Origin of the sequence: Streptomyces sp. NPDC086989, from assembly GCF_044745505.1 — a bacterium.
GTDB lineage: Bacteria > Actinomycetota > Actinomycetes > Streptomycetales > Streptomycetaceae > Streptomyces.
In genome coordinates, this window is sequence record NZ_JBIVAL010000001.1 from 274,227 (window position 1) to 329,463 (window position 55,237).

53 protein-coding genes, 1 tRNA gene and 1 pseudogene (1 of these 55 running past the window's edge) are annotated in these 55,237 nt (G+C 73.2%); 30 read left to right on the forward strand and 25 right to left on the reverse strand.

Annotated features, from left to right (window positions below; translation table 11 throughout):
- Positions 1-27: 27 nt before the first annotated feature.
- On the reverse strand, positions 28-912 hold the full coding sequence (locus ACIPK4_RS01350; protein WP_054225945.1) for a helix-turn-helix transcriptional regulator: 885 nt from the start codon (positions 910-912) through the stop codon (positions 28-30).
- A gap of 283 nt (positions 913-1,195) precedes the next feature.
- Positions 1,196-1,939: a GPP34 family phosphoprotein gene (locus ACIPK4_RS01355; protein ID WP_402308342.1), complete on the reverse strand. Its 744-nt coding sequence runs from the start codon at positions 1,937-1,939 to the stop codon at positions 1,196-1,198.
- 185 nt (positions 1,940-2,124) lie between these two features.
- Between ACIPK4_RS01355 and ACIPK4_RS01360 the strand changes: the two genes are divergently transcribed.
- From ACIPK4_RS01360 to ACIPK4_RS01370, 3 genes are all read left to right on the forward strand, one after another.
- Complete coding sequence (locus ACIPK4_RS01360; protein ID WP_402308344.1) at positions 2,125-4,950, forward strand: hypothetical protein; 2,826 nt, start codon at positions 2,125-2,127, stop codon at positions 4,948-4,950.
- A gap of 104 nt (positions 4,951-5,054) precedes the next feature.
- Positions 5,055-7,019 carry an MFS transporter gene (locus ACIPK4_RS01365; RefSeq protein WP_402308347.1) on the forward strand — a complete coding sequence of 655 codons (1,965 nt, stop codon included), beginning with the start codon at positions 5,055-5,057 and terminating at the stop codon, positions 7,017-7,019.
- 98 nt (positions 7,020-7,117) lie between these two features.
- Positions 7,118-7,321: a hypothetical protein gene (locus ACIPK4_RS01370; protein WP_376205438.1), complete on the forward strand. Its 204-nt coding sequence runs from the start codon at positions 7,118-7,120 to the stop codon at positions 7,319-7,321.
- 253 nt (positions 7,322-7,574) lie between these two features.
- Here the strand turns inward: ACIPK4_RS01370 and ACIPK4_RS01375 are convergent.
- Positions 7,575-7,647 (reverse strand) — tRNA-Arg (locus tag ACIPK4_RS01375).
- Between the two features lie 115 nt (positions 7,648-7,762).
- On the opposite strand from ACIPK4_RS01375, the gene ACIPK4_RS01380 reads away from it, so the two are divergent.
- The gene (locus ACIPK4_RS01380) at positions 7,763-8,653 is read left to right on the forward strand and encodes an FAD binding domain-containing protein (protein ID WP_402308349.1); all 891 of its coding nucleotides are present in this window, start codon (positions 7,763-7,765) and stop codon (positions 8,651-8,653) included.
- 8 nt (positions 8,654-8,661) lie between these two features.
- On the opposite strand, the gene ACIPK4_RS01385 is transcribed toward ACIPK4_RS01380, so the two are convergent.
- Together ACIPK4_RS01385 and ACIPK4_RS01390 are read right to left on the reverse strand one after the other, a co-directional pair.
- Entirely contained in the window at positions 8,662-9,141 is a 480-nt protein-coding gene (locus ACIPK4_RS01385; RefSeq protein ID WP_402308352.1) for a RidA family protein, read from the reverse strand.
- Positions 9,142-9,230: 89 nt separating this feature from the next.
- Complete coding sequence (locus ACIPK4_RS01390; RefSeq protein WP_402308354.1) at positions 9,231-10,508, reverse strand: M6 family metalloprotease domain-containing protein; 1,278 nt, start codon at positions 10,506-10,508, stop codon at positions 9,231-9,233.
- A gap of 244 nt (positions 10,509-10,752) precedes the next feature.
- Here ACIPK4_RS01390 and ACIPK4_RS01395 point away from each other — a divergent pair, with 244 nt between their 5' ends.
- The 4 genes from ACIPK4_RS01395 (at position 10,753) to ACIPK4_RS01410 (ending at position 15,358) form a co-directional block, all read left to right on the forward strand.
- A complete protein-coding gene (locus ACIPK4_RS01395; protein ID WP_402308357.1) occupies positions 10,753-11,508 on the forward strand; it encodes a TetR/AcrR family transcriptional regulator in 756 nt (251 codons plus the stop codon).
- Positions 11,509-11,592: 84 nt separating this feature from the next.
- Complete coding sequence (locus ACIPK4_RS01400; RefSeq protein WP_402308359.1) at positions 11,593-13,134, forward strand: MFS transporter; 1,542 nt, start codon at positions 11,593-11,595, stop codon at positions 13,132-13,134.
- A gap of 177 nt (positions 13,135-13,311) precedes the next feature.
- Complete coding sequence (locus tag ACIPK4_RS01405) at positions 13,312-14,136, forward strand: dioxygenase (protein WP_402309054.1); 825 nt, start codon at positions 13,312-13,314, stop codon at positions 14,134-14,136.
- A 244-nt stretch (positions 14,137-14,380) separates the two neighbouring features.
- Positions 14,381-15,358, forward strand: coding sequence for a sigma-70 family RNA polymerase sigma factor (locus ACIPK4_RS01410; RefSeq protein WP_402308361.1), 978 nt, complete (start codon positions 14,381-14,383; stop codon positions 15,356-15,358).
- A gap of 67 nt (positions 15,359-15,425) precedes the next feature.
- Here the strand turns inward: ACIPK4_RS01410 and ACIPK4_RS01415 are convergent, their stop codons facing one another.
- Positions 15,426-16,376 (reverse strand): YafY family protein, encoded by a 951-nt coding sequence (locus tag ACIPK4_RS01415; protein WP_054222420.1) that lies wholly within the window; start codon positions 16,374-16,376, stop codon positions 15,426-15,428.
- A 63-nt stretch (positions 16,377-16,439) separates the two neighbouring features.
- On the opposite strand from ACIPK4_RS01415, the gene ACIPK4_RS01420 reads away from it, so the two are divergent.
- Positions 16,440-17,930, forward strand: coding sequence for an MFS transporter (locus ACIPK4_RS01420; RefSeq protein ID WP_402308363.1), 1,491 nt, complete (start codon positions 16,440-16,442; stop codon positions 17,928-17,930).
- A 72-nt stretch (positions 17,931-18,002) separates the two neighbouring features.
- Here the strand turns inward: ACIPK4_RS01420 and ACIPK4_RS01425 are convergent, their stop codons facing one another.
- Positions 18,003-18,785, reverse strand: coding sequence for a DUF6227 family protein (locus ACIPK4_RS01425; protein WP_402308366.1), 783 nt, complete (start codon positions 18,783-18,785; stop codon positions 18,003-18,005).
- Between the two features lie 192 nt (positions 18,786-18,977).
- Between ACIPK4_RS01425 and ACIPK4_RS01430 the strand changes: the two genes are divergently transcribed.
- Complete coding sequence (locus ACIPK4_RS01430) at positions 18,978-19,619, forward strand: vitamin K epoxide reductase family protein (protein WP_402308368.1); 642 nt, start codon at positions 18,978-18,980, stop codon at positions 19,617-19,619.
- Between the two features lie 107 nt (positions 19,620-19,726).
- Here ACIPK4_RS01430 and ACIPK4_RS01435 read toward each other — a convergent pair whose 3' ends face one another.
- Positions 19,727-20,137, reverse strand: a complete 411-nt coding sequence (locus ACIPK4_RS01435; RefSeq protein ID WP_054222416.1) for a rodlin — start codon at positions 20,135-20,137, stop codon at positions 19,727-19,729.
- A gap of 281 nt (positions 20,138-20,418) precedes the next feature.
- Between ACIPK4_RS01435 and ACIPK4_RS01440 the strand changes: the two genes are divergently transcribed.
- A complete protein-coding gene (locus ACIPK4_RS01440; RefSeq protein ID WP_402308371.1) occupies positions 20,419-21,054 on the forward strand; it encodes a hypothetical protein in 636 nt (211 codons plus the stop codon).
- Positions 21,055-21,220: 166 nt separating this feature from the next.
- On the forward strand, positions 21,221-21,460 hold the full coding sequence (locus tag ACIPK4_RS01445; protein WP_054222414.1) for a chaplin: 240 nt from the start codon (positions 21,221-21,223) through the stop codon (positions 21,458-21,460).
- Between the two features lie 100 nt (positions 21,461-21,560).
- On the opposite strand, the gene ACIPK4_RS01450 is transcribed toward ACIPK4_RS01445, so the two are convergent.
- From ACIPK4_RS01450 to ACIPK4_RS01470, 5 genes are all read right to left on the reverse strand, one after another.
- Positions 21,561-21,908: a hypothetical protein gene (locus ACIPK4_RS01450; protein ID WP_054222413.1), complete on the reverse strand. Its 348-nt coding sequence runs from the start codon at positions 21,906-21,908 to the stop codon at positions 21,561-21,563.
- A 172-nt stretch (positions 21,909-22,080) separates the two neighbouring features.
- Positions 22,081-23,415, reverse strand: coding sequence for a chaplin (locus ACIPK4_RS01455; RefSeq protein ID WP_402308375.1), 1,335 nt, complete (start codon positions 23,413-23,415; stop codon positions 22,081-22,083).
- A gap of 119 nt (positions 23,416-23,534) precedes the next feature.
- Positions 23,535-23,768: a chaplin gene (locus ACIPK4_RS01460; protein ID WP_402308378.1), complete on the reverse strand. Its 234-nt coding sequence runs from the start codon at positions 23,766-23,768 to the stop codon at positions 23,535-23,537.
- A gap of 220 nt (positions 23,769-23,988) precedes the next feature.
- A complete protein-coding gene (locus ACIPK4_RS01465; RefSeq protein WP_054222410.1) occupies positions 23,989-24,399 on the reverse strand; it encodes a rodlin in 411 nt (136 codons plus the stop codon).
- A 142-nt stretch (positions 24,400-24,541) separates the two neighbouring features.
- Positions 24,542-24,769, reverse strand: coding sequence for a chaplin (locus ACIPK4_RS01470; protein ID WP_402309056.1), 228 nt, complete (start codon positions 24,767-24,769; stop codon positions 24,542-24,544).
- Positions 24,770-24,958: 189 nt separating this feature from the next.
- Here ACIPK4_RS01470 and ACIPK4_RS01475 point away from each other — a divergent pair, with 189 nt between their 5' ends.
- The 9 genes and pseudogenes from ACIPK4_RS01475 (at position 24,959) to ACIPK4_RS01515 (ending at position 36,462) form a co-directional block, all read left to right on the forward strand.
- Positions 24,959-26,074, forward strand: coding sequence for a DUF3344 domain-containing protein (locus ACIPK4_RS01475; RefSeq protein ID WP_402308381.1), 1,116 nt, complete (start codon positions 24,959-24,961; stop codon positions 26,072-26,074).
- Positions 26,075-26,093: 19 nt separating this feature from the next.
- Entirely contained in the window at positions 26,094-27,311 is a 1,218-nt protein-coding gene (locus ACIPK4_RS01480) for a glycosyltransferase (RefSeq protein ID WP_402308384.1), read from the forward strand.
- A complete protein-coding gene (locus tag ACIPK4_RS01485) occupies positions 27,308-28,825 on the forward strand; it encodes an exopolysaccharide biosynthesis polyprenyl glycosylphosphotransferase (protein ID WP_402308388.1) in 1,518 nt (505 codons plus the stop codon). Before ACIPK4_RS01480 ends, ACIPK4_RS01485 begins: the two co-directional genes overlap by 4 nt.
- Positions 28,825-30,288, forward strand: a complete 1,464-nt coding sequence (locus ACIPK4_RS01490; RefSeq protein ID WP_402308391.1) for an O-antigen ligase family protein — start codon at positions 28,825-28,827, stop codon at positions 30,286-30,288. The genes ACIPK4_RS01485 and ACIPK4_RS01490 overlap by 1 nt, the downstream gene beginning before the upstream one ends.
- On the forward strand, positions 30,285-32,192 hold the full coding sequence (locus tag ACIPK4_RS01495; RefSeq protein WP_402308394.1) for a lipid II flippase MurJ: 1,908 nt from the start codon (positions 30,285-30,287) through the stop codon (positions 32,190-32,192). Before ACIPK4_RS01490 ends, ACIPK4_RS01495 begins: the two co-directional genes overlap by 4 nt.
- Entirely contained in the window at positions 32,182-32,958 is a 777-nt protein-coding gene (locus ACIPK4_RS01500; protein WP_402308397.1) for a polysaccharide deacetylase family protein, read from the forward strand. The genes ACIPK4_RS01495 and ACIPK4_RS01500 overlap by 11 nt, the downstream gene beginning before the upstream one ends.
- Positions 32,955-34,073, forward strand: a pseudogene (locus tag ACIPK4_RS01505) (glycosyltransferase); the annotation flags it as partial. The gene ACIPK4_RS01500 and the pseudogene ACIPK4_RS01505, both read left to right, overlap by 4 nt.
- 563 nt (positions 34,074-34,636) lie before the next feature.
- The gene (locus tag ACIPK4_RS01510) at positions 34,637-35,323 is read left to right on the forward strand and encodes a lipopolysaccharide biosynthesis protein (RefSeq protein WP_402308400.1); all 687 of its coding nucleotides are present in this window, start codon (positions 34,637-34,639) and stop codon (positions 35,321-35,323) included.
- Complete coding sequence (locus ACIPK4_RS01515; RefSeq protein WP_402308403.1) at positions 35,320-36,462, forward strand: GNAT family N-acetyltransferase; 1,143 nt, start codon at positions 35,320-35,322, stop codon at positions 36,460-36,462. Before ACIPK4_RS01510 ends, ACIPK4_RS01515 begins: the two co-directional genes overlap by 4 nt.
- Positions 36,463-36,467: 5 nt before the next feature.
- Here ACIPK4_RS01515 and ACIPK4_RS01520 read toward each other — a convergent pair whose 3' ends face one another.
- Positions 36,468-38,105: a glycoside hydrolase family 26 protein gene (locus ACIPK4_RS01520; protein WP_402308406.1), complete on the reverse strand. Its 1,638-nt coding sequence runs from the start codon at positions 38,103-38,105 to the stop codon at positions 36,468-36,470.
- Between the two features lie 294 nt (positions 38,106-38,399).
- Here ACIPK4_RS01520 and ACIPK4_RS01525 point away from each other — a divergent pair, with 294 nt between their 5' ends.
- The 5 genes from ACIPK4_RS01525 (at position 38,400) to ACIPK4_RS01545 (ending at position 43,867) form a co-directional block, all read left to right on the forward strand.
- Positions 38,400-39,773, forward strand: a complete 1,374-nt coding sequence (locus ACIPK4_RS01525) for an ATP-grasp domain-containing protein (RefSeq protein ID WP_402308409.1) — start codon at positions 38,400-38,402, stop codon at positions 39,771-39,773.
- A 94-nt stretch (positions 39,774-39,867) separates the two neighbouring features.
- A complete protein-coding gene (locus ACIPK4_RS01530; RefSeq protein WP_402308411.1) occupies positions 39,868-41,142 on the forward strand; it encodes an NAD(P)-binding domain-containing protein in 1,275 nt (424 codons plus the stop codon).
- Between the two features lie 18 nt (positions 41,143-41,160).
- Complete coding sequence (locus tag ACIPK4_RS01535; protein ID WP_402308414.1) at positions 41,161-41,439, forward strand: hypothetical protein; 279 nt, start codon at positions 41,161-41,163, stop codon at positions 41,437-41,439.
- Positions 41,440-41,451: 12 nt separating this feature from the next.
- Complete coding sequence (locus tag ACIPK4_RS01540; RefSeq protein WP_402308417.1) at positions 41,452-43,551, forward strand: SpoIIE family protein phosphatase; 2,100 nt, start codon at positions 41,452-41,454, stop codon at positions 43,549-43,551.
- Positions 43,552-43,687: 136 nt separating this feature from the next.
- Positions 43,688-43,867, forward strand: a complete 180-nt coding sequence (locus ACIPK4_RS01545) for a hypothetical protein (protein WP_402308419.1) — start codon at positions 43,688-43,690, stop codon at positions 43,865-43,867.
- A 27-nt stretch (positions 43,868-43,894) separates the two neighbouring features.
- Here the strand turns inward: ACIPK4_RS01545 and ACIPK4_RS01550 are convergent, their stop codons facing one another.
- A complete protein-coding gene (locus ACIPK4_RS01550; RefSeq protein ID WP_402308421.1) occupies positions 43,895-44,338 on the reverse strand; it encodes a DUF6299 family protein in 444 nt (147 codons plus the stop codon).
- A 164-nt stretch (positions 44,339-44,502) separates the two neighbouring features.
- Between ACIPK4_RS01550 and ACIPK4_RS01555 the strand changes: the two genes are divergently transcribed.
- Together ACIPK4_RS01555 and ACIPK4_RS01560 are read left to right on the forward strand one after the other, a co-directional pair.
- Positions 44,503-45,102, forward strand: a complete 600-nt coding sequence (locus ACIPK4_RS01555) for a hypothetical protein (RefSeq protein ID WP_402308424.1) — start codon at positions 44,503-44,505, stop codon at positions 45,100-45,102.
- A 57-nt stretch (positions 45,103-45,159) separates the two neighbouring features.
- Positions 45,160-45,654: a DUF5949 family protein gene (locus ACIPK4_RS01560; protein ID WP_054226634.1), complete on the forward strand. Its 495-nt coding sequence runs from the start codon at positions 45,160-45,162 to the stop codon at positions 45,652-45,654.
- Between the two features lie 85 nt (positions 45,655-45,739).
- Here ACIPK4_RS01560 and ACIPK4_RS01565 read toward each other — a convergent pair whose 3' ends face one another.
- Both ACIPK4_RS01565 and ACIPK4_RS01570 read right to left on the reverse strand, forming a co-directional pair.
- Positions 45,740-47,008 (reverse strand): cytochrome P450, encoded by a 1,269-nt coding sequence (locus ACIPK4_RS01565; RefSeq protein ID WP_402308427.1) that lies wholly within the window; start codon positions 47,006-47,008, stop codon positions 45,740-45,742.
- A gap of 64 nt (positions 47,009-47,072) precedes the next feature.
- Positions 47,073-48,227 carry a low temperature requirement protein A gene (locus ACIPK4_RS01570; protein WP_402308430.1) on the reverse strand — a complete coding sequence of 385 codons (1,155 nt, stop codon included), beginning with the start codon at positions 48,225-48,227 and terminating at the stop codon, positions 47,073-47,075.
- A gap of 200 nt (positions 48,228-48,427) precedes the next feature.
- On the opposite strand from ACIPK4_RS01570, the gene ACIPK4_RS01575 reads away from it, so the two are divergent.
- On the forward strand, positions 48,428-48,649 hold the full coding sequence (locus ACIPK4_RS01575) for a hypothetical protein (RefSeq protein WP_402308433.1): 222 nt from the start codon (positions 48,428-48,430) through the stop codon (positions 48,647-48,649).
- A 4-nt stretch (positions 48,650-48,653) separates the two neighbouring features.
- Here ACIPK4_RS01575 and mscL read toward each other — a convergent pair whose 3' ends face one another.
- From mscL to ACIPK4_RS01590, 3 genes are all read right to left on the reverse strand, one after another.
- Positions 48,654-49,211 carry an MscL family protein gene (gene mscL, locus ACIPK4_RS01580; RefSeq protein ID WP_402308436.1) on the reverse strand — a complete coding sequence of 186 codons (558 nt, stop codon included), beginning with the start codon at positions 49,209-49,211 and terminating at the stop codon, positions 48,654-48,656.
- Between the two features lie 123 nt (positions 49,212-49,334).
- A complete protein-coding gene (locus ACIPK4_RS01585) occupies positions 49,335-49,790 on the reverse strand; it encodes a hypothetical protein (RefSeq protein WP_402308439.1) in 456 nt (151 codons plus the stop codon).
- A 247-nt stretch (positions 49,791-50,037) separates the two neighbouring features.
- On the reverse strand, positions 50,038-50,364 hold the full coding sequence (locus ACIPK4_RS01590) for an ArsR/SmtB family transcription factor (RefSeq protein ID WP_402308441.1): 327 nt from the start codon (positions 50,362-50,364) through the stop codon (positions 50,038-50,040).
- Positions 50,365-50,540: 176 nt separating this feature from the next.
- On the opposite strand from ACIPK4_RS01590, the gene ACIPK4_RS01595 reads away from it, so the two are divergent.
- Positions 50,541-51,521: a zinc-binding alcohol dehydrogenase family protein gene (locus ACIPK4_RS01595; protein ID WP_402308444.1), complete on the forward strand. Its 981-nt coding sequence runs from the start codon at positions 50,541-50,543 to the stop codon at positions 51,519-51,521.
- Between the two features lie 94 nt (positions 51,522-51,615).
- On the opposite strand, the gene pyrF is transcribed toward ACIPK4_RS01595, so the two are convergent.
- The 5 genes from pyrF to ACIPK4_RS01620 all read right to left on the reverse strand — a co-directional run.
- Positions 51,616-52,308, reverse strand: a complete 693-nt coding sequence (gene pyrF, locus ACIPK4_RS01600; RefSeq protein WP_402308446.1) for an orotidine-5'-phosphate decarboxylase — start codon at positions 52,306-52,308, stop codon at positions 51,616-51,618.
- A 64-nt stretch (positions 52,309-52,372) separates the two neighbouring features.
- On the reverse strand, positions 52,373-52,930 hold the full coding sequence (locus ACIPK4_RS01605; protein WP_402308449.1) for a carboxymuconolactone decarboxylase family protein: 558 nt from the start codon (positions 52,928-52,930) through the stop codon (positions 52,373-52,375).
- 112 nt (positions 52,931-53,042) lie between these two features.
- Positions 53,043-53,876: an S-methyl-5'-thioadenosine phosphorylase gene (locus ACIPK4_RS01610; RefSeq protein WP_402308451.1), complete on the reverse strand. Its 834-nt coding sequence runs from the start codon at positions 53,874-53,876 to the stop codon at positions 53,043-53,045.
- 91 nt (positions 53,877-53,967) lie between these two features.
- Complete coding sequence (locus ACIPK4_RS01615) at positions 53,968-54,258, reverse strand: FmdB family zinc ribbon protein (RefSeq protein ID WP_054226644.1); 291 nt, start codon at positions 54,256-54,258, stop codon at positions 53,968-53,970.
- 67 nt (positions 54,259-54,325) lie between these two features.
- On the reverse strand, positions 54,326-55,237 hold the 3' portion of the coding sequence (locus ACIPK4_RS01620) for an MFS transporter (RefSeq protein ID WP_402308455.1). The gene runs 423 nt beyond the window's last position; 912 of the gene's 1,335 nt are visible here — the last part of the coding sequence; its start codon lies beyond the right edge, outside the window; its stop codon occupies positions 54,326-54,328.

Below are 55,237 nucleotides of genomic sequence, written 5' to 3' on the forward strand. Positions count from 1 at the left end.
GGCGACACGTGTCCACTGCCTCCGGTTTTACCTCCCCTTGCCCGCATACTCGTCGATGATCTCGGCGATGAACTGGCGCGTCTGCTCCACGTTCAGGGCCTGCGCGCGCAGGTGCTCGTACATCACGCTGTACTGCTGGACGTCGTTGGCCTTCTCCAGGTACAGGTCGCTGGTCACGCCCTCGATGTAGACGACCGTCGAATCGGACGCGTCCGGGAATTCCAGGATGGCGTACTGGCCGTTGACGCCCGGGTGGGCGCCCATCGAGAACGGCATCACCTGCACCGTGATGTACGGCTGTTCCGACTGCTCTATCAGGTACTCCAGCTGTTTGATCATCAACTGGGGGTCGCCCACGTGCCGGCGCAGCGCGGCCTCGTCGATGACCGCCCACAGCCGCAGCGGCCCGACCTCCGGATTGTTGTTGTCCGTCTCGGAGAGCCGTTTCTGCCGGTGCATCCGCACCTGGACGCGCTTCTCCACGTCGAGCGGGGCGGTCTCCGGCAGCGCGCCGCGGATGAGGGCCTGGGCGTACTCCGGGGTCTGAAGCAGGCCGGGCACCATCTGGGGTTCGTAGGTGCGCAGGCTGGCGGCATCGGTTTCGAGGCCGATGTAGACGCTGTACGGGATGTCGCCGAAGGCGTGCCACCAGCCCTGCTGGCGGGAGTCCTTGGCCATCTGCATGAGCGAGTCGACGAGCCGGCGGTCCTCCACCTCGTACACGTCGCACAGGTCGCGGACGTCGCGCTGGCTGATGGAACGGCGGCCGTTCTCCAGCCTGCTGATCTTCGACTGGGAGACGAGCAGGCGCTCGGCGACCTGCTCGGCCGTCATGCCCTTGTCCTCGCGGAGCTTGCGCAACTCCATGCCCAGTCGGCGGCGTCGGACGGTGGGATTGACATTGGACGCCACTTGAACGGCACCTCCGCCTTCTTCTGGTTCTGTCTCTCTGCGTGTCTGATGGTGAGCAGACTGCCACCGAAGGGCGGGGCGGCGCCGGAGAACGGCCCGGAAACGCAGACGCGCGGGACGGCGGGGCCGGCGGACCGGCCTCGCCATCCCGCGCGCTGGCGGCTCCCGAACCGGTTCGCCGGGGACGCCGGTTGCGGCGATGACGGTTCGGTGGAGCGGTGGAGCGGTGAATCCGTGGAGCCATGGACCGGGTGGATCAGGTGGGTCGGGTGGATCTGGTGGATCAGTGCGCGGCGGCGCGGGCCATTGCGCCCGTACGGCGCGCCTGGAGCGGAACGCCACTCGCCGCCGCGGCCCGCGCGGTCGGCGGGTTCGCCGGTGCACGGTCACGGCGCGGCTGCGCGGCCACACCGTTCTGGACGTCCATGACGGCGTGCGCCACGAGACCGCCCATCGGGTCGTGCCGGATCAGGTCCCGCAGCCGGGACCTGGACGACCGCCCCTCGTTGCCGGGGTACAGGTGCTTGCCGAGTCCGACCGCGTGGGCCAGTGCGGCGAGCGCCGCGGTCCGCGGGTCCGGCGGTACACCGGTGCGGATCGCACTGTCGAGCCGGGAACGGATCTCCCGGCTGATCGCCGTGTCGGTCGCCTGGTAGCGAGTCGTCGGCAGCACTCCGCACATCTGGCCCGCGACGGCATGCACCATGCCGCAGCGCTCCAGATGCGCGAGGTAAATCTGGCGGAGCCCCAGCCGGGGTCCACCGATCCAGTGGACGGCCCGTACCGGGCTGCCGCGCCTGCGCAGCAGTTCCAGTGCGGAGTCCAGAGTCGGATCTCCTGTCGGCCGTGGCATCACCACGGCGATACGATCCCCGTCAGGGGCTATCCGTCCTGCCAGAGCCAGCTCTACTAGCTGTGCCCCGGCCAGGCCGAGGTCGAGCGACTGCGGCTGCGCCGTGGTACCCGTGGTCGGGTCCAAAGCGAGCAGCAGAAGCTCCTCCGGAATTGTTCTGCGGCTCCTGCCCATCCATGCCTCCCCGCGTGGATGAGTGACAGGGTGACGCCTCTCACATTCATCTGTCGAGAGCGCCTGGTCGCTTTGTGGGGGAACCAGCGCTATGTCGTTCTCGTCTAGCACGAGGGCGATACCCACGACACGGGACACTGTTAGACATTCGGACAGCCGGACGCGGCGCGATCGAGGAGGAACTGGTGGCGGGCGAGTCCCCCGACAAGTCGGTTGATGAAGGAGCGCCGGGGGCGGCGAAGTCCTCCGCGGAGCGTGACCCGAGGCTGTCGGTGTTCCGGCCGCGGGACCCCGAGTCCGGGACGGATCCGCTGCGCGAGGCGGTGGCGGCGTGGGTCGCCACGTCCGAACCGGAGTCCTCCGGACGGGTGGACTCCGACTCCGACTCGTCCGAAGCCCCCCGCTCCCCGAAGCCGGATTCCGCTTCCGCCCCGGCACCCGCCGAGACCGCCACGCCCGCGCCCGCCGACAAGCCGACCGGGCCGGCCGAGCCGACGGCTGCCGGGACTCCGGCGGACGAGGGCGAGCGCACGGCCGTCTTCCGCGCCGTGAAGCCGGCTTCCGCTTCCGCGAAGGCCGGCGCGGATGCCGCCGCCACCACCGTCAAGCCGGAGGCGGACGATGCGTCGGCCAAGGGTGGTTCGGACAAGTCGGCTGTGGCCGGTGCGGGTGCCGGTGCGGCGTCCGCCGGGAAGCCGGGTGGGGACGACAGTGAGCGTACGGCCGTCTTCCGGGCCGTGAAGCCGGGTTCGGGTTCCGGTTCGGCCAAGGCCGGCGCGGATGCCGCCGCCACCACCGTCAAGCCGGAGGCGGACGACGCGTCGGCCAAGGGTGGTTCGGACAAGTCGGCTGCGGCCGGTGCGGGTGCCGGTGCGGCGTCCGCCGGGAAGCCGGGCGGGGACGACAGTGAGCGTACGGCCGTCTTCCGGGCCGTGAAGCCGGGTTCGGGTTCCGGTTCGGCCAAGGCCGGCGCGGATGCCGCCCCCACCACCGTCAAGCCGGGCGCGGACGATGCGTCGGCCAAGGGTGGTCCGGACAAGTCGGCTGCGGCCGGTGCGGGTGCCGGTGCGGCGTCCGCCGGGAAGCCGGGCGGGGACGACAGTGAGCGCACGGCCGTCTTCCGGGCCGTGAAGCCGGGTTCGGGTTCCGCTTCGGCCAAGGCCGGGACGGACGCGGCTGGGGCCGGCAAGCCGGAGGCGGACGATGCGCCGGCCAAGGGCGGCACCGACAAGCCGGCTGCGGCCGGGGCGTCCTCCGGGAAGCCGGGTGCTGGCCGAGCCGCGGGCGCCACCGGCGAGGGTGGTGCGGATGCCGGTGCGGCGTCCGCCGGGAAGCAGGGGGCGGACGACAGTGAGCGCACTGCCGTCTTCCGGGCTCCGAAGGTGGATTCCGCTTCCGGTGGTGCCAAGCCCTCCGACGAGTCCGCGGACAGCGAGCGCACCGCCGTCTTCCGGGCCGTGAAGCCGGAGGCAAAGGCTCCGGATAAGCCCGTCGCCTCCCGGCCCGTGCCGCCGAAGGCGGTCGGCGGGGAGCGGGCCAGCACGTTCGTACCGCTGCGCAAGGACGAGGACGAGCGCCCGGCCACGAAGCCGACGGCCGCGCAGCCGACGACCGCCAAGCCGACGGCCAACCCCGCGGCACCGGCCCCGGCCAAGCCCGAGGCCCCGGCCTCAACCCCGGCCCCCGTACCCGAGCGGACCGAGCGGACGACGCAGCAGCCGCTGCCACCCAAGCCGCCGCTCGACCTGCTCGCGGACCTCACCAACAACCCGCCCCCGCCGCCGAGCCCCCTGCGCACGTTCATCCGCCGGTTCAAGATCTACGCCCCGTTGGTCGTGCTCCTCGCGGTCATCCTGGCCGTGGTCCAGCTCGTGCGCCCGCTGCCCGAGCCGAAGCTCACGATGACCGCGAAGTCCTCGTACACCTTCGACGGCGGCAACCCGGTCCTGCCCTGGCCGAAGGAGGGCCAGGGCTACATGGCCGCCGCGGGCCTCGGCACCGTCGGCAGCTTCGGCGATCAGAAGCCGGTCGCCATCGGCAGCGTCGCGAAGACCATGACGGCGTACGTGATCCTGAAGGACCACCCCCTCAAGAAGGGGGAGAAGGGTCCGATGATCGACGTCGACAAGACGGCGGTCGACGACGGCGCCAAGAGCTCCGAGGGCGAGTCCACGGTCGGCACGCTCAAGGCGGGCGACAAGATCTCGGAGTACGACGCCCTCGCCGCGATCATGATCCCTTCGGCCAACAACGTCGCGCGGCTGCTCGCGCGCTGGGACTCCGGCGGCGACCAGGACGCGTTCGTCAAGAAGATGAACGACGCCGCCCGGGAACTCGGCATGGCCAACACCACGTACACGGACCCCTCGGGTCTGGACGCGACGACGGTCAGCACCGCCGAGGACCAGGTCAAGCTCGGCCTCAAGGTCGTGGAGATGCCGGAGCTGGTCGCGATCACCAGGCTGCCGGAGTGGACCGACCCGTACGGCAAGAAGTGGCGCAACTACAACACCCTCATCCCGGGCAACGGTGCGCTCGGCATCAAGACCGGCTCCACCACCAAGGCCGGAGGCAACCTGCTCTTCGCCGCCGAGAAGAAGGTCGGCAAGACGAACCAGCTGATCGTCGGCGCGGTGCTCGGCCAGTACGGCGTCCCGATCCTCGACACGGCGATCGCGGCGAGCAAGCAGGTCATGCTGGCCACGCAGAAGATGCTGGTGAACGCGCCCGTCGTGAAGAAGGGCGATGTCGTCGGGTACGTGGACGACGGCCTCGGCGGGCACACCCCGGTCATCGCGACCGCTGACGTGGAGGCGGTCGGCTGGCCCTCGCTCACGGTCGACATCAAGCTGGCCGACGGGGACGCCAAGCTCCCGCAGACCGCCAAGGCGGGCACCGAGATCGGCATGCTGACCGTCGGCGAGGGGGCCAGCCAGGTGAAGGTGCCGGTGGCGCTGCAGAGTGACCTCGTCGCGCCGGGTATCGGAAGCAAGCTGACCCGTATCGGCTGACGAGTGCGTGCGGCGGCGCCCCGGGCAACCCCGGGGCGCCGCCGCGCGTCCTGGGACCCGGGGAACGGGCCGCAGAGAATCCGGGGAGTCCGGGGAGTAGAGCAGTGACCACCGCTGAGCAGCACAGCCAGGGCCGGGGCACACCGGCAGCCGCCGGCCGCTCCGGTGTGCCCGCGTCCGCGTCCGCGTCGGGGCCGGCGTCAGGGCCGGCGTCCGCATCCGGGCCAGCCTCCGCCTCCGACGTGCCCGAGGCCGAGCCCGGCGGCATAGGGGCCCCGGGCACGGGGCGGGCCCTCGGCCTGGCCCGCCGGCACCCGGTGGTCGTCGCCACCGCGCTGGCCGCGGTCCTGCACGTGGTGTGGTTCTTCTGCTTCGCCAACAGCGGCGGCGACCTGGCCGCCCAGGACGCCTGGGCCGAGTTCGTCGGCCGCCATCCGGACTCGGCGTACAACCTCGCCTGGTACGGCGGCATGCACCCCGTCTCGTACAGCGTCGTGTCCCCGTACGTGATGTACATGATCGGCGTGCGGACCACGATGATGGTCGCCGGAACGGTCTCGGCCGGGCTGCTCGCGCTGATCCTGACCCGCTGCCGCGGCGCCGTCCGCGAGCCGCTGTGGCCGGCCCTGGCCGGGGTGTACGGGCTGCTCTGCAACGCCCTGTCCGGCCGGGTCACCTTCGGTCTCGGCGCGATGTTCGCGCTCGGTGCGGTCGCCGCCGTGTTCTGCTGGCCCCGCAAGTGGGCGGAGCGGCGCTGGGCCAAGGCGGCTGTGGCGGCCCCGCTCGCCGGGCTCGCGACCGCGTCCAGCCCGGTGGCCGGGCTCTTCCTCGGGGTGATCGCGGCCGCGCTGTTCCTGTCCGGGCGCCGGCCGGGGGCGTACGCGCTGGGCCTGGCCCCGGTGGCGGTCGTCGGGCTGTCGGCGTGGCTGTTCCCGTTCTCCGGGACGCAGCCGATGAAGCTGGGCTCGGCCGCGCCGCCGTTCCTGTTCGGGCTGGCGATCCTGTTCCTCGTACCGAAGCGGTGGAAGACCGTCCGGATCGCTTCCGCCGTCTACACCTTCGGGGTGCTGCTGACCTGGGCGATCGACTCGCAGGTCGGCTCGAACGTGACCCGGATGGTCATGCTGTTCGGCGGGGCGGCGCTGCTCGCGGCCCTCCCGTACCCGGTCCCGCGCAGCCGGCACTGGTACGCGGTGCTCTTCGCGTTCGTCGGGATCAACGTCTGGATCACCACGAACAGCATTACGGACATCGTCCGTACCACCCCGGTGGCCGCCTGGAACCGGGAGCTGGCCCCGCTGGTCGACCAGCTGAAGAAGGCGGGTGCCGAGCGCGGGCGGGTGGAGGTGGTTCCGGCCAGCAGCCACCGAGAGTCCTCGGCCTTCCCCGCGTACGTGAACCTCGCGCGCGGCTGGAACCGGCAGGCGGACCTGGAGCGGAACCCGCTCTTCTACGACGACACCCTCAGCGCCGACAGCTACCGGGAGTGGCTGGGCCGCTGGGCCGTGCACTACGTGGTGCTGCCGGCCGACAAACCCGATTCCGGCGGGGAGGACGAGGCCGAGCTGGTGCGCGGGGGGCTCCCGTACCTCCGGCAGGTGTGGGGCGACGAGAACTGGAAGCTCTTCGAGGTCGCCGAGCCGACCGACCTGGTGTCCGGGCGGGCCACGGTGGTCCGGGCCGGCGCGGACCAGCTGGTCATCGACGTGCAGGCGGCGGGGCGGGTGCTGGTGCGGATCCCGCACTCCCCGTGGCTGGGCCTGGTGGACGGGTCGGGCAAGGCGGTGCCGCCGCCGCAGGAGACGTTCGCGTCGAAGGCGCGCGGCGGGGGCGGGAGCGGCGGCTCGGGCTCGGGCACCCTGCCGAAGGAGTACGCGAACACGGCGGGGTGCCTGTTCAAGGCGGCTCCCGACCCGGCGGGCGACGTGTGGACGGAGCTGCTGGCGCCGGGGCCGGGGGTGTACCGGGTGGCGGCGAAGTACCAGCTGCCGCGCGGTACGCCGTGCCCGGAGGAGCTCACGCGCCGGCTGGTGGAGCAGCCGGAGCGGCCGAGCCCGCCGCGTCCTTGATCGGGAGTTTTTACATGCGGTCCGGGTGCGTTGCTCCGCATATCTGCATACGATCCCAATAGTCCGATTGGGTGCTTCCCGAAGGAGTTGACGACGGGATGAGCAAAGAGCAGCAGAAGCGGGATTTCCGAGAGGCCTTCCAGGTCTCGGAGCCGGATCGGCCGCCGCGTCCGGCGGGCCACGGCTTCAGCGGGCCGGTACGCAGCAAGGTCAAGGGCGGACTGCACACGAAGGCGGCCCTCAAGCGGGCCGGCACTCCGCAGGGTGACCGCATCGGCGAACGCAGCAGAGGCCTGAGCTGATCCCACGCCCCGCGCCCCCGCGGCGCGCGCTGCCCGCCCTCCCGGTGTCGCACCGGGAGGGCTTTCGACCGACAGGTATACGCCGAGACGCAGCGCCCCCAGCCGCGCCTGCCGACGTGCGGCGGGCGCCGGCGAGGACGGCCACCGCACGGACAACGGGATCTTTCTACGCCGACCTGACGCCGTAACCCCAACGGCCGACGGAAAAGGGCCGGTTCGAAGGATCCCCCTCCGAACCGGCCCTCACGTGCCGTGCCCCCGGCAGGATTCGAACCTGCGACACCCGCTTTAGGAGAGCGGTGCTCTATCCCCTGAGCTACGAAGGCGGACTGGCCACCGACAGACTAGCGGATCGTGTTGCGCGAATGCGCCCCAGTAACCGGCGGGTGGAATTCTGCCCGGCCCGGTTTGAGGCCGGGCGGCCAGGTTCATGGGACAGGCATGGACTTCCTTCGTCCCGCCCGGTGGGAGGAGGCGCTGGCCGCCAAGGCCGCGTACCCCACCGCCGTCCCCATCGCCGGCGGCACCGACGTGATGGTCGAGATCAACTTCGACCACCGGCGTCCGGAGTACCTCATGGACCTCAACCGCATCGGCCTGCTCCAGGAATGGGAGACCGGCGAGGACGTCGTACGGCTCGGCGCGTCCGTCCCGTACACGCAGATCATGGAGCATCTGCGCGCCGAACTCCCGGGGCTGGCCCTCGCCTCGCACACCGTCGCCTCCCCGCAGATCCGCAACCGCGGAAGCGTCGGCGGCAACCTCGGCACCGCGTCCCCGGCCGGTGACGCCCACCCGGCGCTGCTCGCCGCCGGCGCGCAGGTCGAGGTGGAGTCCGTACGGGGCTCCCGGCTGATCCCGGTCGACGCGTTCTACACCGGGGTCAAGCGCAACGCCCTCGCCGCCGACGAGCTGATCAAAGCCGTGCACGTGGCGAAGGCGGACGGGCCCCAGCAGTTCTCGAAGGTCGGCACCCGCAACGCCATGGTCATCGCCGTCTGCGCCTTCGGGCTGGCCCTGCACCCGGCGTCCCGCAGCGTCCGTACGGGCATCGGTTCGGCGGCGCCCACCCCGGTCCGGGCGAAGACGGCCGAGGAGTTCCTGGCCGCGGCCCTCGACGAGGGCGGCTTCTGGGAGTCCCGCAAGGTCATCACCCCGTCGATCGCGAAGCAGTTCGGCGATCTCGCGGGCGCGGCCTGCAACCCGATCGACGACGTGCGCGGCACCGCCCGGTACCGGCGCCACGCCGTCGGCGTCCTGGCCCGCCGCCAGTTGCTGTGGGCCTGGGAGGAGTACCGCGGGGAGCGGCGCCGCGGCCGCGGTGGTGCGTGACGCCGGGGTCAGACGCCCATGGGGGTGTGGAGTTCCACGACGACCTCCACCTCGACCGGCGCGTCCAGCGGCAGCACCGCCACGCCCACCGCGCTGCGCACGTGGATGCCCGCGTCTCCGAAGGCGGTGCCGAACACCTCGCTGGCCCCGTTGACCACGCCCGGCTGTCCGGTGAACCGCGGGTCGCTGGCCACGAAGCCGACCACCTTGACCACGCGGCGGACGGCGGACAGGTCGCCGGCGACGGAGGCGATCGCGGCGAGCGCGTTCAGGGCGCACTGCCGGGCCAGCCCGTGGGCCTGCTCCTCGGTGACCTCGGCGCCGACCTTTCCGGTGAGCGGGAGCGCGCCGTCGACCATCGGGAGCTGGCCGGAGGTGTAGACGTGGTGCCCGTTGACCAGGGCGGGTACGTACGCGCCCAGCGGGGCGAGGGCCTTCGGGAGCGTGAGCCCGGCCGCGGCGAGGCGCTCTTCGGGGGTGCCGGTCATACGAGTCTCCTGGGGGTGCTCATGGACGGTGGGGGAGGGATCGGGGACGGCAGGGAGGGGCCGGGACGGGCAGGGACGGGCGCGGTTGTTCAGGGGCGGGTGATGCGGACCTGGAAGCTGCCGTCGCGCAGCTCGCCCACCACCGAGATGCTGACGCCGGCCTTGTCGTCGGTGAAGGTCTCACCCGGCTTGAACGGCGCGTCCGACAGTTCTCCGTGCACGTTGGGCCGCCGGGTGCAGCCTCCGCTGCCGACCGCGCTGTCGGAGACGGTGACGGGCCCGCGTCCGGTGTCCACCTGGGAGTCCACCTTGTAGATCAGGACGCCCGGCTTGCAGACGGCCTCGTCGTTCCCGGCCCGGGTGCGCACCTCCACCGCGTACCCGGAGGTCTCCGAGAGCGGTACGAAGGCCAGCTTCGTGCCGCCCTCCACCCCCAGCGGAGTCAGGGTGTGGTCGCTGACACCGGGTTTCGCGGCGCAGCTGATCTGCGAGCTGTCCAGCCAGCCCAGCTTCCACTTGTGCCAGCCCAGCAGGTCGTTGTTGGCACCCCAGTCCTCGCTCATGATGTCCCAGTGCCCCACCGCGCCCCCGCCGTCGGCGGTGTACAGGTCGGGCAGCCCGAAGACGTGCCCGTTCTCGTGGGGGAGCACCCGGTATCCGGTCTCCCGGTAGGTGCCCGACCCGTCGTCCTGGCGGCTGTAGACGAAGGACGTGTTGGCGAGCGGCACGCCGTCGGCCATCGGGGCCTCGGCGTTCCCGGAGAAGGTCACCGAGAGCACGGTGTCCAGGGCGGACGGGCCGGCGTTCGGTGTGACGAGGATGTTGACCAGGTCGTAGCGGCTGAAGTCCACCTCGGAGTCGGCGGCCTTCACGATGTGTTCGACGAGCTGCCGGTAGCCCGGTTCGTACGCGGACCCGCGCTCGATCCCGTACGCGGCGAACGGCATCGGCATCCGCAGCCAGGTCCTTATCGGAGCCTCGGCCCGGTAGGTGAGCCGGCCGTAGGAGCTGGTGCGGAACCAGTCGGAGGTCTGGGGGAAGAACTCCGCGAGGCGGTCGAGCGCGGTGCCCTCGCCCTTGGCGTCCGGGAAGTCGATCATCAGGTTCAGGGCGCGGACCTCGCCGGTCGACCGGGAATACCCGGGTGGGGTCGGCAGGCCCTCGGACATCTGCACGCCCATCGTGCCGGTGATCCGGCAGGGCGCCAGTGCGGACTCGGCGGTCGTGGCCGCGGGCCCGGCCGTGGAGTGGCTGCGGTCGGATATCCCGGTGCTCGCCGTGGCCGTGATGCCGAGGGCCAGCACGGTGAGGCCGATGTACGCGCCGGCGCGGCGTGGTGCGCGTATCCGGCGGCGGGTCTGCGGCATGGAGATCGCCTTCGGGTCCGCGGCAGCCGGCCGGGCCCGGACTGCTCTCTGTGCGATCACCCTCCGTCGGCTGCGGCGCACCCGCGCGTCGGGAGCGTCCGAACGGGAACCCTGCCGTGACTCAGGTCACACGAGGGAGTGAAATAACCGGGGACTGGATCCCCGTTTGTACGGGAGTCCCGCAAAGCGGGGACCGGCTCCCCGTTTGGGGGCGGTACGAACTCCAGGCCCAGGGAGGCCTCGCATGAAGCGCCCCACCACCCCCGTGGCGGACCCGTCCGCCGCGGAGGCGGCCGTGGACCCGTCCGCCGCGGAGGCGGCCGTGGACCCGTCCGCCGCGGAGGCGGCCGTGGACCTGTCGGCCGCGGAGCCCGCGCGGCTCCCGCGACCGCGCGCGGACGCCGTCCGCAACCGCGAGCGGATCCTGGTGGCGGCGCGCGAGCTGTTCGTGGAGCAGGGTTCGGCCGCGCCCTTCGACGAGGTCGCCCGCCGGGCGGGCGTCGGCAACGCGACCCTCTACCGGCACTTCCCCGACCGGGCCGCGCTGGTCCACCACGTCGTGCTCTTCGTCATGGACCGGGTCACGGCCCAGGCCGAGGACTCGCTCGCCGAGGAGCCCGACGCCTTCGCCGCGCTGTGCCGCTTCACGCACGCCGCGGCGGACGAGCGGATCGGCGCCCTGTGCCCCATGCTCTCCGGGGACTTCGACCAGGAGCACCCCGAACTCCTCGCGGCCCGCGAGGCCTTGGCAGAAGCCGTCGAGGTCCTGGTGACGGCCGGCCAGGAGACCGGGCTGATCCGCACGGACGTCGGCGTCGGCGACCTGATGGTCGCCCTCTCCCAGCTCAGCCGGCCGCTGCCGGGCATCGCCTGCCTGGACGTGGACGGGTTCGTCCACCGCCATCTCCAGCTGTTCCTCGACGGGTTGCGGGCGCCGGCCCGCTCCGAACTGCCCGGTTCGGCGGCCACGCTGGAGGACCTGAGGCAGAAAACCATGTGACGCCCCGAGCCGCGACCAGTAGCGTCGTAAAGCTGTCTTAAACGTTGTTTTTCAGTCATTCCGCACAGTGAAGTGGGTACCCCCATGCCAAAAACAGCCGCGGCCCTCGCGCCGGCTGCCGCCGATCCCAGTCGCTGGAAGGCGCTCGTCTTCATAGCCCTGGCGCAGCTGATGGTCGTGCTCGACGCGACCATCGTGAACATCGCCCTGCCGTCGGCCCAGACCGACCTCGGCATCTCCGACGGCAACCGCCAGTGGGTCATCACCGCGTACGCGCTCGCCTTCGGCGGGCTCCTCCTCTTCGGCGGCCGCATCGCCGACAAGTGGGGCCGCAAGAACGCCTTCATCGTCGGCCTGGCCGGTTTCGCCCTGGCCTCCGCGCTCGGCGGCGCCGCCAACGGCGAGGCGATGATGCTGGGTGCCCGAGCCCTCCAGGGTGCCTTCGGCGCACTGCTCGCGCCGGCCGCCCTGTCCCTGCTGGCCGTCATGTTCACCGACGCCAAGGAGCGCGCCAAGGCCTTCGGCATCTACGGTGCGATCGCCGGTGGCGGTGGCGCCGTGGGCCTGATCCTCGGCGGCTTCCTGACCGAGTACCTGAACTGGCGCTGGACCTTCTTCGTCAACATCCCGTTCGCGATCGTCGCGGCCGCGGGTGCCTGGCTGGTCATCCGTGAGCCCGCCGGCGGCCGCAACCGCGCCCCGCTGGACATCCCCGGCGTGGTCCTGTCCACGCTCGGCCTCGTCGCGCTGGTCTACGGCTTCACCCGCGCCGAGTCGGCCGGCTGGTCCGACGCGGTCACCGTCGCCATGTTCGTCGGCTCGGCGGTGCTCCTCGCGGCCTTCGTGTTCGTCGAGTCCCGCGTGAAGTCGCCGCTGCTGCCGCTGCGCGTCCTGCTGGAACGCAACCGCGGCGGTGTCTACCTCTCCCTGGGTCTGGCCGTCATCGCGATGTTCGGTCTGTTCCTCTTCCTCACCTACTACCTCCAGGTCGTGAAGGGCTTCTCGCCCGTCAAGACCGGCTTCGCCTTCCTGCCGATGATCGCGGGCATGATCACGGGCTCGACCCAGATCGGCGCCCGCCTGATGACCCGGGTCCCGCCCCGGCTGCTGATGGGCCCGGGCTTCCTGCTCGCCGCCACCGGCATGCTGCTGCTGACGCAGCTGGAGGTCGGGTCCTCTTACCCGGCGCTGATCCTGCCGGCGCAGCTGCTGCTGGGTCTGGGCATGGGCACGGCGTTCATGCCGGCCATGTCGCTGGCCACGCACGGGGTGAACCCGGCCGACGCCGGTGTCGCCTCCGCCATGGTCAACACCTCCCAGCAGGTGGGCGGCGCGATCGGCACCGCCCTGCTGAACACGATCGCCGCCTCGGCGACGACCGCGTACCTGACCGACCACGCGGCCGCCGCCGCGGCCGGCGGCCCGGCGGCGAAGCTCGTCCAGGCCCAGGCGATGGTGGAGGGCTACTCCACCGCCATCTGGTGGGCGGTCGGCATCCTCGCCGCCAGTGCGACCATCGCCCTGACGCTGATCACCACGGGCCGGCCGGGCGCCGGCGGCCCGGTCGCCTCCGGTGACGGCGCGGGTGCGGACGCCGACGTGAAGATCCCGGTGATCGCTCACTGACGCGCCTCGGGGTACTCCCGGGAATGACTGAGGGCCCCGCGTCGTTCAAATTTGAACGACGCGGGGTTTCGTCGTCTCCGGCTCGTGACCGGCCCCGTGCAGACGGACGAGGAGCACCCCATGACCACACCTGCGGCCCCCACCCCCGGAGCCACGCCCGACGCGATGCCCGGAGCCATGCCCCACCCCACGCCCGAGGCCACGCCCGGCCTCGTGCCGGTCCCGGCCCGGATGCCGGCGCTCTACCTGAGCCATGGCGCCCCGCCGCTGGCGGACGACCCCGTCTGGCCCGGCGAGCTGGCCGCCTGGTCCGCCTCCCTGCCCCGCCCCCGGGCGGTCCTGATGGTCTCCGCGCACTGGGAGGAGGCCCCGCTCGCACTCGGCGCCACCGACCCCGTCCCCCTGGTCCACGACTTCTGGGGCTTCCCCGAGCACTACTACCGGGTGCGCTACGACGCGCCGGGCGCCCCCGCCCTCGCCGCCTCGGTACGGGCGCTCCTGCGGGCCCCGGGCACCCCCGTCCAGGACATCCCCGACCGCGGCCTCGACCACGGGGCGTACGTCCCGCTCGTGGAGATGTTCCCGGAGGCCGACGTGCCGGTCCTCCAGATCTCCCTGCCGACGCTGGACCCGCGCCGCCTGATGGACATCGGCCGCACGCTCGCGCCCCTGCGCGACGAGGGCGTCTTGATCGTCGGCAGCGGGTTCTTCACCCACAACCTGGCCGCGCTGCGCCACACCGGGCCCGGCGTGCCGTCCTGGTCGGCGGAGTTCGACGCCTGGGGCCGCGAGGCGCTGGCCGCCTCCGACGTCGACGCCCTGCTGGACTTCGAGGCGAAGTCCCCGGCGGGCCGGCTGGCCCACCCCCGTACGGAACACTTCGCCCCGCTCTTCGTCACCCTGGGCGCGGCGGACGCCCATGGTGACCTGGCCCGCCGCTCCGACCCGGTCGAGGGTTTCTGGATGGGCCTTTCGAAGCGTTCGGTGCAGTTCGGCGGGTAATGGGTTGGTTGTCCAGGCAACCAGAAGCCGGCCGGAGCCGTCTTCAGGGACAGAGCCACGGCGTGGCCGGCCAGGGACGGGGCAGGATACTGCAAGATCTCGAAAATAGAGGGACGGCGTGGGAATTCTGTCCCGATTCCAGTCGTTGTTTCCTTCGGAAGCGGGCACTCGGGAGAGTGTCCAGGGACGCGGAGCCGCGTTCCAGCAGCCGCACCGCGACCTAACTCATTGCAAGGGAGCACGCATGGCAACCCGCGCCGTCGCCCGTCGTCAGTCCAGGGGCAGCGCCCGCGCTGTGAGCGGGGAGATCGCCGACCGCGACCTGGTGGGCATGTACCTGGACGAGATCGCGCGTACCCCGCTGCTCGACGCGGCCAAGGAAGTGGAGCTCTCACAGATCATCGAGGCGGGCGTGTACGCCCGGCAGATCCTCGACGGTGAGACGGACCGCGAGGGCGAGACGCCGGCGCGCGAGGAGCTGGAGGCCCTGGCCGCGGAGGGTGAGCGCGCCAAGGAGATCTTCATCCGCTCCAACCTGCGCCTCGTCGTGGCCGTCGCCCGCCGCTACCCGCGCAGCGGCCTGCCCCTGCTCGACCTGATCCAGGAGGGCAACGCCGGCCTGGTGCGCGCCGTCGAGAAGTTCGACTACGCCAAGGGCTTCAAATTCTCCACGTACGCCACGTGGTGGATCCGCCAGGCCATCACCCGCTCCATCGCCGACCAGTCCCGCACCATCCGCCTGCCCGTCCACCTCGTCGAGGAACTCGGCAGGATCCGCCGCATCCAGCGCGAGTTCAACCGGGAGAACGGCCGGGACCCCGACCACGCGGAGATCGCCGCCGAGCTGGACTCGACGGAGAAGCGCGTGGGCGACGTACTGGACTGGGCGCGCGACCCGGTCAGCCTGAACATGTCGGTGGACGACGAGGGCGAGACCCAGTTCGGCGACCTCCTCGAAGACACCTCCGCGATCTCCCCGGAGCAGTCCGTCCTCTCCCTGCTGCGCAGCGAGGAGCTGGAGGACCTGCTGGGCAAGCTCGACCAGCGCACGGCGTCGATCATCAAGATGCGGTACGGCATCGACGACGGCCGCGAGCGGACCCTGACGGAGGTCGGCAAGCAGCACGGCCTGACCCGCGAGCGGATCCGCCAGATCGAGAAGCACGCGCTTCTCGAACTGAAGCGCATGGCGCGCGACACCGGCTTCGACGCCGTGGCCTGACCGGCCCGCGGCGAAGCCCCCCGAACGAGCCCCCGGTGCCTACCCCCCCAGGCGCCGGGGGCTCCCGCTACCCCTGCGGGGGCGCCGCCGCGTTCAGGCGGCCGGCCAGCGCGCGGGCCGCGGAGGCCAGGAAGTCCGGGGTGTGGACCGTGAAGGGCACCGCGGTCAGCGCGAGCCGGGCCGCCGTCCACTCCGGGGACTCCGAACTGCGGAACCGGACCCTGCAGCCCCCGTCCGAGGGTTCGGCGTGCTGCTGCAGCCACACCGGCAGGACATCGGCCGGAGCCTCGAAGGAGACGTCCACCGCGTACGTCTCCCCGCCCCGCATCCCGCGCCGTACGAACTCCGCCGCCTCCATCGGCAGCTCCCGCGGGGTGAACCGCGCGCCCGTCGCGAACGGCTCCGCCACCCGGTCCACCCGGAAGGTCCGCCAGTCCTCCCGGTCCAGGTCGTACGCCATCAGGTACCACCGGCTCCCCGTGCTCACCAGCCGGTACGGTTCCACCAGCCGCCGCGAGGCCACGCCGTCGCGCGCCCGGTAGGCGAAGCGCAGCCGCTCCGGCCCGGCCACCGCCGACGCCATCGTCGTCAGCGTCCTGGGGTCGATGCTGGCCCCGTCACCGCGGGCCACCGCGATCGTGGCCGACTGCAGCGCGCCCACCCGGTGCCGCAGCCGCCCCGGCAGGACCTGTTCCAGTTTCGCGAGGGCCCGTACGGAGGCCTCCTCGACGCCCTCGATCGCGTGCCCGGCACCCGCCCGCAGGCCCACCGCGATCGCCACCGCCTCCTCGTCGTCCAGCAGCAGCGGCGGCATCGCGGCCCCCGCCACCAGCCGGTACCCGCCGTCCGCCCCCAGCGTCGCCTCCACCGGGTAGCCCAGCTCCCGCAGCCGCTCGATGTCGCGCCTGATGGTCCGCGGGCTCACCCGCAGCCGCTCCGCCAGCTCGCTCCCGGGCCATTCGCGTGGCGTCTGGAGCAGGGACAGGAGGGTGAGCAGTCGTGCGGGGGTGTCGGTCATGCGATCCAGATTGCCACGGGAAATAGGACACCATCTGACCTAGATCCCGTCTAAGTTTCTGCCATGACCACCGAGACGACCTCGCCCGCCCACCGCCGCCGCTGGCTGGCGCTCGCCATCGTGATGACAGCGTCCTTCATGGACCTCGTCGACGTCACGATCGTCAACATCGCGATACCCAGCATGCGCCAGGACTTCGGCGCCTCGACCAGCGCGATCCAGTGGATCACCGCCGGGTACGCGCTCGCGTTCGCCGCCGGCCTGATCACCGGCGGCCGTCTCGGTGACATCTACGGCCGCAAGCGCCTGTTCCTCGTCGGCGTCGCCGGCTTCACCGTCGCCTCGCTGCTCTGCGGCATCGCGGCCGACCCCTCGATGCTCGTGGCCTCCCGCCTCCTCCAGGGGGGCATGGCGGCCCTGATGGTCCCGCAGGTGCTGGCGATCATCCACGTCACCTTCCCGCCGCACGAGCGCGGCAAGGTCTTCGGCATGTTCGGTGCGATCGTCGGCCTCGGCGCGGTCTCGGGACCGATCCTCGGCGCCCTGCTCACCGAGTGGAACCTCTTCGGCCTCGAATGGCGCACGATCTTCCTGATCAACCTGCCCGTCGGCATCGCCGCCGTGATCCTCGGCCGCAGGTTCATCTCCGAGTCGAAGGCCCCCAAGGCCCTGCGCCTCGACCTGGTCGGCGTCGTCCTCGCGACCCTCGCCCTGGTGCTGCTGATCTTCCCGCTCACCCAGGGCCGGGAGAACGGCTGGCCGCTGTGGGGCTTCGTCTGCATGATCGCGTCGCCGGTCGTCTTCGCCGTCTTCCTCGCGTACGAGAAGCACAAGATCAAGAAGGACGGCTCCCCGCTCGTCGAGCTCTCTCTCTTCAAGGTCAAGAGCTTCGCCGGCGGCATCGCGGTCCAGCTGACCTTCGGTCTGGTGACCGGCGTCTTCTTCCTGGTCTGGACGCTCTACATGCAGATGGGCCTCGGCTGGACCCCCCTGCACGCCGGCAGCACCGGTATCCCCTTCTCGATCGCCGTCTCCGTCGCCGCAGGCCTCTCCGTCGAGAAGCTCGTCCCCCGCTTCGGCCGCAAGGTGCTCCAGGCCGGCGCTCTGGTGATGGCCGCGGGCCTGCTCCTCTACATCTGGGAGGCCCGGCACTACGGGATGGGCATCGCCTCCTGGCAGATGGCCGCCCCGCTGGTCGTCATGGGCGTCGGCATGGGCCTGATCGTCGCCCCGCTGAACGACACCATCCTGTCCCAGGTGCCGCGCGAGCACGCCGGCTCCGCGTCCGGCCTGATCAACACGACGGGTCAGATGGGCAATGCGCTCGGCCTCGGCCTCACCTCCGTCGTCTTCTTCGGGCTGATCGACGACGACCGGGTCCTCGGCGCGCCGTACGTCAACGCCTTCCACAGCGCGCTGTGGTGGATCGTGGGCGTGCTGGTGGTGATCTTCGCGGTGATGTTCCTGCTGCCGCGCAAGTCCCTCCCGGTGGAGCAGCGCGAGGGCGGCTCCGAGGCCCCCGCAGCCGCTCCGGAGGCGGTCCCCGCCGCGTAACCCGCGCCGGCACCTTCCGACGGGCATGTCCGCCTCTGTTGGCGGACATGCCCGTTTCCCGCTTCCAGGCCGTCACCTCACCCGGGCGCGCAGTTCCATCGCCCCGCGGGCGGCCACCTCGCTCTCGTACACCTCGCACATGTGCCGCCCGTCCGGCGTCGCCGTGTGCTCGACCTCCCAGAGGCTGAGCTCGCTCCCGTCCAGCAGCACGAACGAGTGCTCGTAGAGGCTGAAACCCGCGCCCCGTCCGTCCGCCATGCAGTGCCGCGTGCCGAACGCCTGGGTGATCTGGTGCGCGTACGCCGATCTCAGCAGCAGCGCCGTCCGCTCGCCGGGCCGGTCCGGGTTCTCCGCACGCCGCAGCACCCGGCGGGCGTGGTCGGCGGACTCCTCCACCGCGTACTCCCGCTGCCGCTGCGCCGGCGGGGCCGCCGCGAACAGCGCGCTCAGCGCCGCCGCATCGTCGTCCGCCTGCTCCTCGACGGCGGCCAGCACCGGATCCAGCGCCGGGTCGAAGGCCGGCTCGGCCGGGGCCTCGCCGAACAGCCGGGCCACGGCCAGGGAGGCCTCCGCCTTGCTCACGAAGACCTCGTGCCGGATCGTCCGGTCGCCCTCCAGCCGGTACGCCAGCTCCCACAGGGACGCCGAACCGCCGTCGGACAGCAGGTACGTGTGCCGGTGGGTCTCCCGCCACGCTCCCGCCGCCGGACTGCGGTGGGTGGTGTGGAGGGAGGAGCTGTGGGCGAGCGCCGTGCCGAGGCGCTCGACCAACCGGTCCGGCAGGTCGAAGGAGTTGAGGGCGCGGCCCAGGAGTCGCTCGAGGTGCGCCTCGGTTGTCTCGTACGGATCGCTCAAGGTGGGTCTCCAGGCCGTCGCAGCTAGTGACTTCGCGGAAGCTCAACGTAGCCCCTGGGTCTGACATCACGTCCGGGGTTCGGTAAAACGTCCGGGAAGCATCCGGGGTTCCCGCCACACCTTCAGGTCAACTTGCCCAGGGATGTGCATGGTTCGACCCGGTCTGTGCGGGAGCGGGGGAACATGGGCCGTATGGCAACGAAAACAGTGGACCTTCCCCGCCAGCAGGGGCGGTCCCGCAGTGAACACGAGGGCGAACCGCCCGCCACCCCACGGACGTTGGCCTGGCTGCTGGCGCTGACCGGAGCCGCCGGGGTGCTGGCGTCCTGGGTGATCACCCTCGACAAGTTCCTCCTGCTGGAGGACCCGGACTTCAAGCCCGCCTGCAGCCTGAACCCGGTGGTCTCCTGCGGCAGCGTCATGAAGAGCGACCAGGCGGCGGCCTTCGGCTTCCCCAACCCCCTGCTCGGGCTGGTCGCGTTCGGGGCCGTCGTGTGCGTCGGCGCGGGCCTGCTGGCCGGGGCGCGCTACCGCGGCTGGTTCTGGCTGGGACTGAACGCCGGCATGGTCTTCGGAGTCGGCTTCTGCACCTGGCTGATGGTCCAGTCGCTGTACGAGATCAACGCGCTCTGCCTGTGGTGCTGTCTGACCTGGGTGGCCACGCTGCTGATGTTCTGGGCGGTCACCGCCCACAACGTCCGTACGGGGACGCTGCCCGCGCCCCGGCCGGTGCAGGGGTTCTTCGCCGAGTTCGGCTGGGCCCCGCCCGCCCTGCACATCGGAGTGATCGGGATGCTGGTCCTCACCCGCTGGTGGGATTTCTGGACCGGGTGACGGCCCGGCGCGCACGAGGGCCCCGGCAGCTGGTGGCCGCCGGGGCCCTCGTCACATCGCTCCACGGGCGCAACGGGCCCGGACCGCAGAAGGAAGCGGAGCGGAGATCAGCTGCCGATGGAGCCGTTGCCGGACAGGACCGGGATGTTGTCCAGGATGTGCGAGAGCGGCTCGTCGCCCTTGGCCTGGGTGGAGTTCTCGGTGCACTGCTGGTTCATCGGGTTGGACAGGACGTTGATGTCCTGGACGCCGATGTTGAGGGCCGCCAGGATCGACTGGGCGTTGACCTTGACCGGCAGACCGATGCAGGGCTTGTTCAGGGTGCCCTGGACCAGGCCGAGCTGCGGGCTCTGGTCGCCCTTGGTCTTCTGGTTGCCGTAGATCTGCGAGGCACCGTTGCCGTTGACGGTGTTGACGCCGTTGTCGTTGCCGATGGCCATGGCCGGGGCGGCGGCAGCGGCGCCGGCGCCGACAGCGGCGGCGGTGACGGCCGCAGCGGTCATGATCTTCTTGAACATCGTTGGTCCTTTTGTCGCACGGGTGCCCGCTAGTGGAGCGCCCTGGTCAACTGCCCCGTCAGGGGGTTGGTTCCGCTGCTTCACTCAAACGGCCCGCCTGGGGGGGAGTTTTCCCCACCCCGAGTGAGCCCTCTGCGGACGCGTGCGCGAAGCCCGTACGCAGCCCGCAGCGACGGCGCGGCCGTTCAAGATCCTGTTGCGCTCCGTAGAAGGTGTTCGCACGGTGGGTAAGGAAGCGGATCGCCCGGGTCCGCTTCTGTGCGACCACCGAAGGAATCGCCATGTACCGCACGAAGCCGTCCCGCATCCGCGTCCTCGTCCCGTCGGCCCTCGCCGTCGTCATACTCTCCGGCGCGGCCGCCCCCGCGGGCGCCGCGGACGGCGGTACGGCGGACGCCGCCAGGAAACGAGTCGCCGCGGCCCAGCAGCAGATCGACCGCCGCGTGGCGGCGGCCGGACCCGTCGACGACCTCCTCGCCGGGATCAGCGCCGTCCTGGACGGGCTCACCAAGTCCCTCCAAGGCCTGCTGCCGGGGGTGACGCTCCCGCCGATCAAGCTGCCGACCCTGCCGACCCTGCCGGACCTCCCGGAGATCCCGACGCTGCCGATCGACCTCCCGTCGATCCCCGGCCTCCCCTCCATCCCCTCCACCCCCTCGATCCCGATCCCCGAGATCCCGATCCCGGAGATCCCGATCCCCGAGATCCCGGACGTCCCGATCCCGGAGATCCCGGAGATCCCCGACGTCCCGGTCTCCAAGCCGGCCTCTCCCGTCCCGAAGCCGGCTGCTCCCGTCGCCAAGCCGGCGGCTCCGGTGGCCAAGCCTGCCGCCCCGGCGGTTCCGGCGAAGCCGGCGCCGGCCAACCCGGTGCTCACGCCGGTGGAGATCGTGCCGGAGGTTCCCGGCCTTCCGTAGCGGCAGGCCCTGGCACAGGGGCGGCCGAAAACCGTACGCGGTTACGACTATTGAGCTGAACAGGTCTGATTGCGCACGAGGCCGTGTCGTCTGGGACGCTGGACCGTTTCGCTCGGTGTGAGCCCCGCGTCGGGGCAGAACACATCGAACAGAAGGTGCACTTCCCATGAACTCTGCCAAGAAGGCCGCCCTGGTCCTGGCCACCGCCGGTCTCGCTGCGGCCGGTGCCGCCGGCTCCGCCATGGCCGACTCGTCGGCCGAGGGCGCGGCCGTGGGCTCCCCCGGTGTCCTCTCGGGCAACCTGGTCCAGGTCCCGGTTCACGTTCCGGTCAACGTCTGCGGCAACACCGTCAACGTGATCGCCCTGCTGAACCCCGCGTTCGGCAACGTCTGCGTCAACGACTGACGTCAGGCGGCACACCTGACTGTGGGCGCCATCGGCCTCGCCGGTGGCGCCCACAGTCTTGTCCGCCGCGGTTTCCGGCGGGGGCGGGTGGTGGAACGGCTCAGTGGGCCCCGCCGTTGAGCTTCACGCCGCCGAGGAGCGGGGAGGCCTGCGTGACCCCGTTCGCCACGCCGAGGACCTCGCCCGGCGCATTGTTGCGGATGTTGTTGACGCGTTGCGCGGTCTCGAAGACCTTGCCGACGGTCTCACCCTGCTCGGCCACCCCGTTGCTCAGGGTCTGCGGGAGCGACTCGGTGACCGGGGCGAGCGAGTTGACGGCATCGGTGGCGCCTCCCGTCAGGCTCATGGGGGGCATCGCGGCCGGCGCTTCGGCGGCGAAGGCGGGAGCGGTGGCGCCGAGCGCGGCAACGGAGCCGGCGATGACCGCGGCTACCTTCGTGAGCTTCATTATCGAAATCCTCTTCTTTCATGGACAGAGGTGTCAGCGGCCGCCGTCGCGCCGCTTCGCTTTCGCCCTGGGTAACGATTCCCCGCCGTTCCGGAAACGCGTACGGCAACGGCCGGAGAACCCGTCAGGGGATTCTCCGGCCGATATTTCTTCCGATTACCGTTATTGCCGGTCAGGAGATGCGGGACCGCCGGTAGAGAATGGCGCCGCCCAGGACCAGCGCCGAGGCGAGGGCCGCCGCGGCGCCGGGCCGGCCCGCCCCGGTCTCGGCGAGCGCCGGAGCCGACACCTGCGCGGGAGCGGGAGCGGGTACGGGCGCCGGAGCCGGCGCGGGGAGCGGCGCGGCAGGCGTCTGTCGGACGGACGCCGGTGCGGGCGCGGGAGCCGGTGCCAGGTGGATGGGGGTGTCACCGCCGGGGGCGGCCGGCGGCTGGTCGGCGGGACGCACGACCTCCGGAGCGGGGGCCGGAGCGGGGTGCTCCTCGAACCGGCTGCCGTGCGGCGGTGCGGGGACGGGCGCCTCCTCGGCGACCGGGGCCGGAGCCGGCAGCGGCCGGGGCGCCTCGTGGACCGGAGCGGGCGCCGGCAGCGGTACGGGCGCCTCGTGGACCGGGGCCGGCAGGGTCACCGGGTGGGCGGGGGCCGGGGGCGGCGCGGGCGTGTGCACCACGGGCCCCTCGTGGGCCGGGGGCTCGGTCACCGGGTGGGGGAGGGGCTTCGGGGCGGGCCGCGGGACGGGCTTGGGAGCCGGGTGCTCCGCCTGGGGGCCGGGCCTGGGGCGGGGCCGCGGCTGCGGCCGCTCGGGCGCCGGGGGAGCGTGGTGGGCCACCGGTGCGGGCGCCGGGAGGGCGTGCGGGTGGTCGTCGCACTCCTTCTCGTCCGGGCTTCCGTAGCCGCCCTGCCCGCCGGGCTTGGCGTGCCGGCCGGGGCCTGCGTGGTCGCGGTGGTCGCGGTCGTCCTCCCCGCCGGGACCGCCGTAGCCGCCCTCGTGCCGGGACTCCTCGTGCCGGGACGCCTCGTGGCGCGGTGCCGCGTGCCGCGGCGGCTGCGGGCGCGCCTCCTCGTGATGCTGTTCCTCGTGCCGCGGCGCCTGCGGGCGCGCCTCCTCGTGACGCTGTTCCTCGTGGCGCTGCTCCGGCAGCGCGTGCCGGCCGCCCTGGCGGTCTTCGAGGTAGTGCCTGAAGGCTTCGGCGTGCTCGGGGCTGAGGTAGCGCTCGTAGTCCCGGTCGTCGTGGTGCGCGTCCGAACCGGTCGTGGTGGCGCAGGTGTTCCCGAACGCGGGGTTGAGCGCCGCACCGCCGTCCACGCTGTTGCCGCACACGTTCGGCGAGACGGTGATCGGTACCGCGATGCTGTTGCCGGACAGCACCCCCGGCGAATGCGAGGCCTCGGCCGTCGCCCCCGGGTGCGCGTAGACCGCGCCGGTCGCGATCGACAGCAGGCTTGAGGCGGCCGCCGCCGTGAGCACTCCCTTGCCCAGTACCTGTCGGCTGAGTACCTGTCGCATGGGTCCTTCCCTGTCTACCGGCTCCCGCCGGTGCTGAATCGAAGGTGGCCTCGGAGTGCACCGCCGTGCACTCCGAGGCCACCCCGAGGAGGTTTGCCCTTGCGGGCGAAAGTGCTTCGTCAGGCGTTGACGCAGGTGTTGCCGAAGGCGGGGTTCAGCACGCCGACCACGTCGACCGTGTTGCCGCAGACGTTGACCGGGACGTGCACCGGAACCTGGACGAGGTTGCCGGACAGGACGCCGGGGGAGCCGACGGCGTTGCCCTCGGCGACCGCGTCGGCCATGGCGGGGGAGGCGGCACCGGCGGCCATCAGAGCGCCGGCGGCCAGCACCACTGCCTTCTTGTACGTCATTTTTCTTCAATCCTTCCCGCAGGGGCTTGTCCGCTGCAGCAATAACAACGAGTGGGTCAGGAAAAGGAAACCGGAAATCTTCCCGGGTGGCTCCGCAATTCACCCCGGCGTTCGTGGCCCGGAATTCGGGACGGATTTACGCGGTATTCGCGGTGCCGACAAGCGGCGAGGCCGCCGCGACCCGGAGGGGTGCGACGGCCTCGCTGGGCGCGGGGTGCGGTCAGCTGCCCGCGGAGACGTTGCCGGACAGGACCGGGATGTTGTCCAGGATGTGCGAGAGCGGCTCGTCGCCCTTGGCCTGGGTGGAGTTCTCGGTGCACTGCTGGTTCATCGGGTTGGACAGGATCGGGATGTCCTGGACGCCGACGTTGACGAGCGCGAGGATCGACTGGGCGTTGACCTTGGCCGGCAGGGCGATGCAGGGCTTGTTGAACGAGCCCTGGATGAGCGCCATCTGGGGGCTCATGTTGCCGTAGGTGGCCTGGTTGCCGTAGATCTGCGAGGCGCCGTTGCCGTTGACGGTGTTGACGCCGTTGTCGTTGCCGATGGCCATCGCCTGCGGAGCCAGGGCGGCGCCGATGCCCACGACCGAGGCGGCAGCAGCCGCGGTGGCCATCATCTTCTTGATCATTGTCGTCCCTTTTTTGCTGGATGCCCGGTAGTGGAGCACTCGGATCAACGGGCATGCCCCGGTTCGGGTTGCGTGGCTTCACCCGGATGCCGTCGTTGCGGGCGGCGCGGTTGACGAGTGGACTGACGGCCGGAGTCGACGGTCAGACGTTGACGCAGGTGTTGCCGAACGCGGGGTTCAGCGCACCGACCAGGTTGACGGTGAGCGCGCAGACGTTCACCGGGACGTGGACCGGGACCTGGACCAGGTTGCCGCTCGCGACGCCCGGGGACCCCGCCGCGAGGCCCGCGGCGTCGCTGTCCGCGGAGGCGAGACCCGCGCCGCCCACCAGCGCCGCGGTGCCGGCGACCGCCAGGGTGGTGGCGCGCATCAGCCTCTTCTTCATCTCCGATTTTCCTTTCGGTTCGAACAATGGTGCACGGCATAACGACCCGCCCCCTGCGAGGGTGCGTGTTATCGCCCAAAAGGCCGTACGAGCGAGTCCGGCGTGATTTCCAGCCTGATTTCTGCCAAAGTTCACTCCTGTTTTGTCCCCTTGATCGAAAATGGAGACGGGGTCATGGGCTCGTCCCGCAGAATCCTCGGCACGCTCGGTCTGCTGTCCTGCCTCGTCCTTTCGGCGAACGTCCCCGCGTCCGCCGCCGCCCCGCCGGGGCCGGCCGTTCCCGCCATGCGGGAGATGGCCAAGGTCCCCTTCACCCAGCGTTACCAGGCCGTCCAGCGCGGCGGGCTGGTCCGCGCCTCCAACTCCTCCATCGCCTGCCGCCGGGAGGAGGCGCCGGACGCCGAGCCGTGCGCCGAGGTCAAGCGCGGCGCGGCAGGGGTCAACAGCGACTTCGACATGTTCTACAGCGAGGTCGACAAGGACCCGGACACCTACAACTCCACCCGGGCCGAGCTCAAGGTCCCGCCGGGTGCGAAGGTCTCGTACGCCCGCCTGTACTGGGGCGGGAACCTGCGGGTGGGCGAGCAGAAGCCGCCGGAGGACAACGGCCGGGTGCTGGTCGCCGAGCCGGGCGGCGCGTACAAGGAGGTCCTCGCCGACACGGTGATCGGCCACCGCTCGGACGCGGGCAGCGATGCCTACCAGGCCTCGGCCGACGTGACCCCGCTGGTCCGCAAGGGCGGCGCGGGGATGTGGACGGTGGCCCAGCTGAACATCGCGATGGGCAACTCCGAGGTCGGCGCCTGGGGCGGCTGGACGCTGGTCGTGGCCTACGAGCACCCGCAGGAGCCGGTCCGCCGGATCTCGGTGTGGGACGGCTTCGAGGCGCTCACCGCGGGTGCGGGCGAGGCCGCCGGCGAGACGGTCGAGATCGCCGGCCTCGACGCGGCCGCCGGGTCCGCGGGCAAGGCCGGGGTGGTCGCGTACGACGGGGACCGCGGGACCCTCGGGGACTCACTCACGGTGACCTCCGACCGTGGCCGCCGGGTCAATGTCAGCGATGCTGAAAATCCTTTTAATGATGTTATGAATTCCACGATCACGGAATTCGGGCATCCCTCGTTCGTGCGGCAGCCCGAACACGTGAACAATCTCGGATATGACGCGGACGTGTTCGACCTGAGTCCCGCCCTGTCCGGTGGTGCCCGCAGCCTGAGCTTCAGGTTCACGGGCGAAAGCCAGGGTCAATTCCTCGGCGTGCTCTTCGTTCAGACAGACGCGCGCCGCTGAACGTAGGAGACCGCTCCGCGTGCCGACACAACCTCCCCCTGCGCAGCCCTCCCCGGCGCAGCCCCCGATCCCCCGCCCCCTGTCCGTCCTGCACCTCGTCCAGCCCGTCGACGGCGGCGTCGCCCGCGTCGTCGTCGACCTCGTCCGCGCCCAGACGGCCGCCGGCCTGCGCACCGCCGTCGGCTGTCCGCGCGGCGGGCTGCTCGCCGACGCCGCACGTGCGGCCGGCGCCGAGGTGCTCACCTGGCGGGCCGGCCGGGCGCCCGGACCCGAACTGCCCGCCGAAGTGCTCGGCGCCCGGCGGGTGATCCGCCTGGTCCGGCCCGACGTCCTGCACGCACACAGCGCCAAGGCCGGACTGGCCGGACGGCTCGCCGTGCGCGGCGCCGTGCCCACCGTCTTCCAGCCGCACGCCTGGTCCTTCGACGCCGTCGGCGGAGCCACCGCCGCGCTCGCCCTGCGCTGGGAGCGGTTCGGGGCCCGTTGGGCCGACCGGGTGCTCTGCGTCAGCGAATCCGAACGCCGGGCCGGCGAGGCCGAGGGGATCACCGCCCACTGGTCCGTGATCCGCAACGGCGTCGACCTCGACCACTTCCGCCCCGGGGGCCCCGACCGCAACGCGGACCGGTCCCGGGCGCGTACCGAACTCCCGTTGCCCGCCGCCTTCCTGGGGGACGGACCGCTCGCCGTCTGCGTGGGCCGGCTCTGCCACCAGAAGGGCCAGGACATCCTGCTCCGGGCCTGGCGGGAGGTCCTCGGAAACCTCCCCGAGGCCCGTCTCGTGCTCGTCGGCGACGGCCCCGACACCGAACGGCTGCGTCGCAGCGCCCCGCCCGGAGTGCTCTTCGCCGGGGCCGCTCCCGACATCCGACCGTGGCTTCGGGCCGCCGATCTCGTTGTACTGCCGTCGCGGTGGGAAGGCATGGCGCTCGCCCCGCTCGAAGCCATGGCCTGCGGCCGACCGGTCCTGGTCTCCGACGTCAGCGGTGCCCGGGAGAGCCTGCCGCCCGGCCAGGGACGGCTCTGCCTGGTACCGCCGGAGGACCCGACGGCCCTGGCCAAGGCCCTGGGACGGCTGCTCGCCGAACCGCGGCTGCTCGCCGAACTCGGGGAGCAGGCCCAGCAGCACGCCCGGACCGACTTCGACGTGCGGCGGACCACGGACGCGGTCACCGGTCTGTACCACGAACTGCTGGGCAGGCCCCGGCCCTTGAACCAGGAGCGCATCAGCCGATGACGATGGACAGCGCACCCGCCCGGCACACGGGGCAGGGCGGCACGGGGCCCGCCGGCGGCACCGCCGGCACCGCATCCGTCCGACGGTCCGTGACCGCCATCCACCCCCCGCGCCGGCCACGGGCCGACCCGGCCCGGCCCCTGGCGCGGCCGCAGCGGGTCCGGCGCCGCGACGGGGTCGTCCCGCTGCTGACCGCCGACGGGCTGGCCGCCGTACTCGCCACCGCCGCCGTGGCCCGGCCCGGGGCTGCGCTGCCGCCCGAGGCGGCCGCCCCCGTCGCCGTGCTGGCCGCCGCGCTGCACGCGCAGGCCGGGCTGTACCGGCCGCGGCTCGCGCCCTCCGCACTGCTCGAACTGCCCGCGCTGGCCGGGCGGGCCGCCGTCCTGTGGTGCGGGGTCGCCGCCGTGACCGCCGCCGCGGCACCCGGCCGGGCCCTGGGCTGGTACGCCCTGCTCACCGCCGTCTGCCTGCAGACCGTCCTGACCTGCGCGGGACGCGGCTTCGCCAACGGGCTCCGGAGCCGCTCCGCCCGGCGCCGGCCCGCGTCCGCCCTGGTCGTCGGCCCCGGCGCCGGGGCGAGCGCGGTCGCCGCCGCCCTGCACGGGCGCCCCGAGTACGGGCTGCGGCCCGTCGGGCTCGCCGACACCGGCTCCGCCGAGGAGGGCGGCGCCGGCGTGCCGGTGCTCGCCACGCACGAGGACGTCCGGCGCGCCGTCATCCAGAACTCGGTCCGGCACGCGGTGTTCACCCGCCCGCCGGAGGCCGACGAGCGCACCGCCTCCCTCGTCCGGCTCTTCCACGACCACGGCTGCCGGCTCTGGCTGGCCGACCCGGCCGGCACCGCCAAGGTGACCGGGATGCGGGTCGCCCAGCCTGCCGACCAGCTGTGGGGGTACGCCGTACAGCCGCTGCTGCCGCGCCCGTCGAGGCCGGTGGAGCGCTGGGTGAAGCGGGCCGTCGACGGGGTGCTGGCCGCACTCGCGCTGATCGTCGCGGCGCCGGTGATGGGCGCGTGCGCACTGGCCGTACGGATCACCGACGGCCCCGGGGTGATCTTCCGTCAGGAGCGGGTCGGCCTCTACGGGCGTTCCTTCACGCTGCTGAAGTTCCGCACCCTGCGCGCCGACGAGCACGAGTCCGCCACCCGGTGGACCGTCGCGGGCGACCACCGGATGAGCCCCGTCGGCTCCTTCCTGCGCAAGTCCTCGCTGGACGAGCTCCCACAGCTGTGGAACGTCGTCCGGGGGGACATGAGCCTGGTCGGACCACGCCCCGAACGGCCCTTCTTCGTCGCCAAGTTCGCCGCGGTGCACCCCGGCTACGAGGCCCGCCACCGGATGCCCGTCGGCATCACCGGGCTCGCCCAGATCAACGGCCTGCGCGGGGACACCTCCATCGAGGACCGGGCCCGCTTCGACAACCACTACATCGACACCTGGTCGCTGTGGCAGGACCTGTGGATCCTCGCCCGCACCGCGGCCTCCTTCTTCCGCTTCCGGCTGGGGGGCAGCTGATGAGCCTCGCGCTGTCCCCGGTCGGGGCCCGGCCCGACGCGGCGGGGCTGCTGCGGCGCCACTGGCCGCTGCTGCCGCTCGCCGCGACCGTCCTGCTGCTGCTCGCCCCGATCGCGGCGGGTGACGCGAGCACCTCCGGCAAGGTCGGCCCGGCCGACGCCGCCTCGCTGGTGCTGGTGGTGGTGTGCGCGGTGCAGGCGCTGCGCGGCCGGGTGCGGGAGCTGAGCCCCCTGGCCGTGCTGGTGCTCGGCGTGCCCGCCGTGGGCCTGGCCGTCGCGACCGTGACCGCCGGGGACCCGCACGCGGCGCTGCCCGGCTTCGTGCGCTACCTCCAGGTGTTCGTCCTGGTCCCGGCGGCGATCGTGCTGCTGGTGCGCGACGCCGGGGAGTTCCGGCTGGCTGCCGGGTGCTTCGTGGTGCTGGCGCTGGTGCAGGGCGCGGTGGGGGTCGTGCAGTACGCGACCCACACCGGCGCCTCGTACCAGGGCGAGGACGTCCGGGCCGTCGGCACCTTCGGCCCCGGCGACGTGATGGGTATGGCCACGGTCGTGGCGTACGGGCTGGTCGTGGCGACCGCGGCGGCGCTGGCCCCGGGCCTGCCGGCCCGGGTGCGACGATCGGCGGGGGCCGCCGCCCTGGTGCTGGTGGTGCCGCTGGTGCTGTCGTTTAGTCGCGGTGCGTGGATCGCCACGGCCGGCGCGGCGGTGCTCGTGATGGTGCTGGCGGGCGTCCGGCGCGCGCTGAAGGTCCTCCTCGCACTGGCCGCGGCCGGCGTGGTGCTGGTGGGCGGCCTCGGCGTCGGCTCCGAGATGGTCGCGGAGCGGCTGACCTCCATCACCCAGGTCTCCAGCGCCCCCGACCAGTCGGTGACCGACCGCTACACGATGTGGGCCGCGGCCGAGTCGATGTGGCGCGAGCGCCCGGCGGCCGGCGTGGGCCTCAAGGGCTTCCCGGCCAACCGCGACGGGCACTCCTCGCTCGGGCTGTCCTCCGGCAGCGACACCGCCGGCGCGGGGCAGGCGTACATCCGCCAGCCGCTGCTCTCCCCGCACAACATGTACCTGCTGGTCCTCAGCGAGCAGGGGCTGATCGGGCTGACCGCGCTGGCGGGCGGCTGGGCGGCGCTGCTCGTCGCGGGCCTGCGGCGGTGCGTCACCGGCGGCTCCGCGCTGCGCGACTGCGGGCTGATCGCGATCGGGCTGTTCGTCTGGCAGCTCACCGACTTCCTGTACGCGGACATCGGCGGCCCGTCCACCGTCCTGACCGGGGTGATCATCGGCCTGGCGGCCTGGTGGGCGCTGCCGTCGCCCTCCGGGGACGACGCGGTTCCCGGCGGCCCCGGCCGGCCGGGGCCCCGCACGGCCCCGCGCGCGGGACGCGGTCCGGGCGAGGCTGCTGCCGCGGGCGGGCGCACCGGCCTCGCGGCTGCACCGCGCGCCGTTCCGGGTGCGGACGGCCGGTGACCGATACGACGCCCTGGCGGCCCGCCTCCGGCCCTCCGGCCGGGGCGGGCCCCGCCCGCGTCCCGGGCAGGGCGGGCCCGCCCTCCCCGGCGGGCCCGCACGGCTCCACCGGACCCCGGCCCCCGACCGCCGCGGGCACCCCGGCCCCGTCCGGGTACCCGGACGGGCCCGGGGCCCGAGCGGAGCGCGGGGTCCGGGTGGCCGCCCGGGCCGCGCGCCGCGGGCTGCCCGAGGGCCCGGGGCCCGGAGGGGACGACCCGGCCGCCGCCGCCCGGGGGACCTCCCCGGGCGGGAGTCCGGCTCCGGCCCCGCTCGGGCGGTTCCTGGCCAAGGCCGCCGCCGTCACCGCCGGGCTGACCGCCGCCGGGGCGGTGTTCGGGCTGTTCCGGGACCAGACCATCGCGCACCTCTTCGGGGCCGGGCACGACAGCGACGCCTTCCTGATCGCCTGGACCGTGCCCGAGATGGCCTCGACCCTGCTGATCGAGGACGCCATGGCGCTGCTGATGGTGCCCGCGTTCAGCCAGGCCCTGGCCCGGCGGGCGGCCACCCGGGCCGGGCTCACCCGTAAGGAGGCCCGGGCCCAGGACCCCGTACGGATGCTCGTGGGGGCGAGCCTGCCGCGGCTGACGCTGTTCCTGGCCGCCGTCGCCTCGGTGCTCGTCGTCGCCGCGCCGCTCGTCGTCGCCGTGCTCGCGCCCGGACTGCCCGATCCGGCGCTGGCCGTGGAGTGCACCCGGATGACCGCGCTGACCGTGCTGTCCTTCGGGATCGCGGGGTACTTCAGCGCCGCGCTCAGGGCGCACCGCTCGTTCGTGCCGCCGGCCGCGATCTACGTCTCGTACAACGTCGGGATCATCGGGACGATGATCGCCCTCCACGCGGTGTGGGGGGTGCGGGCCGCCGCCGCCGGCGTTGCCGTGGGCGGCATGCTCATGGCGCTCGTCCAACTGCCCGCGTTCATCCGGAACGTGGGCTTCGGGCCGCCGCGCGCCGAGGGCGCCCCGCGCAGCCAGCGCGACCGGGACCGGCCCACCCTCATCGCGTTCGGACTGATCGCCCCGGTGATCTTCTTCGCGGTGTTCCGGCAGTCGCAGGTCCTCGTCGAGCGGTTCCTCGCCGCCTCCCTGCCCCCCGGGGCCATCTCGCACCTGAACTACGCGCAGAAGGTCGCGCAGATGCCGATGGTGCTCTCCCTGATGATCTGCACCGTCACCTTCCCCGTCGTCGCCCAGGCCATGGCCGGCGGAGAGCGGGAGAAGGCCCGGCGGCGCGTCGAACAGGACCTGGCCCTGGCCTCCCTCGCCGTCCTCATGGGCAGCGCCCTCGTCATCGGGTACGCCCCGCAGATCATCCAGGTCCTCTTCGAACGCGGCGCCTTCACCCACCGCGACACCCTGGCCACCGCCGACGTCATGCGGGTCTACGCCCTCGGCCTCCTCGGCCACTGTCTCGTCGGGGCACTGTCCCGGCCCTTCTTCTCGACCGCCCGGCCCACCTGGTTCCCGGCGCTCGCGATGGGCGCCGGACTCCTCGTCAACATCGTGGCCGGGGCCTTCGCCGTCCGCTGGTGGGGCACGTACGGGATCGCCGGCGCCAACGCCGCCGGCATCTCCACCACCGCCGTCCTGCTGCTCACCGGGCTCGGCTCGCGGATCGTCGCCATCCAGGTCCGCCGGGTGGCCCTCAGCATCGGACGGCTCTCCGTCGCCGCCGTCGGAGCCTGCGGCACCGGCTGGATCGCCGGGCCGATGATCCCCGACCCGCTGCTCAGCACCGCACTCGGCTGCCTGCTCGTCCCGGCCATGTTCGGCGCCTGCGGCATGGCCATACGGGCGCTCGAGATCACCGCCCTGCCCGCCCAGATCGCCCAGATGACCCAGAGGTTCCGCAATGCCCGCTGACACCCGCACGGCGCCGGCCGCCACGATGGCCCCCGCCCGCCGGACCGCCTTGCCGTGGGTCCTGATGTACCACTCGGTCGCCGAGTTCACCGACCCCGCCGAGGACCCGTACGGCATCACCGTCACCCCGGCCACGCTGGAGGCCCAGCTGCTGTGGCTGCGCTCGCGGGGCCTGCGCGGGGTGTCCGTCGGCGAACTGCTGCGGGCCCGGGCGGCCGGCCGCGCCGCCGGGCTGGTCGGGCTGACCTTCGACGACGGCTACACCGACTACCTCACCCGGGCGCTGCCCCTGCTGCGCCGCCACGACTGCACCTCGACGCTGTTCGTCCTGCCCGGGCGGCTGGGGGTCGACAACGTGTGGGACCCGCTGGGCCCGCGCAAGTCCCTGCTGACCGCCGAGGGAATCCGCGAAGTCGCCGCGGCCGGGCAGGAGATCGGCTCGCACGGACTGCTCCACCAGGACCTCACCGCGACCGCCGACGACGTCCTCCAGCAGGAGCTGCGCGGCAGCCGCGAGCTGATCCGGGAGCTGACCGGGACCCTGCCGGAGGGGTTCTGCTACCCGTACGGGCACCTCGACGCGCGGGTCGTCGACGCGACGCGGGCCGCCGGGTACGGGTACGCCTGCGCCATCGACCCCGGCCGGCTGGCCGGCCTGCACGCCCTGCCGCGCACCCATGTCAGCCAGGCGGACGGGGCCCGCCGGCTGCGGATCAAGCAGCTGCGGCACCGGATGCAGGAGCTGCGCCGGGCGGTGCAGCGGTGAAGTCCGTACGGGCTCTGCACGTCATCACCGGGCTCGGCGTCGGCGGCGCCGAGCAGCAGCTGCGGCTGCTGCTGCGGCACCTGCCGATGCGCTGCGACGTGCTCACGCTGACCAACCCCGGGCCGGTGGCCGAGGGGCTGCGGGCCGACGGGGTCCGCGTCGTGCACCTGGGGATGCAGGGCAACCGGGACCTGGGGGCGCTGCCGAGGCTGGTGCGGTTCATGCGGCGCGAGCAGTACGACCTCGTGCACACCCACCTGTACCGGGCCTGCGTGTACGGGCGGCTCGCGGCCCGGCTCGCGGGCGTCCGGGCGACCGTGGCCACCGAACACTCCCTCGGCGAGCGCGAGATCGAGGGCCGGCCGCTGACGCGCGGGGTCCGGGGCCTGTACCTGGCCACCGAACGGCTGGGCGCGGCGACCGTGGCGGTGTCCGACACCGTGGCGGCGCGCCTGGCGGAGTGGGGTGTGCCGGCCGCGCGCGTGCACGTCGTACCGAACGGCATCGAAGCCGTGCGCTTCCGCTTCGACGAGGGGGTGCGCCGGGCCACCCGGTCCCGCACCGGGCTGCCGGAGCGGGCTTTCGTGGTCGGCGGCGTCGGGCGGCTGGTGCCGGGCAAGCGGTTCGACTCGCTGGTCCGGGCGGTGGCGGCGCTGCCCGGAGCGCACCTGATGCTGGTCGGGGACGGCCCGGAGCGGGCGGCGCTGCGGCGGCTCGCCGCGGAACTGGGCGCACAGGGCCGGATCCACCTGCTGGGCGAGCGCGACCCGCTGGGCGACGGCGCCGACGCGCGGTCCCCGGGGATTCCGGCGCTGCTGGCCGCGATGGACGTGTTCGTGTCGCCGTCGCGGGAGGAGGCGTTCGGGCTGGCGGTGGTGGAGGCGCTGGCCGCGGGGCTGCCCGTCCTGCACGTCACCTGTCCGGCGGTCGACGACCTCCCGGCCGCGCAGGCGCCGGGGGCGCGGCGGATCGGGACCGGGACGCAGGAGCTGGTCGCCGCCCTGCGCGGGCACATGGAGGCGGGCGCGCGCCGGCTGCCGCCGCCCCCGGTGGTCCGCCGCTACGACATCGCCGGCAGTGCGGACCGGCTCCTCGCCGTCTACGGCCTGGCCCTGGCGCAGCGCACCCGCGACCGCGCGGACGCCCGGGCCGGGCAGGGCGTCCGCTCCGGGCAGAGCGTCCGGGGTTTCACACCCGCCCCGACGGTGACCCTGTCCTCCCGCGGCGAAGTCCCGGAAGCCGTGCCGTCATCTCCGGCGGGTGCCCCCGGGAGGGGCTCCGGGGCGGAGCCGGCTCCGGAGGCCGGGCCGGCCGCGTCCGGGAGCGCCGGGGCCCCGGCCGCGCCGGTGGGCCGGGGCGCCGCCCCCGCCACGGACCCCACGCCGGTGGGCCGGGGCGCCGCCCCCGCCACGGACCCCGCGCCGCCGGGGCCCGGCCCGGACCTGCCCCCGGTGGGGCTCGAACGGCCGGGCCCCGGACCGGAACCCGCCGTGGTGAGTCCGGCGTCCGGCCGCGGGCCGGACAGCCGGGGCGGCGCCGCCCAGGCCGCGGGCCCGGTTCCGCAGGCTCCGGCGCAAGCGGGCGATTCGGCCCGGTCGGGGGCCGGGTGACCCGGCTCCCGCAGGGGTCCCCGAGCGGGACCCGTACCAACCCCCTCCACCAGGAAAGAGACAGGCACATGGCTGACACCGCCGATCAGAAGAAGACCGACCGCCGTCGCCGCAGGGTGCGGCTGCTGCCGCCGCCCGCGTGGTGGCCGTTGCCCGCCGCCGCCGTGCTGGGGCTGGCCGCGGGCGGGGCGTACGGCGTGCTCAAGGCACCCGAGTACGCCGCCACCAGCTACGTTGTCGCCGTCCCTGACGACACCACCGAGCCGGCCACCGCCCTCGGCTTCGCCCAGGCGTACGCCCGCATCGCCACCAGCAGCTCCACCCTCGCCTACGCCCAGCCCCGCGCGGGCGTCGACGCCCGCCGGCTCCGTACGCAGGTGCGCGCCGAGACCTCCCCCGAGTCACCGATGATCGCCGTCACCGGCACCTCCAAGAGCCCGAGCGAGGCCGCGGACATCGCCAACGCCGTCGCCGACGCGCTCTCGCTGAGCAGCAACCAGGCCGCGAAGAACACCGGCGTGCAGCTGCTGCTGTTCAGCCAGGCCGTCGCGCCGAGCGAGCCCGCTTCGCCGTCCGCGGCCATCAGCGGGGCCGTCGGGCTGTGCGCCGGCGGGCTGCTCGGCGGGCTGTGGCTGCTGGCCCGGCCCGGCCGGGGCCGGCGGTCCGGGCCGCAGCAGCCCGTCGTCGAGGAGTACGCCTCCCTGCCCGCGCAGGGTGAGCACACCGAGACCAAGGAGAAGGAGTCCGTGCGATGACGTCGGGCTCCACCGGGGCCCTGTCGGTGACGCTGTGCCGCGACCCCCGGCAGTTCGCCGCGCTCGAAGAGCCGTGGAGCCGGCTCGTGCGGGCCTGTCCCACCGCCACCCCCTTCCAGAGCCACGCCTGGCTGCACTCCTGGTGGCTCTCGTACGGCCGGGACGGGCGGCTGCGCATCGTGCTCGTACGGCGCGGCGGGGAACTCGTCGGCGCGTGCGCGCTGATGCTCGTCCACCGGCCGCTGCCGCTGCTGGTGCCCCTCGGCGGCGGCATCACCGACTACTTCGACGTGCTGGTGGACGCGGAGTACGCCGACCAGGTCGTCCCCGCGCTGGCCCACGGCCTGCACCGGGCGGCCCGCGGCGCCGTCGTCGACCTGCGCGAGGTGCGGCCGGGGGCCGCCGCCGAGGCGCTGTACAGGCAGTGGCCCGGGACCCGCAGCACGCTCACCGACTCGACCTGCATGGAGCTGCCCGCCCTGCCGTTCGACGAGCTGGTCAAGCGGATGCCGGCCTCCGGCGCCCAGCGGGTCCGGGCCAAGCTGCGCAAGACCGACGCGGCCGGCATCGAGGAGCGCGAGGTCACCGAGCAGGAGGTGCCGCGCGCCGTGCGGACGCTGCTGCGGCTGCACGAGAAGCAGTGGCGCGGCCGCGGGGTGACCCCCGAGCACCTCAGGCCCCGCTTCGCCGAGCACCTGACCCGGGCCACCCGGCGGATGGTGAGGGCCGGCGAGGGCCGGCTGACCGAGTTCCGGCTGGACGGCAAGGTGGTGGCCGCCAACGTCACGCTGCTGTCAGGGGCGTTGAGCGGCGGCTACCTGTACGGCGCCGACCCGGACCTGCGGAACCGGAAGGTGGACGTGGCGACGCTGCTGCTGCGCTACGAGGCGGGCCGCGCACTGGCGGAGGGCCGCCCGGTGGTGAGCTTCCTGCGCGGCAACGAGCCGTACAAGAACCACTGGCGGCCCGAGACCGTCGTCAACCAGCGGTTCCTGCTGGCCAGGACGGCGCTCGCGCCCCTGCTCCGCCTGCACGAATCGCAGGTGGCGGGGCGCGAGCGGGCGGTGGACGCGCTGCGCGAGGCCCTGCCGGCCGCCCGGGACTGGCGGGCTCGGCTCAATGAGCTGCGGGTCCGATGACGGCTCTACCAGGGCCAGAAGCCGGAGTCCTTGCCCCAGTCGATCTTGACACAGACCGACTGCTTGCCGAGCAGCTTGGAGAGCCACTCGCCGAAGTTGATCGGCACGCACCACTCCGTGCTGTTGGCGGGCGGTTCGACGGGTTCCGGCGTCGGGACCACCGGGCTCGGCGCCACCGGGCTCGGGACCACCGGGCTCGGCACCGGGACCGGGACGGGGTCCGGGCTCGGGCTCGCCGGGGTCTGGGGCGAGGGGAGCGCCGGCGAGGGCACGGGCTCGGGAACCGGCTCGGGGGAAGGGCTCTCCGGCGCCGGGACCTGCGGGCTCGGCTCGACCGGCTCCGGGGTGACCGGGACGGGATCGGGTGCCGGGACCTCGGGCGAGGGCACGGCCGGCGAGGGCACGGGCACGGGCACGGGCTCCGGGGCCGGGTCGGGCACCCCTGGGACGGGGCTCGTGCTCGGAGCCGGGGTCGGGGTCGGGGTCGGGACCACCGGGACGTCCGGCGCCGGGACCGCCGGGGAGGGCACGGGGATCTCGGGTGTCGGGACGTGCGGGGTCGGTACGACCGGCGTCGGCACGACCGGCGTCGGGACCACCGGGGTCGGGACCACCGGCGTGGGGATGACCGGAGTGGGCACCACGGGGGTCGGGATCACCGGGCCCGGCCGCTCGGGGGCGAGCGCGGCACGGAAGGCCTTCGCGGACCGCGGGTTCTGCTTGCACTGCCACACGCCGTGCGGACAGTAGTCGGTGATGGTGTGGTAGAGCGGCTTGTGCTGCCCGATCCACTTCAGCATGCGCTGCACGTACTCCGGGTTGTCCCCGTGCCGGAACAGCCCCCACTCCGGGTACGAGATCTCTTTGCCGTGCGCTTTCGCGAAATCGACGTGCTGCTGGAGTCCGTACGGCTGGCTGACCATCTCGTCGAAGGTCCGGCCGGGAGCCTGGTCGTACGAATCCATGCCGATGATGTCGACGACGTCGTCGCCCGGGTAGCACTTGGTCCAGCCGATCGCGTCGGACCCGCGGTTGGGGGCGAAATCGAACTTGAAGTCCTGACCGGGCACGGAGCGCATCGTGTTGACGATGCGTCGCCAGTACTCCTTCCAGCCCTGCGGGTCCGGCGCGCAGCGGTGGGTGTACGTGGCGCCGTTCATCTCCCACCCGAGCACGATCACCGTGTCGGGAAGCCCCAGGTCCACCAGCTTCTCGGCGAGCCGCTGGAAGTGGTGGTCGAACTCGCCCTGCGCGCCCGCCCGGATCAGCTGCGCCACCTGGCGGTCCGGGACGTGGTCCTCGTTGTGCTGCTGCATGGGCACGTTGAGGACGAAGAGCCGGTTCGCCTTGGCCCGGCGCCACTGGGCCCAGGCCTCCAGGAAGTCGGGGGCCTCGATGCGGGCCCACCGGTCCCCGGGCAGATAGGTGTGCCCGACCCGGATCTCCTTGCCGCCCAGCCAGCGCGAGAGCTGCGGGATCCGGGCGACTCCCGGCGGACCGGAGTCGAGGAACGCGCCCATGGCGACGTCGGAGCCCTTGGGCTGCTCCCGCTCGGGCGCCGCGAGCGCGGCCCCGGTGGCCAGCAGTCCGGCCGTCACCGTACCGATGCAGGTGCTCGCCAGTCGGCGGTGTGGTCTGGGCATGGCGTCTCCCGAACTTTCCTGAATCGGTCTGCTTGTCAAAGACGTTAGGCATCACATCTGACGAATGGCCTGTCCGGTGACTGCTGCCTAGGCCATTCGCAGCTGCGTATCCTCCCCGCTTGGTCCGACTAGGTGAAAGACACCGTTCCCATGCACGCGTTCGTCAGCCATGTGCCCGCTGTAGTGCTCAGACTCGATCGGAATCCGTTCCACCACGGAACCCTCGGTGCCGTCAGATCGCTCGGGCGCAGGGGCGTGGAGGTCCATGCCGTCGTCGAGGCCGGGGGAGGTCCCATGGGGCGCTCGCGCTACCTGCACGCCGCGCATCCCGGTCCGGCCGGAGGGCTGGACCCCGAAGCCCCGGAAACGCTGCTGGAATGCCTCGTCGCGGTGTCGGAGCGGATCGGCAGGCCGGCGGTGCTCGTGGCGATGGACGACCTGAGCGCCATCGCCGTCGCGCGGATCGCGCCGATGCTCCGGGGGCGGTTCCGGATCCCCCACCAGCCCGACGGGCTGCCCGCCCGGGTGGCGGACAAGGCGGAGCTGTCGCGGCTGTGCGCGCGCTGGGACATCCCGCACCCGGAGACCGTGATCCCGGCGAGCGGGGCCGAGGCGGCCGAGGCCGCCTGGCGGCTCGGCCTGCCCGTGGTGGCCAAGTGGAGCCGGCCCTGGCTGCTGCCGTCGGGCGCCGGACTGCGCAGCACCACGCTCCTGCACACCGCCGCCGAGGCGCGCCGGATGTACGAGCGCACGGCCGAGGCGGGCAGCCGGCTGCTGCTCCAGCGGTTCCTGCCGGCCGGGACCGACACCGACTGGTTCTTCCACGGGGCCTTCGCCCGGGACGGGCACCCGCTGCTCGCCGGGTCGGGCCGCAAGGAGCTGTCGTGGCCGGTGCGCACGGGCCTGACGGCGGTGGGGCGCTGGCTGCCGGATCCGGCGGTGGAGGAGGCGGGGCTGCGGATCGCCGAACGGCTGGGCTACCAGGGGATCCTGGACCTGGACTTCCGCCGGGACGAGAGCGGCTGCTTCCGGCTGGTCGACTTCAACCCGCGGCCGGGCGCGCAGTTCCGGCTGTTCACGGACGCGGGCGGGCTGGACGTGGTCCAGGCGATGTACCTGGATCTGACGGGGCAGCGGGTCCCGGAGCCCTCGGGCGGCCCGGGGCGGGTGTTCGTCGCGGAGAACTACGCGCTGCTGGCGGCGGTCCGGGGCCGGCAACTGCCCTGGCGGTCCGGGACCGGTACCCCGCCCGCGACTCCCACGACTTCCGCGACCCCTGCGGCCTCCGCCGCGTCCTCGGCCTCCGCGGTCCCCGCGCCGGGGGCCGCGGGGCCGGCCGTACGGCGTGCCGATTCCGTACCCGCTCCGGCGCGGCCCGACGGCGCAGGGGCCGGGGCCGACCGGCGCGGTCCGGTGCGGGTGGTGCCGCGGGGGGAGCGCGGACGGACCGAGGCGGCCTGGTTCGCCGCCGACGACCCGCTGCCGTTCCTCGCGATGCTCGCCGCGTTCCTCGGCCGCGGGGCGGGCAAGGGCGTGCGCGTCCTGCGCGGTGTCCCGGCGCACGGCCGGCGCACGGCCCGCGCCGTGGTCCGCGCCCCGCGCCAGCGAGCCCGCGACCTGACCCCGCCGGCGGCCCCTGCCGAACCGGACGAACTGGTGACCAGATGACGCCCGCCGTGTAGCGCCCGCCCGGAAACCACCGGGCGGGCGGAAGCAGCACAGACAGGGGGTCCACGAGACTGGAGGGACAGCAGTGACGCGGATGGACGATCTCGTCGTGGTCGGCGCCGGGCCGTACGGGCTGTCGATCGCCGCGCATGCGGCGGCGGCCGGACTCGGGGTGAGGGTGCTCGGGCGGCCCATGGCCTCGTGGCGGGACCACATGCCCGACGGCATGTACCTGAAGTCGGAGCCGTGGTCCTCCAACCTGTCCGCGCCCGGCGGCCGGCACACCCTCGCCGCGTACTGCGCCACCCGGGGGCTGGCCGCCGAGCACGGCAGCCCGCTCCCGATCGGCACGTTCAGCTCGTACGGCATGTGGTTCGCGCGACGGGCCGCGCCCGAGGTGGAGGAGGTGACGGTCACCGAGGTCACCCCGCAGGGCGACGGCTTCCTGGTCCGCACCGCCGAGGGGCCGCCGCTGCTCGCCCGGACGGTCGCGTTCGCCGTCGGGGTGATGCCGTTCGTCCACCTGCCCGGGGTGCTGCGGGACCTGCCGCCCGGGCACTGCTCGCACAGCAGCGGCCACCGCGACCTGACCCGGTTCGCCGGCCGGGAGGTCGCCGTGATCGGGGCCGGGCAGGCGGCGCTGGAGACCGCCGCCCTGCTGGCCGAGAACGGGGCCCGGCCCTGTCTCGTCGCCCGCCGGTCCCGGCTGAACTGGAACACCGTGCCGCAGCCGCTGGAGCGCCCGGCACTGCGCGCCCTGCGCGATCCGCACAGCGGCCTCGGCACCGGCTGGCGCAGCTGGGTGTGGTCGGAGCTGCCCTGGGCGGTGCGCCGGCTGCCCGCACCGACCCGGGAGCGGATCGCGGCGACCGCGCTCGGCCCGGCCGGGGCCTGGTGGCTGCGGGAACGCTTCGAGCGGAGCGTCCCGGTCCTGCTGGGGCACCGGCTGCACCGGGCGGTGCCGGTGGGCGAGCGGACCCGGCTCGGGCTGACCACCGCGGCCGGGGAGTCCGTCGTACTGGACGTCGCGCACGTCGTCGCGGCCACCGGGTTCACCCCGCACCTGGACCGGCTGGAGCTGCTCGACGCCCGGCTGAGGGCCGCCCTCGACACGGTCGGGGACGGCGGCACGCCCGAGCTGAGCGCCGTTTTCGAGTCGTCCTGGCCCGGACTGTTCTTCGCGGGGCTGCTGACGGCTCCCTCATTCGGCCCTTCCATGCGATTCGTGCACGGTGCGGGGTTCACGGCGGGGAGACTGGTCAGAGGAGTACGAAAGCGCCTCGGCGCCCGGGACAGGCCGGCGGGCTCCACCGGGACCGTGCGGCTCGACCGGGCCGGTGCCGGGCATCCGAAGACGTCTCTGCGGTGAGGTCGAGAGGGGTCCGCGATGAGTGCGGAGCAGCGAGCACAGGGCGGCCGTGGCTGGGTGCGCATTCCCGCGAGCCGGGCCGAGCAGCCCGCCCCGGCGGCCCGGCCCGCCGGGGCCGGGTTCGCCACGGCCCGGACCTCCTCCCCGTACGCCCCTCCCGGGTACGGGGCTCCGGACCAGCCGACGATCTACCTCTCCCTCGTCAGGCGCTGGCAGGAGGCCGGGCGCACCCTTCCGGGGCATCCTGACGAGGAGTGGGAGCGGCTGATCTCCCAGCCGTGCTGGCCCGGCCGTTAGGTGGTGTGTCTGTTGGCAGCGGCGGAGCGCGACAGATCCGAGCAGGGCCGCCGGGACCCGGTCACCGGGCCCGCGGACCGGCTCGCGCTGAACGGCATGGGCAGCTTCGAGTGGGACCTGTCCGCCGGGACGCTGACGCTGGACGAGTCCGGGCTCGTGGTCTTCGACCTCGAACGGGAGGAGTTCGACGGCACCCCGGAAGGGCTGGGGCTGCGCATCCCGGCCGACGACGGCGTCCGGCTGGCGGAGTCCACTTCGGCCGCGCTGGAAGGGGGCGCGGAGACGTACGGCTCGTACTTCACGGTGCAGCGGCGCGACGGCGTCGACCAGTGGACGCACACGCAGGGCAGGATCCTGCGGGACGCCGACGGTCAGGCCGTGCGCATCGTCGGGATCGTCCGGGACGCGACGGCCGAGCTCGCGCACGCCACCATCCTGCGGAAGCTGGAGTCGGCGCGGGCCCAGCAGGCCACGATCGTGCAGCGCACGACGGAGGCCCTGTCGCGGGCGGTGACGGTCGACGACGTCACGGCCACGCTGACCGGCGCGGGCGCACTGGAGCGGCTCGGTGCGGACGGGCTCGCCCTGGGACTGGTGGAGAACGGCACCATCAAGATCATCGCGTTGAGCGGGGAGTCGCTGGAGATCCTCAGCGAGCGGCGGTTCACCCGGCTGGACGGCTCGCTGCCGCTCTCGCAGACGGTGCTCACCCGCAAGGCGCGCTTCGTCACCTCCCTGACCGATCTGGCCGGCGAGTTCCCGCTGCTCGCGGACTACCTCAACCGGATCCGCTTCGACGCCGCCGCCTATCTGCCGCTGATCGCGCAGGCCAAGGCCATCGGCGGCCTCGTCCTGTTCTACCGGCGGCGCACCGAGTTCAGCCCGGAGGAGCGCAACCTGTGCCTGGGCCTGGCCGGCATCGTGGCGCAGTCCCTCCAGCGGGCGCTCCTGTTCGACCAGGAGCGGGAGTTCGCCACCAGCCTCCAGGCCTCGATGCTGCCGCGCCGGATCCCGGAGATCAGCGGCGGGGAGATCGCGGTGCGCTACCACTCGGCGTGGAGCGGCCGGGAGGTCGGCGGGGACTGGTACGACGTGATCGCGCTGCCCCGCGACCGGGTCGGCATCGTCGTCGGCGACGTACAGGGCCACGACACGCACGCGGCGGCGGTCATGGGCCAGCTGCGCATCGCGCTGAGGGCGTACGCGGGGGAGGGGCATGCACCGTCCACCGTGCTGGCCCGGGCCTCGCGCTTCCTCGCCGAACTGGACACCGAACGCTTCGCGACCTGCATGTACGCACAGGTGGACCTGGAGACCGGCGGCGTACGCGCGGTCCGCGCGGGCCATCTCGGGCCGCTGATCCGGCACACGGACGGGCGTACCGGCTGGCCCAACGTGCGCGGTGGACTGCCGCTCGGACTGGCCTCGGTGTTCGAGCAGGAGGACTTCCCGGAGACCCGGCTCGACCTGGTCCCCGGGGAGACGCTGGTGCTGTGCACCGACGGCCTGGTGGAGGAGCCCGGCACCGCCATCACCCAGGGCATGGAGGCCCTCGCCCACGCCGTGCGCAGCGGTCCCCAGGAGGCCGGTGCGCTCGCCGACCACCTCTCGGACCGGCTCTGGGAGCGCTGGGGCTCAGGCGACGACGTGGCGCTGCTGGTGCTGCGCCGCGCCCCGGACCCGGGCACCCACCGGGCGCCGCGGATCCACCAGTACATCCACCAGGCGGACCCGGAGGGCCTCTCGGAGGCCCGGTACGCCCTGCGTCAGGCCTTGCGCGACTGGGGCGTGCCGGACCTCGCCGACGACGTGGAACTGGCCGCCGGGGAACTGCTGGTCAACGCCCTGCTGCACACGGACGGCGGGGCGGTGCTGACCATGGAGGTGCTGCCGGAGCCGGTCCGGCGGATCCGGCTGTGGGTGAAGGACCGTTCCAGCGTCTGGCCGCGCCGGCGCACCCCGGGGGAGGCCGCCACCACCGGGCGCGGGCTGCTGCTCGTGGATGCGCTGGCGACGCACTGGGGAGTGGAGTCCCGGGGCGACGGCAAGGCCGTGTGGTGCGAGTTCGACGTCGCGGGAAGCGTGCGGAGCACCGGCGACCGGCCGGTGTGAGCGGCCGGTGCGACCGGCCGGTGTGACCGGTCGGGTGACCGGATGGTCGCTCCGAGTTGTGACCTGCGGGGGCCGGGATGATGATGCGGTCCATGGAAAGGACCACCAGGACCACCTCATCCGAACGGATCCCGCCGTGCACCGGCTGAACAAGCGGCCGGGCAAGGGCGCCACGACCGCTCTGCTCGCGCTGCTCCTGCTGGCCGCCGGCGTGCCGACGGCCGTGAACCGGGCGACCGGACACCCGCACCCCGATCCCGCCTGCCGGACGGTCGCCTTCATGTCGATGACCGGCGCTGCCCCCGCCTGCCGCTAGCGGCGGCCGCCGGCCCGGGCGGGCGGCTCAGCGGTGCTTCTCCTCCAGCACGACGTCCCGCTCCGCCTCGGCCAGGTACGACACCCGCAGGGTCATCGCGGAGCCCAGGCTCGCCGACTGGAGACGGGCCTGCGCAGCGGCCGCACCCTGGTGCACGCCGGGCGTCAGGCGCAGCGAGGCGCTCGCCGACCAGTCGTGCTGCCCGCCGTCGCAGACGGCCTCCCCGCCGCCGAAGCCCAGCCGGGTCCCGTCCTGGGTGAGCGTGACCTGGATCTGCACTCCCCGGGGTGACGAGGGCGCGCACGAGTAGGTCCCGAAAAGGGTGACGTGGCCGTCCGCGGAGATGTGTCCGAATTCCTGTACGGAAATCTCATCGCCGTGGGAACGGGCGTCGGCGGGCGCGGTGAACACGCTGGCCGCGGCCAGCGCGGAAAGTACCGTCACGGCAGCGCGGCGGGTGGAAACTCGCATGAATCCTCCATGGGGGGTGGGTCGGCGCAAAAGCGCCGAAACGCATTGTGCTGGCAGATGGCGGGCAACTCCTTCCGCACACTCGTGTCGGTGTGTGCAATTGCCCGCTCGGGCGCGTGAGACTGGCCCGAATACGTCTCCGAAGGTCCCCGAAGGGATCGCGCATGCGCCAGTCCGCTTCCGTCCTCGCCGCTGCCCTCCTGCCCCTCCTGCTGCTCGGTGCCACGGCCTGCTCCGGCGCCCCCGAGGGGGCCGCGCTCGCCCCCGCCGCGGCGCCGGCCGTCCCCGTGGACGACGGTGCGCCCGGGGCCGGGGAGGACCCGGCCCCGGGGGCGGACCAGGCCACCTCGAAGGATGCCCACGTGGGCGACGCCGTACGGGTGCGCGGCCGCCAGGTGGGCCGCCACCTCCAGGCCGTGCTCAACGCCTACGTCGACCCCGGGGTCAGCGTCGAGAAGAACTACGCCCCGCCCGCGGGCAAGCGCTGGGTGGCCGCCTCGATGTCGTTCGTCAACGTCGGCGGGGCCTCGTACGGGGCCCTCGGGCACATGTGGGCGTACGACAGTGCGGGAACTCGTTTCCCGGTGGCGGCGACCGGTGAACTGACCACCGGCAAACCGCTCGTCTTCGATTCCCTCGAAGTCGGTGAGCGGGCCGAGGGCTGGGTGGTGTTCGAAATCCCCGAAAAGGCGCGCATCGTGCGCCTCCAGTATCAGGACGCGAACATGCAGGCGAATTCCGGAGAGGGATTCTGGGCGGTCTAGCCCGCCCGGGTGAAAGGCCGTGAAACGCTCGGGTGGGAGAGCACTAGGGTGCGGCGCATGACTTCAACTCAAGCCGAAATCGACCGGTCCCTGCTCGGCACCCTTTCGGTGCTCGCCTGGATCGGTGACCCCTCCGACGGCCACGACATCCCGTACCTGCTCGCCTACACCCTCGGTGACGGACCGCAAGGGCGGGAGGCGGGCGAGCAGGCCGCCCGCGGGCTGCTGGAGGAGATCGGCCTGCCCATCGGTGACGTGGTCATGGACGGCACCCGCAACCCGGCCGCCTTCCCGGTGCAGATCGTGCTGGCGGACAACCAGGTCGGTCTGACCCTGCCGGGGCTGAACGCGACCTGCACCGCCCCCGACGAGTGGGTCGCCGCGGCGAACGAGAGCGGCCAGGCCTATTTCCTGTTCGCCACGCGCGCCTGGCCCGAGGCCGTCCCGGGCAAGCCGGTCGAGCCGAAGACCCTCCAGGAGTTCGCCGGGGACGAGGCCGTGCTCACGGGCAGCGCGCACTGCGTCCTCGCGGTCCGGCGCCTCCAGCAGTAGGGCCGCCCCCGCGGGAGCGCGCCCGTGCTCCGGCCGCCGGGCTCCCAGCCTGCCCGGCGGCCGGTTCCCCGGGCCGGCCCGCGCGCTACGGGCGCTCGAAGGCGAAGCGCAGCGAGCGGACCCGGTTGTCGAAGTTCGAACCCGCCAGGTCCGGCAGCCCCACCGCCCGCAGCCCGACCGGCCGGGTCAGCAGCTCCCGGAACAGGGCCTTCATCTCCACCCGGGCCAGGTGCGCGCCCAGGCAGAAGTGCGGGCCGCCGCCGCCGAAGCCCAGGTGCGGATTGGGCGAGCGGGTGATGTCGAACGCGTCCGGGTCGGGGAAGACCGCCTCGTCACGGTTGGCGGAGGCGTAGTACAGCACCACCTTGTCGCCCGGCCGGAACAGGTGCCCGCCCAGGGTGTGTTCGGCGGCCACCGTCCGGCGGAACTGGATGATCGGCGTCGAGTGCCGGATCATCTCGTCGACCGCGCCGTCCGCGTGGGTCTCGAAGTCGGCGAGCAGCAGGTCCCGTTGTGCGGGGTGGTCGGTCAGCAGGGTCAGCCCGTGGGTGATCGCGTTGCGGGTGGTCTCCACCCCGGCCACCATCAGCAGCGAGAAGAACGCCCCGAGCTGGCGGGCGTTCAGTGCCTGGCCGTCCACGTCCGCGCAGACCAGGGCCGAGATCAGGTCGCCGGTCGGGTTCTTGCGCCGTTCCCGCCCGATCCCGGCGACCATCCGCTGCATCCTGGCCAGGGCCCGCAGCCCGCGGCCGGGCACCCGCAGCCGTGAGGCCAGGCCCCGCTCGACGCCGATGTTCTCCGAAGCGTGGTTGACCCGGTCGGCGATCTCGGCGCGGTGGCGCTCCGGAATGCCCATCATGTTGCAGATGACTTCGAGGGGCAGTCGGGACGCTACGGCCGAGACGAACTCGTCTGGTCCGTCCGCCAGTACGTCGTCCACGATCCGGGCGGCCACCGCGTGGATGTCCTCCTCGGCCGCCGCCAGCAGCCGCGGCGTGAACGCCCGCTGCACGATCTTGCGCAGCTGCGCGTGGTCCGCGCCGTCCAGGTTCACCATCGAGTCCCCGAACAGCGCCCGCACCCACCGGGCCGGCTCGGGCGTGGTCACCCCGGGAGCGCTGGCGAACACCTTGGGGAGCCGGCTCGCCTCCTGCACGTCCGCGTGGCGTACGAGGGCCCAGTGCCCGCGGCCCTTCCCCTCGGGCACGTAGACCGGGGAGTCCAGTGCCCGCAGCCGGGCGAATGCCGCCAGCCGCGCGGCCGGGGGCTGCTGCCAGAACGCCGGGTCGGCGAGCTCCCCGTACTCCGCCACCGCCGAGCCCGTGTCCGCGTACCGCTGTACCGGGACCTTCATCGTTTCTTCTCCCTGTCGCCGGCGCGCTCTCCGTGGCCGCCTCGGCCGTCGCCGCCCGCCGTCCTCACGCACCAGAACGCTCCCGGTGCACCAAGGTCACGCCCACCGCGACGCTGGCCGCGGCGACCAGCCCGGCCCACAGCACCGCCTGCGCGCCGGTCCAGGCACAGGCGAGGATCGCCAGCGCGGACAGCGGCAGCACCAGTTGCTGGGCCGTGCCGTGCTTGAAGTGGCGGGAGTGCAGCAGCCACACGAAGGCCAGGAACAGCGCCGCCGGCACGGTCACCGAGAGGTTGGCGGAGAGCGTCGAGACGTGGGCCTTGCCGACCGCCTGCTCGATCGCCACCTCGATGCCGGCCCCGATGGCCGCGGCCGACGCGAAGATCACGAAGTGCCCGTACCCCCACGGGATGGCCTGGCGGTTGCTCTGCAGCCGGTCGTGCGCGGGGACCGCGAAGTAGATCCACCACGCCGCGAAGACCAGCAGCAGGCCGCCCGCTGCGATCGGCAGCAGCTCACCCAGCGCCTCGTGCTCGTCGATCGCCGACTGGACCGCGACCGTGCTGGCGGCGATGGTCTCGCCGAGCACGATGATGGTGAACAGCCCGTACCGCTCGGCGATGTGGTGCGGATGCCACTGGGTCTGGTAGCTGCGCTCGGCGAGTATCGGGACCAGCAGCTCCGCGACGACCAGCACCAGGAACAGCCATCTGCGGGCCTGCTCGGGGGCGGCGAGGAGCCCCACCCAGCCGGCCTGGCACACCAGCAGTCCCGCAGCGTACGTGAGCGCACAGCGCCGGGCCGGGCCCCGCTCCCCGGCGGCGGCGCGCAGCCACTGCACCGTGAGCGCGAGCCGCATCACCACGTAGCCGAGGACGGCGATGGTCCAGTCGTTGTCGTTGAAGGCGCGGGGGATCCCGGCCGAGTAGATGAGCACACCGGCGATCTGCACCAGGGTCGCGATCCGGTACGGCACGTCGTCGACGTCGTAGGCGGAGGCGAACCAGGTGAAGTTCATCCACGCCCACCACACGCCGAAGAACACGAACAGGTAGCCGGTGATGCCGGCACCGGCATGGCCCTCGGCGAGGGCGTGCACCAGCTGCCGGCCGGCCTGCGCCACCGCCACGACGAAGCAGAGGTCGAAGAACAGCTCCAGGGGGGTCGAGGCCCGGTGCTCCTCGTCCCGGCTGCGGGAGGTCATCGGTACATAGGTCATACCGCCAGCACAGCAGTCGCACGCCGGCCGGCGGCCGAGGCGCGCGGCCGACGGGGCCGCGGACCTCCCTGACCCGGGACCGCGACCGGGGCGGCTTCCGGGGGTTCCTCTGACCGGGTGCCGGTGGTTCTACGCCGGCAAGGGCGCCGAGGCCCCGAGCCGGCCCCGGGCGGGGCCGGGGCCGGCCGTACCCTGGAGGCATGAGCAGCGCCCCCGCCTCCGACCCGCACTCCCCGCAGCCCGGCTCCCGGCCCGAGGCCGCGCCTGCGGCGAAGCCCAGGCCCCGGCTCGTCTTCGACGACCCGCTCGACCAGCAGTCCTCGGACGACACCGACCGCGGGTGGGGCGAGCGGCCGCCCGCCGGCGGAAGCGCCGGCGACCTGGCCCGCTTCCTCGACGAGAAGCCGCCGCACCACATCTGATCCGCTAGTACCCCGAACCGGGGTGACCGGAGTAGCCGCCCTGGCCGCCCTGGTTCCCGTACCCGGCGTGCCCGGACTGCCCGGGCTGCCCGTACTGACCGTTCTGGTGGGCACGCTGGGCGACCAGCTCGTCCCGGATCTCCTTGAGGACCGCCAGCTCGGTGATCTCCACCGTCTCCTGGACGCCCTCCCTGGCCCGGCGGCGCTGCTCCAGCCTCGCGAGGTACTTCGCCATCGGCAGCACCATCAGGAAGTAGACGACCGCGGCGGTGATCAGGAAGGTCAGTGCCGCGTTCAGCACCGATCCCCAGAGGATGTTCACGCCGATGGCATCCCCCTTCGCGTCGATGCCGCAGGGGCCCTTCAGGCAGGACGTGTAGCCGTCCAGGCTCTTCGTGCCGACGGCGCCCACCACCGGGCTGATGATCCCCTTCACCACCGAGTTCACGATGTTCGTGAACGCGGCACCGATGACGACCGCCACCGCCAGGTCGACCACGTTGCCGCGCATCAGGAAGGCCTTGAAGCCCGCCAGGACGCTCTCCTTCTTCTGCTCGCTCACCACTGAGCCTCTCTTCGAATCCGCCGAACTTGGAGCCAACGGTTCCGAAAGCTACGGCAGTCCGGGCCCGGCGTGTCCAGTCGGTGCCCGATTTGTGGTGGCTTGGCTGCACGCCCGTCCGATTCAGCACAACGTCACCGCCAGCCGTGCCACCGCGCCCGCCCCGACGAGGGCCCGCGCGACGTCCCGGGGTACCGACAGGACCACCAGTGCCCCGCCGTCCCCCGCACCCTTCCCCGGACCGGGCACCTCGACCACCCGTGCCGCCGCGGCCACCACCCGCGGCGGGCCGGTCCGCTCCGCCGCGACCACGTCCACCCGGTCCCCGGGCCGCAGCAGCCGCACCGTCTCCGCGTCCGCGATCCGCACCGGCGCCGACACCGACCGCACGGCCGCGGGCGGCGGCTTCACCTCCGGAGGCGGCACACCCCGCGAGGCCTGCGCCTCCGTACCCCCGACCACCGCCAGTGCGGCCGCCAGGACGGCCAGGCCGGCCGACGCGGCCCGCCGCCGGCGCCGTACGGCGCGACGCAGGCGGTCTGCGCCGCGGCCGACGCGCAGCGGGGGAAAGGGCGGCACCCTGCGCGCAGGGGGACACGGGGAAGTGAAGAAAGCGGAAGGCGAAGGGGAAGCGGAAGAGCAAGGAGAAGGGGAAGGGACGCACACGGTCTTGGACATGACGGACACCACCAGCAGTCGAGTTTCCGGTGCCCGGGCCCAGCGCCCGGACACCACCCACGATCCGCCGCCCCGCGAGATCCCGCTCGCACCTGTGGACGATCCCCAGCCTGTGGACATCCCCGCCACCCACACGAGTGAGCAGCCGTCAGGCCCTGGCGCTCTCCTCGCGCAGGACCAGGTCCAGCAGCCCCGGGAACCGGGCGTCGAACTCCGCGCGCCGGAGCCGGTTGACCCGCCCCCGCCCCTGGTCGCGCTGCTCCAGCAGCCCGGCCGCGCGCAGTACCGCGAAGTGATGGCTGAGGGCGGCCTTGCCCACGGGCACGTCGAAGGTGCCGCAGCTGCGCTCCCAGTCGGCCGCGCCCGCGAGTTCCCGTACGAGCCGCAGCCGCACCGGGTCGGAGAGTGCGGCGAGGGCGGCCTGGAGGGGCACCTCGTCGGGGTGGGTGTGCTCGGGTTCGGCCCGGTGTCCCATCGCGGTTCCTCCCTGGATCCCGGCACGGCCCCCGCGGCGCTGAGCCTCACGGCCCGACGGCGCCGGGGCACGCCGCCCCTGGCGCCGCGGCCTTGCGCAATGTTCGACGGGAGTCGTACATTCGGGGTGCCGCAGTGTTCGCATTTGGTTGAACAGTCTAGCCGGAGGTATCCGTCATGCGCGCCATCGAGTTCCAGCAGACCGGCGGACCCGAGGTCCTCCACATCGCCGAAGTCCCCGTGCCCGAGCCCGGCCGCGGCGAGGTGACCGTCGACGTCGCCTACGCCGGAGTCAACTTCGCCGACGTCCTGGCCCGGGCCGACGGCTACCGGGTCCCCGCCCTGCCCTTCCGGCCCGGCCTGGAGGTATCCGGCCGGATCCGGGCCGTCGGCCCCGGGGTCGAGGGGCTGCGCGCCGGCCAGGAGGTCGCCGCCCTCACCTCGCACAGCGGCTACGCCGAAGTCGCCGTCGCCCCCGCCGCCACCGTTTTCGCCCTCCCCGGCGGCATCTCCCTGCGCACCGCCGCCACCCTGCCGACCGTCCTGCCCACCGCCCACGCCCTCGTGCACCGCGTCGGCAGGCTCCGCGCCGGAGAGAGCGTCCTCGTCCAGAGTGCGGCGGGCGGCGTCGGCACCATCGCCGGCCAGCTCGCCCGGCTCGCCGGGGCGGGCGCCGTTTACGGAGTCGTCTCCCGTCCCGAGAAGGCCGAGGAAGCCCTCAAGTACGGCTACGACGAGGTGTTCGTCGGCGACGGGTTCACCGAGGGCGTGCGCCGCGCCACCGGCGGCCGCGGCGTCGACCTCGCCCTCGACCCCGTCGGCGGCGACACCTTCCGCCGCAGCCTGGACTCCCTCGCACGCTTCGGCCGCCTCATCGCCTTCGGCAACGCCGGCGGAGCCGCCCCCTGGCAGATCGGGCAGCCCGAGCTGAACCCGCGCGGGCTCTCCGTCGGCGGGTTCTCCATCCTCACGCTCGCCCAGGACGACCCCGAGGCGCTGCGCGCACTCGCCGCCGAATCGTTCCGCTTCGCCGCCGACGGCGAGGTCGAGGTGCCGGTCACCGCCGAGTTCCCCCTCGACCGGGCAGCCGACGCCCACCGGCTGATGGCAGGCCGCGCGACCACCGGCAAGCTGCTGCTGCGGGTCGCGGGCGAGTGAGCCCGCCGGGCCGCCGCCTGCCGCCGGGCTGCGGCCTGCCGCTTGCAGCCTGCGCCGGGCCGCCCCCTGCCCAGCGGCCGCCACCCGCCGCCCGCTACCCGCCCGACCGTACGCGTCTCAGCGCGGCCAGCGGGTCGGCGACCCGGGTCACCCCACGCCCCACCACCACGTGCGAGGCGCCCGCGGCGAACGCGGCCTGCGCCGTCCCGGACCGGGCGGCGTGCTCGCCCGCGTCCGCGCCCGGCAGGGTCACGCCCGGCGTCACGATGAGCGGTCGCGGCCCCAGTACGCCCCGCAGCGGGCCCGCCTCGCGCGGCGAGGCGACGACCCCGTCACACCCGGCGCCCGCCGCCAGCCTTGCCAGCCGCAGCACCTGCTCATCCGGGGTGACGCCGATGCCGATGTCGGCGAGGTCGCTCCCGGTCATGCTCGTGACCACCGTCAGCGCGAGCACCCGCAGCCCGGGGAACTCCCGGGCCGCGTCCACCGCCGCGGACATGATCCCCGTACCGCCCATGGCGTGCACGGACACCATGGACGCACCCAGCGCACCCGCGGCGCGCACGGCGCCGGCCACGGAATGCGGGATCTCGAAGAGCTTCAGGTCGAGGAAGACCTCGTGCCCCCGCCCGACGAGCTCCTCGACCAGCCCGGGCCCGGCCGCCGTGAGGAGCTCCAGCCCGATCTTGTAGTGCCCGCAGGCGTCCCCGAGCCGCGCGACGAGCGCCTCGGCGTCCCCGCGGTCCGCGAAGTCGAGGGCGACGATGGTCCGGTCATCGTTGATCACCTGGCCATTGTGCGGCTCACGGCCGGGCTCACGGCCGGGCTCACGGCCGGGCTCACGGCCGGGCTCACGGCCGGGCCGGGACCTCGCAGGCCTCCGAGAACCCCTGGCTGGTCAGCCCGAAGGCCCGGTTGGCCCGGGAACGCATGTTCTCCAGCGCGACCATCGCGGTCAGCTCGACGAACGCAGCCTCCCCGAGGCGCGCGATCAGCTCCGCGGCCAGCTCGTCCGTGACCGCCGGCTCGGTTTCGGTCATGGCCTCGGCGTACTCCATGACCAGCAGTTCCAGTTCCGTGAAGCTCTCGCGCCGCTCCCGCCACCGCGGCACCTGCGCGATCTTCGATGCCGACAGCCCGCGCTCCACGCCCTCCCAGTGGCCGAAGTCCATGCACCACGAGCAGTTGATCCGGGCGGCGGCGGCCATCACCGCCAGGTGCTTGAGCCCCGCGTCGAGGGCGTTCCACTTCGCCGCCCGCTGTTCGAGGCGGACGTACGCGAACAGCACGCGCCCGTTGTGCCCGTACGCCTGGCCGGGGTCGAGCACCGTGCCGTACCGGCGACGCGAGTACCAGGCGCCGATGCGCATGAGGAGGGTGCGGGGCGGGGTGAGCGAGATGCGCGACATGGCGGTCGCCTCCTGGATCGGACGGTCGGTCTCGGTGGTCCTTCACCAGCCGAGACCGGACGGCCCGCCCGAATGTGACAGCCCCAACAGCCCCGCGCGAATGCGACAGCCCTCAGGGGAGCTCGATGCCCAGGTCCCAGCCGTCGTGGGCGTGGGTGCACAGGCAGCCGCGGGATTCCGTCGGCGGGAGGGCCGCCACGGCGTCGAAGAGGACCTCGCGCAGGCGGCCCACGTTCTCGCCGAAGACCTTCAGGACCTCCGTGTGGGACACGCCCTCGCCGGTCTCCGCGCCCGCGTCCAGGTCGGTGACGAGCGCCATCGACGTGTAGCAGAGCCCCAGCTCGCGGGCGAGGGCCGCCTCCGGGTGGCCCGTCATGCCCACGACCGACCAGCCCATCGCGGCGTGCCACCTCGACTCCGCGCGGGTCGAGAAGCGCGGGCCCTCGACCACGACCATCGTGCCGCCGTCCACCGGCTCCCACGCGCGGCCCCGCGCCGCAGCCAGGGCCACCGAGCGGCCCACCGGGCAGTACGGGTCGGCGAAGGTCGTGTGGACGACGTTGGGGACGCTGCCGTCGGGCAGGGGCTCCCCGTCGAAGTAGGTCTGCGCCCGGGACTTCGTACGGTCGACCAGCTGGTCGGGAACGAGCAGCGTGCCCGGACCGTACTCGGCGCGCAGCCCGCCGACCGCGCACGGGCCGAGCACCTGGCGCACGCCCACGGAGCGCAGCGCCCACAGGTTGGCCCGGTAGTTGATCTTGTGGGGCGGGACCTTGTGGCTGCGGCCGTGGCGGGGGAGGAAGGCGACCTGGCGCCCGGCCAGTTCGCCGAGGAAGAGGGAGTCGCTCGGGGGCCCGTACGGGGTGTTCACGCGGAGCTCGGAGACGTCCTCCAGGAAGGAGTAGAAGCCCGAACCGCCGATGACACCGATCTCTGCGTTAGCCATGCCGTCACCCTAACCGGGCATGCGCAAGGCCCCGCCGCCCGGAAGGGGCGACGGGGCCTTGCGAAGAACGAACGGGATCAGGGATCCGCGATCACGCAGCCGAGGTGGAGCTGCTGCTCGACGACGAGGACGTCGACGAAGCGGCGGGGGCTGCCGGGGCGGCAGGCGTGGACGGCTTCGAGGCAGGGGTGCTGCTCGACGAAGCGCCGCGGCTGTCGTTCCGGTAGAAACCGGATCCCTTGAAGACGATGCCGACCGCGGAGAACACCTTCTTCAGGCGTCCGTGGCAGTTCGGGCACTCCGTCAGTGCGTCATCGGTGAACTTCTGCACGGCCTCAAGGCCCTCGCCGCACTCGGTGCACTGGTACTGGTAGGTCGGCACGAATTTCCTCCTGGCACTCTGACTCGATGAGTGCTAACGACGTTCCATGGTGACGTATTCCGGCCGATCAGTCCACCGTCACCGGTACGCGGTGACCGACACCACGCTCGTTCGCCCGGGCGGCCGGTGCCGCCGGGGCCGACGCGTTGATGATCCGGCTCGGGGCCTTCGGGGCCAGCTTCGCCCGCAGTGCGAGCAGGGTGGCCAGGGCCAGCACGGTGCCGGCCATGGGCACCAGGAAGCCGTACGTGGACCCGTGCGCGTCCGTCAGGCGGCCGGCCAGGGTCACGGCGGTGGCCTGACCGAAGGCGACCGCGCCGGTCAGCCAGGTGAAGGCCTCGGTCCGGGCGCTGGCCGGGATCAGGGACTCGACCATCGTGTAGCCGGTGATCAGGGCCGGGGCGATGCACAGGCCGACGACCAGGCCGAGCGCGCCCAGCAGGATCATCGAGTGCGCGGTCCACAGGACCGAGGCGGCCACGGTGAGGCCTGCGTAGCCGAGCAGCAGCCGGCGGCGCGGGCCGATCTTCCAGGTGATCGCGCCGCAGGCGATGCCCGCGGTCATGTTGCCGGCCGCGAAGATGCCGTACAGGAGGCCGTTGGCGCCCGGGTTGCCGATCTCGTTGGAGAAGGCGGCCAGCGACACCTGCATGCCGCCGAAGACGGCGCCGATGCCGAGGAAGGCCACGATCAGGACGCGCAGGCCGGCGAAGGACAGCGCGGAGGCGTGCTTCTCGGCGCCGGCGACGACGGCGTGCGCCTTGGGCTGGGTGGCGCGCCGGGCGGCGAAGACCAGGCCGCCGGCCAGCGTCAGCGCGGCCTCGGTTACCAGACCGGCGGCCGGGTGGACGCCGGTGCACAGGGCGGTCGCCAGCACCGGGCCGACGACGAAGGTGAACTCGTCGGTGACGGACTCGAACGCGGCGGCCGTCGGCAGCAGCGGGGAGCCTTCGCCCTGAGAGGTGCCCCCGCCGAGCCG

Bases quoted from the DNA above. Each gene is read 5' to 3' on its own strand.
- ACIPK4_RS01355 (WP_402308342.1), bottom strand. From the start codon at position 1,939: ATGGGCAGGAGCCGCAGAACAATTCCGGAGGAGCTTCTGCTGCTCGCT.
- ACIPK4_RS01370 (WP_376205438.1), top strand. From the start codon at position 7,118: ATGAGCAAAGAGCAGCAGAAGCGGGATTTCCGAGAGGCCTTCCAGGTC.
- ACIPK4_RS01380 (WP_402308349.1), top strand. From the start codon at position 7,763: ATGGACTTCCTTCGTCCCGCCCGGTGGGAGGAGGCGCTGGCCGCCAAG.
- ACIPK4_RS01385 (WP_402308352.1), bottom strand. From the start codon at position 9,141: ATGACCGGCACCCCCGAAGAGCGCCTCGCCGCGGCCGGGCTCACGCTC.
- ACIPK4_RS01390 (WP_402308354.1), bottom strand. From the start codon at position 10,508: ATGCCGCAGACCCGCCGCCGGATACGCGCACCACGCCGCGCCGGCGCG.
- ACIPK4_RS01395 (WP_402308357.1), top strand. From the start codon at position 10,753: ATGAAGCGCCCCACCACCCCCGTGGCGGACCCGTCCGCCGCGGAGGCG.
- ACIPK4_RS01400 (WP_402308359.1), top strand. From the start codon at position 11,593: ATGCCAAAAACAGCCGCGGCCCTCGCGCCGGCTGCCGCCGATCCCAGT.
- ACIPK4_RS01405 (WP_402309054.1), top strand. From the start codon at position 13,312: ATGCCCCACCCCACGCCCGAGGCCACGCCCGGCCTCGTGCCGGTCCCG.
- ACIPK4_RS01410 (WP_402308361.1), top strand. From the start codon at position 14,381: ATGGCAACCCGCGCCGTCGCCCGTCGTCAGTCCAGGGGCAGCGCCCGC.
- ACIPK4_RS01415 (WP_054222420.1), bottom strand. From the start codon at position 16,376: ATGACCGACACCCCCGCACGACTGCTCACCCTCCTGTCCCTGCTCCAG.
- ACIPK4_RS01420 (WP_402308363.1), top strand. From the start codon at position 16,440: ATGACCACCGAGACGACCTCGCCCGCCCACCGCCGCCGCTGGCTGGCG.
- ACIPK4_RS01430 (WP_402308368.1), top strand. From the start codon at position 18,978: ATGGCAACGAAAACAGTGGACCTTCCCCGCCAGCAGGGGCGGTCCCGC.
- ACIPK4_RS01435 (WP_054222416.1), bottom strand. From the start codon at position 20,137: ATGTTCAAGAAGATCATGACCGCTGCGGCCGTCACCGCCGCCGCTGTC.
- ACIPK4_RS01440 (WP_402308371.1), top strand. From the start codon at position 20,419: ATGTACCGCACGAAGCCGTCCCGCATCCGCGTCCTCGTCCCGTCGGCC.
- ACIPK4_RS01445 (WP_054222414.1), top strand. From the start codon at position 21,221: ATGAACTCTGCCAAGAAGGCCGCCCTGGTCCTGGCCACCGCCGGTCTC.
- ACIPK4_RS01450 (WP_054222413.1), bottom strand. From the start codon at position 21,908: ATGAAGCTCACGAAGGTAGCCGCGGTCATCGCCGGCTCCGTTGCCGCG.
- ACIPK4_RS01455 (WP_402308375.1), bottom strand. From the start codon at position 23,415: ATGCGACAGGTACTCAGCCGACAGGTACTGGGCAAGGGAGTGCTCACG.
- ACIPK4_RS01460 (WP_402308378.1), bottom strand. From the start codon at position 23,768: ATGACGTACAAGAAGGCAGTGGTGCTGGCCGCCGGCGCTCTGATGGCC.
- ACIPK4_RS01465 (WP_054222410.1), bottom strand. From the start codon at position 24,399: ATGATCAAGAAGATGATGGCCACCGCGGCTGCTGCCGCCTCGGTCGTG.
- ACIPK4_RS01470 (WP_402309056.1), bottom strand. From the start codon at position 24,769: ATGCGCGCCACCACCCTGGCGGTCGCCGGCACCGCGGCGCTGGTGGGC.
- ACIPK4_RS01475 (WP_402308381.1), top strand. From the start codon at position 24,959: ATGGGCTCGTCCCGCAGAATCCTCGGCACGCTCGGTCTGCTGTCCTGC.
- ACIPK4_RS01485 (WP_402308388.1), top strand. From the start codon at position 27,308: ATGACGATGGACAGCGCACCCGCCCGGCACACGGGGCAGGGCGGCACG.
- ACIPK4_RS01490 (WP_402308391.1), top strand. From the start codon at position 28,825: ATGAGCCTCGCGCTGTCCCCGGTCGGGGCCCGGCCCGACGCGGCGGGG.
- ACIPK4_RS01500 (WP_402308397.1), top strand. From the start codon at position 32,182: ATGCCCGCTGACACCCGCACGGCGCCGGCCGCCACGATGGCCCCCGCC.
- ACIPK4_RS01510 (WP_402308400.1), top strand. From the start codon at position 34,637: ATGGCTGACACCGCCGATCAGAAGAAGACCGACCGCCGTCGCCGCAGG.
- ACIPK4_RS01515 (WP_402308403.1), top strand. From the start codon at position 35,320: ATGACGTCGGGCTCCACCGGGGCCCTGTCGGTGACGCTGTGCCGCGAC.
- ACIPK4_RS01520 (WP_402308406.1), bottom strand. From the start codon at position 38,105: ATGCCCAGACCACACCGCCGACTGGCGAGCACCTGCATCGGTACGGTG.
- ACIPK4_RS01525 (WP_402308409.1), top strand. From the start codon at position 38,400: ATGGGGCGCTCGCGCTACCTGCACGCCGCGCATCCCGGTCCGGCCGGA.
- ACIPK4_RS01530 (WP_402308411.1), top strand. From the start codon at position 39,868: ATGGACGATCTCGTCGTGGTCGGCGCCGGGCCGTACGGGCTGTCGATC.
- ACIPK4_RS01535 (WP_402308414.1), top strand. From the start codon at position 41,161: ATGAGTGCGGAGCAGCGAGCACAGGGCGGCCGTGGCTGGGTGCGCATT.
- ACIPK4_RS01550 (WP_402308421.1), bottom strand. From the start codon at position 44,338: ATGCGAGTTTCCACCCGCCGCGCTGCCGTGACGGTACTTTCCGCGCTG.
- ACIPK4_RS01555 (WP_402308424.1), top strand. From the start codon at position 44,503: ATGCGCCAGTCCGCTTCCGTCCTCGCCGCTGCCCTCCTGCCCCTCCTG.
- ACIPK4_RS01560 (WP_054226634.1), top strand. From the start codon at position 45,160: ATGACTTCAACTCAAGCCGAAATCGACCGGTCCCTGCTCGGCACCCTT.
- ACIPK4_RS01565 (WP_402308427.1), bottom strand. From the start codon at position 47,008: ATGAAGGTCCCGGTACAGCGGTACGCGGACACGGGCTCGGCGGTGGCG.
- ACIPK4_RS01570 (WP_402308430.1), bottom strand. From the start codon at position 48,227: ATGACCTATGTACCGATGACCTCCCGCAGCCGGGACGAGGAGCACCGG.
- ACIPK4_RS01575 (WP_402308433.1), top strand. From the start codon at position 48,428: ATGAGCAGCGCCCCCGCCTCCGACCCGCACTCCCCGCAGCCCGGCTCC.
- ACIPK4_RS01590 (WP_402308441.1), bottom strand. From the start codon at position 50,364: ATGGGACACCGGGCCGAACCCGAGCACACCCACCCCGACGAGGTGCCC.
- ACIPK4_RS01595 (WP_402308444.1), top strand. From the start codon at position 50,541: ATGCGCGCCATCGAGTTCCAGCAGACCGGCGGACCCGAGGTCCTCCAC.
- ACIPK4_RS01605 (WP_402308449.1), bottom strand. From the start codon at position 52,930: ATGTCGCGCATCTCGCTCACCCCGCCCCGCACCCTCCTCATGCGCATC.
- ACIPK4_RS01610 (WP_402308451.1), bottom strand. From the start codon at position 53,876: ATGGCTAACGCAGAGATCGGTGTCATCGGCGGTTCGGGCTTCTACTCC.